This is a genomic window from Naasia sp., assembly GCF_025465545.1.
In the GTDB taxonomy this organism is placed as follows: domain Bacteria; phylum Actinomycetota; class Actinomycetes; order Actinomycetales; family Microbacteriaceae; genus Naasia.
Genome location: NZ_JAODMK010000045.1, coordinates 57,672 through 100,380, shown reverse-complemented (window position 1 = coordinate 100,380; position 42,709 = coordinate 57,672). Strand labels below are relative to the sequence as shown.

40 protein-coding genes and 1 pseudogene (1 of these 41 running past the window's edge) are annotated in these 42,709 nt (G+C 69.9%); 14 read left to right on the top strand and 27 right to left on the bottom strand.

The window, feature by feature from the left end:
• Both JWR33_RS12265 and JWR33_RS12260 read right to left on the bottom strand, forming a co-directional pair.
• Window positions 1–356: pseudogene (locus JWR33_RS12265) on the bottom strand (sugar phosphate isomerase/epimerase); the annotation flags it as partial.
• A 45-nt stretch (window positions 357–401) separates the two neighbouring features.
• The gene (locus JWR33_RS12260; RefSeq protein WP_297412203.1) at window positions 402–1,565 is read right to left on the bottom strand and encodes a Gfo/Idh/MocA family oxidoreductase; all 1,164 of its coding nucleotides are present in this window, start codon (window positions 1,563–1,565) and stop codon (window positions 402–404) included.
• A 199-nt stretch (window positions 1,566–1,764) separates the two neighbouring features.
• Here JWR33_RS12260 and JWR33_RS12255 point away from each other — a divergent pair, with 199 nt between their 5' ends.
• The 5 genes from JWR33_RS12255 to JWR33_RS12235 are packed head-to-tail and all read left to right on the top strand — an operon-like array spanning window position 1,765 to window position 6,718.
• The gene (locus tag JWR33_RS12255) at window positions 1,765–3,141 is read left to right on the top strand and encodes an extracellular solute-binding protein (RefSeq protein ID WP_297412202.1); all 1,377 of its coding nucleotides are present in this window, start codon (window positions 1,765–1,767) and stop codon (window positions 3,139–3,141) included.
• A gap of 3 nt (window positions 3,142–3,144) precedes the next feature.
• A complete protein-coding gene (locus JWR33_RS12250) occupies window positions 3,145–4,098 on the top strand; it encodes a sugar ABC transporter permease (protein ID WP_297412201.1) in 954 nt (317 codons plus the stop codon).
• Window positions 4,095–5,000: a carbohydrate ABC transporter permease gene (locus JWR33_RS12245; RefSeq protein WP_297412200.1), complete on the top strand. Its 906-nt coding sequence runs from the start codon at window positions 4,095–4,097 to the stop codon at window positions 4,998–5,000. The genes JWR33_RS12250 and JWR33_RS12245 overlap by 4 nt, the downstream gene beginning before the upstream one ends.
• A gap of 34 nt (window positions 5,001–5,034) precedes the next feature.
• Window positions 5,035–5,775, top strand: coding sequence for a ThuA domain-containing protein (locus JWR33_RS12240; RefSeq protein WP_297412199.1), 741 nt, complete (start codon window positions 5,035–5,037; stop codon window positions 5,773–5,775).
• A gap of 22 nt (window positions 5,776–5,797) precedes the next feature.
• The gene (locus tag JWR33_RS12235; RefSeq protein ID WP_297412198.1) at window positions 5,798–6,718 is read left to right on the top strand and encodes a zinc-binding dehydrogenase; all 921 of its coding nucleotides are present in this window, start codon (window positions 5,798–5,800) and stop codon (window positions 6,716–6,718) included.
• A 141-nt stretch (window positions 6,719–6,859) separates the two neighbouring features.
• Here JWR33_RS12235 and JWR33_RS12230 read toward each other — a convergent pair whose 3' ends face one another.
• From JWR33_RS12230 to JWR33_RS12135, 20 genes are all read right to left on the bottom strand, one after another.
• The gene (locus JWR33_RS12230) at window positions 6,860–7,897 is read right to left on the bottom strand and encodes a zinc-binding dehydrogenase (protein WP_297412197.1); all 1,038 of its coding nucleotides are present in this window, start codon (window positions 7,895–7,897) and stop codon (window positions 6,860–6,862) included.
• Between the two features lie 91 nt (window positions 7,898–7,988).
• A complete protein-coding gene (locus tag JWR33_RS12225) occupies window positions 7,989–8,888 on the bottom strand; it encodes a carbohydrate ABC transporter permease (RefSeq protein ID WP_297412196.1) in 900 nt (299 codons plus the stop codon).
• Window positions 8,885–9,856 carry a sugar ABC transporter permease gene (locus JWR33_RS12220; RefSeq protein ID WP_297412195.1) on the bottom strand — a complete coding sequence of 324 codons (972 nt, stop codon included), beginning with the start codon at window positions 9,854–9,856 and terminating at the stop codon, window positions 8,885–8,887. The genes JWR33_RS12225 and JWR33_RS12220 overlap by 4 nt, the downstream gene beginning before the upstream one ends.
• A gap of 95 nt (window positions 9,857–9,951) precedes the next feature.
• The gene (locus tag JWR33_RS12215) at window positions 9,952–11,289 is read right to left on the bottom strand and encodes an extracellular solute-binding protein (RefSeq protein WP_297412194.1); all 1,338 of its coding nucleotides are present in this window, start codon (window positions 11,287–11,289) and stop codon (window positions 9,952–9,954) included.
• A gap of 243 nt (window positions 11,290–11,532) precedes the next feature.
• Window positions 11,533–12,357: a sugar phosphate isomerase/epimerase gene (locus JWR33_RS12210; RefSeq protein WP_297412193.1), complete on the bottom strand. Its 825-nt coding sequence runs from the start codon at window positions 12,355–12,357 to the stop codon at window positions 11,533–11,535.
• Window positions 12,358–12,413: 56 nt separating this feature from the next.
• On the bottom strand, window positions 12,414–13,121 hold the full coding sequence (locus tag JWR33_RS12205) for a ThuA domain-containing protein (RefSeq protein ID WP_297412192.1): 708 nt from the start codon (window positions 13,119–13,121) through the stop codon (window positions 12,414–12,416).
• A gap of 146 nt (window positions 13,122–13,267) precedes the next feature.
• A complete protein-coding gene (locus JWR33_RS12200; RefSeq protein WP_297412191.1) occupies window positions 13,268–13,882 on the bottom strand; it encodes a helix-turn-helix domain-containing protein in 615 nt (204 codons plus the stop codon).
• 78 nt (window positions 13,883–13,960) lie between these two features.
• Complete coding sequence (locus tag JWR33_RS12195; protein ID WP_297412190.1) at window positions 13,961–14,416, bottom strand: SDR family NAD(P)-dependent oxidoreductase; 456 nt, start codon at window positions 14,414–14,416, stop codon at window positions 13,961–13,963.
• A gap of 11 nt (window positions 14,417–14,427) precedes the next feature.
• Window positions 14,428–15,225 carry a hypothetical protein gene (locus JWR33_RS12190; protein WP_297412189.1) on the bottom strand — a complete coding sequence of 266 codons (798 nt, stop codon included), beginning with the start codon at window positions 15,223–15,225 and terminating at the stop codon, window positions 14,428–14,430.
• Window positions 15,222–16,283: a Gfo/Idh/MocA family oxidoreductase gene (locus JWR33_RS12185; protein ID WP_297412188.1), complete on the bottom strand. Its 1,062-nt coding sequence runs from the start codon at window positions 16,281–16,283 to the stop codon at window positions 15,222–15,224. The genes JWR33_RS12190 and JWR33_RS12185 overlap by 4 nt, the downstream gene beginning before the upstream one ends.
• Window positions 16,284–16,547: 264 nt before the next feature.
• Window positions 16,548–18,056 (bottom strand): aldehyde dehydrogenase (NADP(+)), encoded by a 1,509-nt coding sequence (locus tag JWR33_RS12180; protein WP_297412187.1) that lies wholly within the window; start codon window positions 18,054–18,056, stop codon window positions 16,548–16,550.
• Window positions 18,057–18,096: 40 nt separating this feature from the next.
• A complete protein-coding gene (locus tag JWR33_RS12175) occupies window positions 18,097–19,155 on the bottom strand; it encodes a LacI family DNA-binding transcriptional regulator (RefSeq protein WP_297412186.1) in 1,059 nt (352 codons plus the stop codon).
• On the bottom strand, window positions 19,152–20,336 hold the full coding sequence (locus JWR33_RS12170; RefSeq protein ID WP_297412185.1) for a fumarylacetoacetate hydrolase family protein: 1,185 nt from the start codon (window positions 20,334–20,336) through the stop codon (window positions 19,152–19,154). Before JWR33_RS12170 ends, JWR33_RS12175 begins: the two co-directional genes overlap by 4 nt.
• 38 nt (window positions 20,337–20,374) lie before the next feature.
• Entirely contained in the window at window positions 20,375–21,157 is a 783-nt protein-coding gene (locus tag JWR33_RS12165) for an enoyl-CoA hydratase/isomerase family protein (protein ID WP_297412184.1), read from the bottom strand.
• Window positions 21,154–22,305, bottom strand: coding sequence for an ABC transporter substrate-binding protein (locus JWR33_RS12160; protein WP_297412183.1), 1,152 nt, complete (start codon window positions 22,303–22,305; stop codon window positions 21,154–21,156). Before JWR33_RS12160 ends, JWR33_RS12165 begins: the two co-directional genes overlap by 4 nt.
• Window positions 22,302–23,522: a CoA transferase gene (locus JWR33_RS12155; RefSeq protein WP_297412182.1), complete on the bottom strand. Its 1,221-nt coding sequence runs from the start codon at window positions 23,520–23,522 to the stop codon at window positions 22,302–22,304. The genes JWR33_RS12160 and JWR33_RS12155 overlap by 4 nt, the downstream gene beginning before the upstream one ends.
• A gap of 85 nt (window positions 23,523–23,607) precedes the next feature.
• On the bottom strand, window positions 23,608–24,726 hold the full coding sequence (locus JWR33_RS12150; RefSeq protein ID WP_297412181.1) for an aldose 1-epimerase family protein: 1,119 nt from the start codon (window positions 24,724–24,726) through the stop codon (window positions 23,608–23,610).
• 13 nt (window positions 24,727–24,739) lie between these two features.
• Entirely contained in the window at window positions 24,740–25,504 is a 765-nt protein-coding gene (locus JWR33_RS12145) for an SDR family NAD(P)-dependent oxidoreductase (protein WP_297412180.1), read from the bottom strand.
• Between the two features lie 2 nt (window positions 25,505–25,506).
• Entirely contained in the window at window positions 25,507–26,424 is a 918-nt protein-coding gene (locus JWR33_RS12140) for a sugar phosphate isomerase/epimerase (protein WP_297412179.1), read from the bottom strand.
• 54 nt (window positions 26,425–26,478) lie between these two features.
• Window positions 26,479–27,579 (bottom strand): Gfo/Idh/MocA family oxidoreductase, encoded by a 1,101-nt coding sequence (locus JWR33_RS12135; RefSeq protein WP_297412178.1) that lies wholly within the window; start codon window positions 27,577–27,579, stop codon window positions 26,479–26,481.
• A 198-nt stretch (window positions 27,580–27,777) separates the two neighbouring features.
• On the opposite strand from JWR33_RS12135, the gene JWR33_RS12130 reads away from it, so the two are divergent.
• From JWR33_RS12130 to JWR33_RS12115, 4 genes are read left to right on the top strand one after another with little or no spacing between them, the layout of a single operon-like run.
• Window positions 27,778–28,860: a substrate-binding domain-containing protein gene (locus JWR33_RS12130; RefSeq protein WP_297412177.1), complete on the top strand. Its 1,083-nt coding sequence runs from the start codon at window positions 27,778–27,780 to the stop codon at window positions 28,858–28,860.
• Window positions 28,861–28,866: 6 nt separating this feature from the next.
• Window positions 28,867–30,423: a sugar ABC transporter ATP-binding protein gene (locus JWR33_RS12125; protein WP_297412176.1), complete on the top strand. Its 1,557-nt coding sequence runs from the start codon at window positions 28,867–28,869 to the stop codon at window positions 30,421–30,423.
• Window positions 30,420–31,433, top strand: coding sequence for an ABC transporter permease (locus tag JWR33_RS12120; protein WP_297412175.1), 1,014 nt, complete (start codon window positions 30,420–30,422; stop codon window positions 31,431–31,433). Before JWR33_RS12125 ends, JWR33_RS12120 begins: the two co-directional genes overlap by 4 nt.
• On the top strand, window positions 31,430–32,422 hold the full coding sequence (locus tag JWR33_RS12115) for an ABC transporter permease (protein WP_297412174.1): 993 nt from the start codon (window positions 31,430–31,432) through the stop codon (window positions 32,420–32,422). The genes JWR33_RS12120 and JWR33_RS12115 overlap by 4 nt, the downstream gene beginning before the upstream one ends.
• Window positions 32,423–32,532: 110 nt before the next feature.
• On the opposite strand, the gene nusA is transcribed toward JWR33_RS12115, so the two are convergent.
• The 3 genes from nusA to JWR33_RS12100 form a co-directional block, all read right to left on the bottom strand.
• Window positions 32,533–33,537, bottom strand: a complete 1,005-nt coding sequence (gene nusA, locus JWR33_RS12110; protein ID WP_297412173.1) for a transcription termination factor NusA — start codon at window positions 33,535–33,537, stop codon at window positions 32,533–32,535.
• A gap of 292 nt (window positions 33,538–33,829) precedes the next feature.
• On the bottom strand, window positions 33,830–35,605 hold the full coding sequence (locus JWR33_RS12105; RefSeq protein ID WP_297412172.1) for a proline--tRNA ligase: 1,776 nt from the start codon (window positions 35,603–35,605) through the stop codon (window positions 33,830–33,832).
• Window positions 35,606–35,738: 133 nt separating this feature from the next.
• On the bottom strand, window positions 35,739–36,083 hold the full coding sequence (locus JWR33_RS12100) for a hypothetical protein (protein WP_297412171.1): 345 nt from the start codon (window positions 36,081–36,083) through the stop codon (window positions 35,739–35,741).
• Between the two features lie 30 nt (window positions 36,084–36,113).
• Here JWR33_RS12100 and JWR33_RS12095 point away from each other — a divergent pair, with 30 nt between their 5' ends.
• Window positions 36,114–36,836 carry a hypothetical protein gene (locus JWR33_RS12095; protein ID WP_297412170.1) on the top strand — a complete coding sequence of 241 codons (723 nt, stop codon included), beginning with the start codon at window positions 36,114–36,116 and terminating at the stop codon, window positions 36,834–36,836.
• Between the two features lie 75 nt (window positions 36,837–36,911).
• On the opposite strand, the gene ispG is transcribed toward JWR33_RS12095, so the two are convergent.
• Window positions 36,912–38,063: a flavodoxin-dependent (E)-4-hydroxy-3-methylbut-2-enyl-diphosphate synthase gene (ispG, locus tag JWR33_RS12090; protein WP_297412169.1), complete on the bottom strand. Its 1,152-nt coding sequence runs from the start codon at window positions 38,061–38,063 to the stop codon at window positions 36,912–36,914.
• A gap of 116 nt (window positions 38,064–38,179) precedes the next feature.
• Between ispG and JWR33_RS12085 the strand changes: the two genes are divergently transcribed.
• Window positions 38,180–38,410 (top strand): helix-turn-helix transcriptional regulator, encoded by a 231-nt coding sequence (locus JWR33_RS12085; RefSeq protein WP_366074186.1) that lies wholly within the window; start codon window positions 38,180–38,182, stop codon window positions 38,408–38,410.
• A gap of 91 nt (window positions 38,411–38,501) precedes the next feature.
• Here JWR33_RS12085 and JWR33_RS12080 read toward each other — a convergent pair whose 3' ends face one another.
• A complete protein-coding gene (locus JWR33_RS12080; protein ID WP_297412168.1) occupies window positions 38,502–39,830 on the bottom strand; it encodes a site-2 protease family protein in 1,329 nt (442 codons plus the stop codon).
• 117 nt (window positions 39,831–39,947) lie between these two features.
• On the opposite strand from JWR33_RS12080, the gene JWR33_RS12075 reads away from it, so the two are divergent.
• The 3 genes from JWR33_RS12075 to JWR33_RS12065 form a co-directional block, all read left to right on the top strand.
• On the top strand, window positions 39,948–41,159 hold the full coding sequence (locus tag JWR33_RS12075) for a serine/threonine-protein kinase (protein WP_297412167.1): 1,212 nt from the start codon (window positions 39,948–39,950) through the stop codon (window positions 41,157–41,159).
• Window positions 41,156–41,740, top strand: coding sequence for a mucin-associated surface protein (locus tag JWR33_RS12070; protein ID WP_297412166.1), 585 nt, complete (start codon window positions 41,156–41,158; stop codon window positions 41,738–41,740). The genes JWR33_RS12075 and JWR33_RS12070 overlap by 4 nt, the downstream gene beginning before the upstream one ends.
• A 79-nt stretch (window positions 41,741–41,819) precedes the next feature.
• Window positions 41,820–42,709: the 5' portion of a serine/threonine-protein kinase gene (locus JWR33_RS12065; RefSeq protein ID WP_297412165.1), read on the top strand. 556 nt of this gene lie beyond the right edge of the window; 890 of the gene's 1,446 nt are visible here — the first part of the coding sequence; its start codon is at window positions 41,820–41,822; the stop codon falls past the right edge of the window.

Here is a 42,709-nt window from a genome sequence, read left to right as displayed (position 1 = left end):
GCGAGCCGGGCGGTGTTCTTCATCTCCTCGGCGGCGCGCCGGCGCACGCCCTCCGGGTCGCCGTCGCCCCACACCACATCGGGGAGGATGTCGCGGTGCCGCTGGTCGATCGGATCGTCGCAGACCGCCTGGCCCTTCAGGTGGTTCGAGATCGCGAACACCTCGAGCCCGTTGCGCTCGAGCACCTCCAGCTTGCCCTGCACGTAGTCGGCGTCGTCCCAGCGCCAGGGGTCGAGGTGGTCGCCCCAGCAGGCGATCTCCAGGCCGTCATAGCCCCACCGGGAGGCGAGCGCTGCGACCTCCTCGAAGGGCAGGTCGGCCCACTGGCCGGTGAAGAGAGTGATCGGGCGTGGCATCTCGGATCTCCTTCGTTCCTGGTGTCTGCGGTTCGGTCGGCCTGCTCAGGCGATGGGGATCCAAGCACTGCCGGACTCGGCACTGGCCTCGACGGCCCGGAGGACCTGCTGCACCTGAAGGCCGTCCGCGAAGGACGGCTCCGGCTGGGAGCCGTTCGCGATCGCCAGCACGAGATCCCGCGCCTGGTGCGAGAAGCCGTGCTCGTAGCCGATCATGTGCCCTGTCGGCCACCAGTCGGCCATGTACGGGTGCTCCGGCTCGGTGACGATCACCCGGGTGAAGCCCTGGCGGTCGGCGGGCGCCGTGCGGTCGTAGACCCGCAGCACGTTCATGTCCTCGAGGTCGAAGCTGAGCGCTCCGGTGGAGCCGGCGACCTCGATCCGGAACGCGTTCTTGCGCCCGGTGCTGAAGCGCGTGGCCTCGAACGAGCCGACCGCGCCGCCGTCGAACCGGCCGGTGAAGAGGGCGAGGTCGTCGACCGTCACATCGCCGCGCTCGGTCGAGGCGGTGCCGCTCAGGCCGGTGCTCTCGAGCAGGAGAGGCCGCGACTTCACGAAGGTCTCGAGCATGCCGGAGACGGTCGTCAGGCGCTGGCCGGTGATGAACTGGGCCAGGTCGATCGCGTGGGCGCCGATGTCACCGAGCGCGCCGGAGCCGGCGAGCTCCTTCTTCATGCGCCAGGTGAGGGGGGCGTCGGCGTCGACGAGCCAGTCCTGCAGGTAGTTGGCACGGACCTGGCGGATCTCGCCGACCGCGCCCTCCGCCACGAGGTTGCGTGCGAGAACGGCGGCGGGCACCCGGCGATAGGTGAAGCCGACCATCGCGTAGACGCCCTTGGCGGCCGCCTTCTCCGCCGCGGCGGCCATGCGCTGGGCCTCTTCGACGGTGTTGGCGAGCGGCTTCTCGCAGAGGACGTGCTTGCCCGCCTCGAGGGCCGCGATGGCGATCTCCGCGTGGGTGTCCCCCGGGGTGACGATGTCGATGAGGTCGATGTCGTCGCGCTGCAGCAGGGATCGCCAGTCGGTGGACGTCTCCGACCAGCCCCACTTGCGTGCGGCGGCCTCGGTGCGGCTCTCGTCGCGGCCCACGAGCACCGCCATCTCGACGTCGAGGGGCAGGTCGAAGAACCGGGGCGCGACCCGCCAGCCCTGGGAATGGGCGGCGCCCATGAACCCGATACCGATCATTCCCACGCGGAGGGCAGGCATTGGTCTCTCTTTCGTCGTCGAGGAGGACTCGTCGGGCGAACGCAGGCGTCCCGGCGCAGGCCGGAACTCGCTGCTCATCCTCGCAGGACACGCCGACGCCGGCGACCAAGTCTGGCATGCCAAAGGTGCATGGCAATATACTTTTACGGTCGACCCCCCGGCCGCCGCCTTCACCGATGACGTTGAATGAAAGGCTTCCATGTCCCTGCACAGCTCCCGCAGGAGCCGCACCGCTCTTGTCCTCGCCGCCGCTGCGGCGATCGCGCTCGGCAGCGCCGGCTGCAGCGCCCTGACCCCGGGTGCCGCCCCCGGCGGCACAGCCACCCTGGCGCCCGCGACCAAGCTCTCGGCGGACGACGTCACGGCACTCGGCGACGTGACGCTGCGGATGACCGACGGCGGCGACGCCGCCCCCGAGTCCCGCCTCAGTCAGAGCATCGCCAAGTTCGAGGCCGAGTTCCCGAACGTCACGGTGGAACGCGACGTCAAGGCGTTCGCCGACTACAGCAAGACGATCAACCTCGTGATGTCGGGCGACGACGCCCCGGACATCGCCGAGGCCGACGGCGCGATGGCCCCCCGCCTGGTGGCGGGCAAGCTCCTGCGCCCGCTCAACGACTACTTCGACGCATACGGCTGGGCCGCCCGGTACCCGTCGAGCATCCTCAGCTCGCTGAAGGCCTCTCCCGACGGCAAGGCCTACGGCACCGGCGACTTCTGGGGTGTCTCCACCGGCGGCGAGCTGACCGGCGTGTTCTACAACAAGGCCGTCCTCGACCGCGCGGGCGTCGACCTGCCTGCCACCTTCGACGACTTCCAGGCGGCGCTGGCCACGCTCCACGACAAGGGCGAGATTCCGATCCAGCTCGGAAACCTCGACCAGTGGTCGGGGAGCCACGTGTTCTCCACGCTGCTCGACAACACCGCCGACCCGCAGGGCCTCCAGGACTGGATCAACGGCAAGCCGGGCGCGACCTTCACGAGCCCGGAGACGAAGCAGGCGCTGACCACCTTCAAGGACTGGTTCTCTCAGGGGTACATCTCCGAGCAGGCGAACGGCATCCTCGACGAGGACGCCGTCGCCTCCTTCATGGACGGACAGGGCGCCTTCCTGATCACGGGCACCTGGCGCACCGCGGACATCAGCACGACTCTCGGCGAGAACGGCGGCTTCATGCTGCTGCCTCCGAAGGAGGAGGGCGGCCCCTCGTACGCGACGGGCAGCTACCAGGGCACGTTCGGCATCTCACCGAAGACGAAGAACGCGGACCTCGCGGCCTTCTTCCTCGACTACATCACGGGCCCGGTTGCCGCGTCGATCAACGAGGCGGGCGACTTCCTCGGCTGGTACCCCGACGAGAACTCGGCGCCCGCCGGCACCGCGGCCGAGGACGTGCAGACCGCGTGGGCGAGCGTGCTCGAGAACAACGGCCTGGTCGGCTGGCTCGACTCCGCGTCTCCCGCCATGGGTGACACGCTCTTCCCGGCGCTGCAGGAGCTGATGGCCGGACAGCAGACGCCGGAGCAGGTCATGGACGCTGTCCAGAAGACCTGGGAAGACTACCGCCAGGCCTGATCGATGGTTCTCAACACTGCGGTGCTGCCGCCTCAGGCACCCGCCTCGATCGCCCCTGCCGCCCGCCGGCGGGGGCGATCCCGCGGCACCGCCCCCGGTGAGCCGCGCCTGGTCGCGTACCTCTACCTGGTGCCCGCTCTGCTCATGGTGGTCGTCTTCGTGCTGCTGCCCGTGCTGCACACGGTGTACCTGTCTCTCGTCAAGTGGGACGGCGTCACCGCCGCGACCTTCGTCGGCCTCGGCAACTACGTCGACATCCTCACCGACCCTCAGCTCCGCGCGCTGTTCCTGCACAGCCTCGAGCTCGTCTTCTTCTTCGCCGTGCTCCCGATCAGCCTGGGGCTCCTGATCACGGCGCTGCTGTCGCGGCGCGCGGTGCGCGGGATGACCTTCTACCGGTCGATCCTCTTCCTGCCCCAGGTCGTGTCGATGGTCGTCATCGCGGTCGCCTGGCAGTGGATCTACGCGCAGGACGGCGTGGCCAACCAGCTGCTCGGCCTGATCGGCCTCGACCGCGGCATCGCCTGGCTCGGCGACTTCACCTGGGCTCTCCCCGCCATCGGCATCGTCGGCGCGTGGCTCTCGACGGGGCTCTGCATGGTGCTGTTCCTGTCGGGCGTGCAGAAGATCGACACCAGCCTCTACGAGGCGGCCCGGCTCGACGGCGCCAATGCCTGGCAGGAGTTCCGGCACATCACCCTGCCGGGTCTCCGGGCCGAGATCGCGGTGGCGCTCACCCTGACCGTGGTGGGCGCACTGAAGAGCTTCGACGTCGTCTACCTGCTGACCAAGGGCGGCCCGGGCACCTCGACGGCCGTTCCCGGCTACGAGATCTTCGCCCGGGCATTCGGACGCGGCGAAGCCGGGTCCGCTGCGAGCCTGGCGGTCGTCCTGACGGTCATCATCTTCGTCGTCTCCATCGCGATCTCGCGCTTCTCGAAGGAGCCGGAAGTATGACCTCTCCCGCCGCCGCGGCCGCTCCCCGCCTGACCACAGGAGGCCGGCCGACCGCAATCCCGAAGTCCCGGCCGGCGACGCCGAGGGAGCGGCTGTCCTCGCTCACCACCCACATCGCCCTGATCGTCTTCAGCGTGATCGCGTTCCTGCCGTTCTTCAGCATGTTCCTGGTGTCGCTGTACCCGGCGGACCAGCCGGCCGTCGGCATCGCACTCCCGCGAGAGCTGAACTTCGGCAACTACGCCAGAGCCTGGGACGTGACCAACTTCGCGACGCTGATGACCTCGAGCGCGATCGTGGCCCTCGTCGTGGTCCCGCTCGGGACGATCCTCTGCATCCTCACCGGCTACGCGTTCGGCGCGATGCGCTTCCCGGGCCGGAACCTGCTCTTCTTCACCTTCCTGTTCGGGCTCCTGATGCCGTTCGAGGCCACGATCGTCCCGCTCTACTACGACCTGCGTGCCTTCGGGCTCGTGAACACCTACGCGGGCCTGATCCTCCCCGAGACCGCGCTGTTCCTCAGCTTCGGCACCTTCTGGATGCGCGCCCACTTCCTCTCGACCCCGCGGGCGCTCGTGGAGGCTGCGCGCATCGACGGGGCGAACTCCTGGCAGACCCTCTGGCGGGTGCTGCTGCCGAGCGCCTGGCCCGCCATCACGACGATGATGGTGCTCTTCTTCATCTGGAGCTGGAACGAGTTCCTGCTCGCCCTCGTCCTGATGACCGACAAGTCGGTGCAGACGGCGCCGGCAGGACTGGGGCTCTTCATCGGCGAGCACACCAAGGACTCGTCGGGTCTGGCCGCCGCCGCCGTGCTGATGTCCATCCCCTGCCTGATCGTGTACGTCGTCCTGCAGCGCCACTTCATCCGCGGCGTCACCTCCGGCAGTGTCAAGGGATGACCCGGGGAGCCCCGGGCGGGAAAGGAACACCAGCGTGAGCGCTCGACCTCTCAAGATCACCGTGTGGAACGAGGGCGTGCACGAGGCGCGCAACTCCCCGCCGCACCTGGCGGAGATCTACCCCCGCGGCATGCACGGGGCGATCGCGGAGGGCCTCGCGGAGCTCCTGCCCGACGCGACGATCCGTACGGCGCTGCTCGCCGACCCGCAGCACGGCCTTCCCGACGAGGTGCTCGCGGACACCGACGTGCTGCTCTGGTGGGGGCACGTCGCGCACGCCGAGGTGGCGGACGAGGTCGTCGACCGGGTCAAGCAGCACGTGCTCGGCGGCATGGGACTCCTCGCCCTGCACTCGGCCCACTTCTCCAAGATCCTCACCGGGCTGCTCGGCACCACCTGCTCGCTCGCCTGGCGCAACGACGGCGGCCGCGAGCTGGTGTGGACGGTCGCTCCCGCGCATCCGATCGCCGAGGGCGTCGAGAGCCCCATCTTGATCCCCCAGCAGGAGATGTACGGAGAGCTCTTCGACATCCCGGCGCCGGACGACCTCGTCTTCATCAGCTCGTTCGAGGGCGGCGAGGTGTTCCGCTCCGGCGTCACCTTCACCCGCGGCAACGGGCGGATCTTCTACTTCAGCCCGGGCGACCAGGAGTACCCGGTCTACCACCATCCGCAGGTCCGCCGGGTGCTCGCCAACGCGGTCCGCTGGGCCGCACGCCCCGAGCTGCCCCGCACCGTCCCCCAGGTCACCAATCCGGACCGCACCTGGTTCTGATCACGAAAGAGAAGGAAACTCCGTGAAGTTCTTGCTGGAAACCGCCCCGCAGACCGTCGAGGTGCAGGAGACCGACGCCCCCGCGCTGCCGACCGGTTCCGTCCGCGTCGAGGTCGCCTACGTCGGCGTCTGCCACTCGGACACGGCCCGGGTTGCCGGCGGTCGTGGCCCGTTCCCCGCCAGGATCGGACACGAGGTCTCCGGGACGATCTCGGAGAGCACCGTGGACTCGCTGCCGGTGGGGACCCGGGTGGTGGCCTACGTCGAGGACGGCTATGCGACGGAGCTCATCGTGCCCGCCGAGCGGATCGTGACCGTGCACCCGGACTGCTCCCTGCTCGACGCGTCCCTCGCCGAGCCGCTCGCGTGCGTGATCGGCGGCATCGAGATGCTCGATCTCGCCCACGAGCCCGAGGTGGTGCTCGTCGGCAGCGGCTTCATGGGACTGATGGCGCTGCGCCTGCTGGTCGCAGGCGGCCACCGCGTCACCGTGATCGAGCCGCGGGAGCACGCGCGTGAGCTCGCCGCGAAGTGGGGGGCCGACCGCGTCCTGTCGCCGGACGAGGTGCCGGACGAGATGAAGCTCGGCTGCTCGGTGGTGATCGAGGCGACCGGCGCGGCCGCCGGCCTGCAGCTCGCGTCGGACCTCGTTCGGATTGCGGGCACCCTCGGCATCATGGGCTACCACCAGTCACAGGGCGGCACGCGAACGGTCGACATGGAGAGCTGGAACTACCGGGCCCTCCGCGTGCTCAGCCTGCACCACCGGGACCGAGAGGATGTGCTCCGCTGGATCGACCGCGCTCAGCGGCTCAGCGCCCTGGGCTTCGTGAAGCCCTCCGAACTCGCGGAGCAGACGGTGGGGCTCGCCGAGCTGCCCGACGTGTTCGGCCCGAACGCGGACCGCGACGCCATCAAGACCGTCGTGGACATGCGCGCCTGAGACCGCCGAGGTTACGACCTCGGCGTCCGCGCCGAGGTCGTTGTCGGGTGCGGCGAACTGCCGCCTCCGAACGGAGAATCGGAGAAGGCCCGGTCGCTGAGCGGCCGGGCCTTCTCCGATGCGGGCTTCCCGCGGAAGCGATCAGACGGTCTGCAGCTCCGCCTCGGCGAGGTCGCCGTGGGGAAGGAGCAGAATCTTGCCGCATGCGCCGGTGTCCTGGATGTCCATGGCGTCCGACACCTCCTCGAGCGGCATCACATGGGTGATCATCACGTCGATGAGGTCGCTCGCCTTGCGCACGCTGCGCCACATCTCCTCGACCAGGTTGAGGCTGTTCCAGTGCCACACCCCGAAGATGTCGAGGCCCTGCGGCACGAGCGGCGGGAAGCTGACGTCGCCGGCCCACGCCACCACGCTGAGCTTCCCGCGCGAGCGGACCGACAGCGCGAGGTTCTTCGCCGCGGTGGGCGCGCCGCTGGTCTCGATGCCCGCGTCGGCGCCGCGGCCGGTCAGCTCGCGGACGAGCGCCGGCACGTCCTCCTCCATCGGGTTGAACACCCGCTCAGCGCCCAGCTTGCGGGCCAGCTCGGCACGGAAGGGGTGCGTCTCGATGGCGAACACGCGCGCACCGCGGGTCACGCCCTGCACGATCGCGCCCAGCCCGACCGGGCCGCAGCCCGACACGAGGAGCACGTCGAGCGCGTCGACGTTCATCCGCTCGAGGGCGCCGAAGGTGGGCCCGAAGCCGCAGCAGGCCATCGCGCCGTGCACGAGCGAGATGTCGTCCGGGATCTTGATGACGAGCCAGTCGGGCTTGAGCAGGTACTGCGAGTAGGTGGCAGTGCCGTAGTCCTGGCCGGTCTCGGCGAGCACGTCCCGCTGGTTCGGGCAGTGCATGTAGTCGCCCGAGGTGCAGAGGTAGCACACGCCGCAGCCGTAGTGGGGCATGACCGCCACGCGGTCCCCCACCGAGAATCGGCGGGAGTCGCCGGCGTCGGTGACGACGCCGACCGCCTCATGGCCGAGGGAGTGGTCCTCGGTGCCGTTCTGGCGCTTCTTGAACTCGGTGCACATGGGCGCGACGAGGATCTTGACGACGATCAGGTCGCCGCTGGCCTGGGGGATGGTCCGGTCGACGACCTCGACGACTCCCTTGCCGGTGATCTCAGCAGCTCTCACGGGATTGTTCCTTCTTCCGTTGTTGTGGGATGTCTCCGGACGCGGTCCGGCCGGCCCTGGGCTGAGGCCCGGGACCGGCCGGAGGAGCGCATCAGCCCTTGACCGCGCCCTCGAGCAGGCCGCGCATGAACTGCTTCCGGAAGATCAGGTACATGATCAGCGGCAGCGCGGTGGCGAACGTCAGCACCGCCATCTGGCTCGCGAGCTGGATGGTGGTTCGTCCGGTGAACTGCAGCACCCCGATCGGGATGGTGTACATGTCCTCGGACTGCAGGTAGACGATCGGGTAGATGAAGTCGTTCCACACCCAGACCGCCGTGAAGATCAGCACCGTGGTGAGTGGGGAGCGCGCGAGCGGCAGGTAGATCTGGCGGAAGACCCGGAACTGGGATGCTCCGTCCATGGTGGCCGCCTCGCGCAGCTCCTTCGGCACGGCGTCGAAGAAGTTCCGCATCATCAGGATGCCGAACGACGTCCAGCCGCCGTAGGTGAAGATCAGGCTCCAGTAGGTGTTCTCGATCCCCAGCAGGCTGATCCATCGGAAGCCGGCGACGACGAGCGCCTGCGGCGGGATCGTGAGGCCGACGATGAGGAGCACGAACAGCAGGTTCTTGCCGCGGAAGTTGTAGGCGGAGAAGCCGTAGCCGCCGAGCACCGACAGGACCGCGATCAGGAGCACGCTGGTGACGTTCACGAAGAGGCTGCTGCCCAGCCAGCGCACGATGTCGCCCTGCACGAACAGCTTGATGTAGTTCCCGAAGCCCCATTCGCCGCTGAGGTCGAACGGGTGGATCAGCACGCTGCTGTTGTCGCGGAGCGAGGTGCTGAGCATCCAGATGACCGGGAAGAGGATCGTGAGGGCGAGGATGCCCAGCACGACGTAGAGGACCACGCGCCGGACGATCCTCCAGAGCCTGGATTCGCCGGTCCGCTCCGGCAGGTGGTCCTCCTTGAGGACCAGCTTGATCTCGGGGTTCTCGAGGACGGTCACTGGATGTTCCCCTTCTGGTTGGCCCGGACGTAGAAGACGGCGAGGATCAGCGTGGCCACGAGCAGGACGCTCATGATCGCGCTGCCGTAGCCGACCTGGTTGCCGGTGAAGGCCTGGAAGAACGCCCAGGTGGCGAGCACCTCGGTGGAGTGGTTGGGGCCGCCGGAGGTGGCGACGTACACGGTCGCGAACACCTTGAGACTCTCGATGCAGCCGAGCAGGACGACGAGCCGGAACGTCGGGGCGAGCAGCGGGATGGTCACGAACCAGGTCTCCTGCCATGGCTTCGCGCCGTCCACCTTCGCGGCCTCGGAGACGTCGGCGGGGAGCGCGGACATGCCGGCCAGGAAGACGAACAGGAACAGGCCGAAGCCGAGCCAGACATCGAGCCCGATCAGCACCGGAAGAGCCCTGCTCGGGTCACCCAGCCATGAGCCGGCGAACGCGCCGAGGCCGATCGAGCGCAGCAGCGGGTTGATCAGCCCGTTGTTGGGGTCCACCAGGAACTTGAGCAGGAGGCTGACGACGATGAGGGAGAGGATGCTCGGGATCACGAACACGGCGCGGAAGAAGCCGCCGCCAGGGAACGCGCGCCGCACGGCGAGCGCCAGCGCGAAGGCGAGGACGACCTTGAGGATCACGGTCGTCGCGAGGAAGACCCCGTTGTGCACGAGTGCCTGCAGGAACACCGGGTCGTTGACGAGCTTGACGTAGTTCTTGACCCCGTTGCCCTGGATCGTGTTGTAGCCGATGCCGTTCCAGTTGGTGAAGCTGAGAAGGATCGTGAGCACGAGCGGGATGAGCAGGAAGCCCGCGTAGAAGAAGTAGCCGGGGAGGATGAACCCCGCCGCACCGACCTTGGAGGTGCCGGCGATGTGGGACTTGCGGCGCTGCCGGGTGTCCCGGGGCTGCTCGGCTGTGGTGAGCGTCTCCCGCTGATGCTCAGTGGGGCGTGCGACTGTCGTCATGGCCTTCTCTTCGTTGAGATCGGGTGCTTCGTGTGAGATCGGGTGGGCGCGGTCCGACGGAACCGCGCCCACCCTGGGCGTCCAGACCCGGAGGTCTAACCGGCCGCGGCCGCCTCGGCTGCCTGCTGCAGCTGGGTGACGTAGTCCTGCGGCTTCATGCTGCCGCTCGTCAGGGCGGCGGTGCCGTTGTACATGATGTCCTCGCCCACGCTCGGCGGCACGAGGTTCTCGAAGTACGCGATCACGTTGTTGCCGGGAAGCGCGAGAGCAGCGGCGATGGCGTCGTAGGACGCCTTCACGCGGGGCTCCATCTCCTTGTCGGCACCGATGATGACGTTGACCAGACCGGTCTTCGCGAACTTGGCGCCGGCACCGTTGGCGGGGTCGGCGATGTAGTCCAGGAACTTCAGGCCCGCGTCGGTGTTCCCGCTGTTGGCGGGCAGACCGAACACGTTGGTGAAGCCGCCCAGGATCTGCTGGGAGGGCTTGGCCGGGTCGACCTGGGGGAATGCGACGGCCTCGGTCTCGAACTTCGGCTTCGTGGCCTTGTCAGCCAGGGTGGCGTTGAACCAGGTGCCCGTGTTCATGAGGGCGGCCTTCCCGGACAGGAAGAGCTGGAGCATGGCGTTGTAGTCCTGGCCCTCGACGCCCTGGGGGAAGACGCCCGCCTGACCGATGTCGTACAGGTCCTGAGCCGACTGCAGGAAGCAGGGGTCATCCCATTTCGCGCCGTCCTGGTTCGCTGCTGCCACGATCGTGTCGACCGAGCAGCGCTGGATGGTGAGGAGGAACCACCAGTGGGCGGCGGGCCAGCCGTCGCCCGCGTAGAGCGAGACGGGGTTGATGCCGGTGCCCTTGAGGGTGCCTGCGATCGCCTTGAGGTCATCGACCGTCTTGGGTGCGGTGAGGCTGTACTGGGACATGATGTCCGGGTTGATGAAGAGCTGCTCGCTCGTGTCCACGTTCCACGGGATGCAGTACATCTTGCCGTCGACCTCGCAGGCGTCCTTCACGGCCTGGCTGTCGCCATAGGTGAAGTCGTCGACGTGCTGGTTGTACCAGTCGGTGATGTCCAGCAGCTGACCGGCCTTCACGAAGTCCTTGGTCTGCTGGTAGCCCTCGTACTGGAGCACCGTCGGCGGGTTGTTGCCGGAGAGCCCGGTGCGCACGACCGTGTTGGCCTCGTCGTTCGCGATCGAGCGGCCCTTGAACTTCGCGTCGGGGTTCTTCTTGTTGTAGTCGCTGATGACGACGTCCATGGCGCCGGCGCCCTCACCGGAGAACTGGTGCCACACCGTCAGGGCCTTGCTGCTGCTGGCGGCGCCGCTGCTGCTGTTGCTCAGGCCGCAGCCGGTCAGTGCGACCGCCGAGCCTGCGAGGACCGCGAGCGACGTCAGGGCGCGCCTGCGTCGAGCGGACATTGTTGTAACCACGTTGTCACCTAACTTGAGGATGTGAACTGCAGGACTGCCGGCGAGCTTCAGTCGAGCCTCTCCCCGGTCGCCGTCGCGTCCTTGCGTTCGGCCCGGCCGAGGTCCCCCGGCAGGAAAAGTATATAGGCGTGCACTTTTCAATCAAGCACCGATACCCCCGCGGCGCGCCCCAATCCGTTCGGTTCGTGCACCGCATCCCTCCGGTCTGCGGGTCCTCCGCGCGGAGCTAGCTCGGCGCGGCGGTCACACCCGGCTCGGCTCGCCCCGCCCGAGGAGCTCGAGCAGACGGGTGCGGCTCCGGGCGACCTCCGGGAACGGGTTGTAGTGCTCCGGCTCATGCTCGATGCTGATCGGCTTCGTGTAGCCGATCTCCTGCAGCGCCGTCACGCAGTCCTCGATCGGGACGACGCCGTCGCCGTAGGCGCAGGTGTCATGCGCCCCGGCCGCGCGGACGTCCTTGAGGTGCACGTAGACGACGTTGTCGCCGAGCTCGCGGATCGCCTGTGCGGCGTCGAAGCCCTGGGTGCCGAACCAGCCGGTGTCGACGGTGGCGCCGATCACCCCGTCGTGGTCGGTGCCGATCTGCTCGAGCAGCTCCGCCGCGGACTTCTGCGGGTGATTCTCCAGGCCGAGGACGTGGCCGAACTCCTTGAGGATCGAGATGACGGAGGCGCGGTCCGAGAAGAGCAGCGACGTCTGGCCGCCGAGGATGTTGGTGCCGAGCGCCTGCACGATCTCGTTGGCGCGGCGGAACGTCTCGACCGTGTCGCCGTAGTTGGCTCCGTAGCTGGCGACGGTCACGCCATGCTTCTGCAGCACCCGCTGGGCGGCGGCGAGGTGCTCGTCGGTCGCCCACTTCCAGCTGAGCTGGGGGTGCCAGACGTCGATGGTGTCGAACCCCGCGTCGACCGCGCTGGCGACGAACGCGTCGAAGCGCTCCTCGAACGTGTCGATGGGGCGGTACCAGTCATTGGCGGCGGTGTCGCCCTGGTTCCAGCCCTCCGTCATGTTCCAGTCGAGCTGCTGGGCGACCAGGTTGGCGCCCATGAACGAGATCTTGTTGTCCACTGTTCTCTCCGTTGATGCGTTCGGTGGTGATGGTGCGGAAGCGGGTGCGTGGTCGCCTAGCGGCTCGCCCAGAGCAGCCCGCGCTGGATCGCGGTGCGCACGTTCTCGTTCTCGAGGACCTCGACGCGGTGGCCCGCGGTGCTCACGAAGATGCGGCCGCTCCCCCACTGGCGCGTCCAGAAGACCGGCGAGGTGACCGGTCGCTTCCACGGATCCCAGGACCGGCTCTCCACCGTGGTGGTGGCGAGGACGTCGATGTAGTCGTCGGAGAGCACCCAGTACTGCTCGGTCGTGAGGTCGAAGTCCTCGATCCCCCGGGTGATCTCGTGGTCGCGACCCGCGGGCGCGATGTTCACCCGGTAGGGGAGGTAGAAGTCGGACTGCTCGCCCTGCCGCTCGCTCTCGTGCTTGGCGGGATGGTGGGCGAACTGGCCGCCGACGAGCTGCAGGTAGTCCGCCTCGTTGCGATAGGAGTCGGCGATCCCGCCGTGCCAGCCGGCGAGACCGGTGCCGGCCTCCACCGCGGCGCGCAGGCCGGCGATCTCGTCCCGCTCGATCGTGTTCATCGTGTTGCACTGCACGATGAGGTCGATCCCGGCCATCGTGGCCGCGTCCGCGTAGACCCGGGGCGATTCGTGAACGGCGACGGCGTAGCCGTTCTCCTCGAGGAACGGGAGGAAGAGCTCGGTCGCCTCGACCGGCTGGTGCCCGTCCCACCCTCCCCGGACCACCAGGGCCTGCTTCGACGGACTTCCGGTCGCCATGCTTCCTCGCTTCGCTGCTCAGGATGGTGGGATGCGCCGGCAGGGCCGACGAGGAGATCCCCGAGAGGTCAGGAGCGAACGAGCCGATCTCCGCCTCCAGGAAAAGTATATCTCCGGATACCTTTCACCACCACCGGATCGAGAGGTCAGGACGACAGAGGACGCAGCCGCCCCAGCACCTTGTCGACATACGCCGCGAACGAGCGCTCGAGGTCGAACGCCGGGTTCAGCAGGAACTGGATCTCGAGGCCGTCGAGCACCGCGAGCAGGCATTCCGCCTCGTGGGCGATGTCCTCCTCGCTCATCCGCTGGAGATGCCCCGCCTCGGACGCCAGCCGGAACCGGTGCCGCATCTGCTCGAGGGTGTTCCGGTAGCGGTGCGTCATGAACTGGTGGGCGGGATGCTGCGCCGACGACGCCTCAGCGGCCATGGTCGTGTAGAGCTGGAGCAGCCCCTTGTGCGCCACGTGGTAGCTCATCAGCCGGTTGAGGCCGTCGAGGTAGGCGTTCTCCACGGTCCCCTGCAGCACGATCTCCGCCGTCTCTGCGCCCCAGTGCTCGAGGACGGCGATGAGGAGCTTCTCCTTGGTGCCGAAGAGCTTGAGGACCGCGGCGGGCGTCCCGCCCACCCGGTCGGCCACCTGCTGGAGGGTGCCTCCCCGGAAGCCGTTCTGCCCGAAGACCTCGGTCGCGGTGGCGACGACCAGGCGGCGGCGCTCGATGCCTCGCTTGTATGGGCCTCTGAGCACGGCGGTCGTCATCGCGACAGCCTATGGGCGAGCGCCGTCGAATCGGCGACCTGTTGCCCTGTGTTACTCTCCGGCGCACGCTCGGGGCGGTCAGGCAATGTGGGACCCGCCGTTCAGGTCGTGGGTCAGGCCGGTGATGTAGGCGGCGTCCGGGCCGTGCACGCCGCCGCCCCGCTGAGCCCACGCCGGGGAGACCATGACGATCCGGCCGAGCCGGTTGGCCGCCATCCGCGGCGCGACCGCCCGGGTGATGCGGAAGGCGCCGGGCGCGTTCACGTCGAACATCCGCGGCACCGCGTCCGCAACGGCCGCCTCGTCGGAGATGCCCACTCCGAGCCCGAGTGCCGGGACACCGCAGTCGTCGACGACCTCGGCCGCGGTCGCGGCGGACCCCTCGAGCGGAAGGTCGAGAACCGCGACCGCCCAGCCCTTCCCGGCGAGCCGGCGAGCCGTGGCGCGGCCGATCACGCGAGCGGATGCGGCGCCCGTCACGGTCGCCGTCCGGGATTCCGGGAACGCCGTCGCCGGATGCGGAGGAAGAGCCATGGGGGTGGGGGTCAGCCGGCGATCGCGGCGCGGAGGACCTGGACATCGGACGCGAAGTCCGCCAGATCCGATGCCGACTTGCCTGCGATCACGAGCGCGTGCAACCGGCGCCAGGCGCCGCGCTGGGACGTCGCGTACTCGGTGACGAGCAGGGTCTCGCCGTCCGGACCGCTCACGACCGCGCGTCCGGGCGCCGCGAGGGCGGGGGTCGGCAGGCTCAGCTCGACGGCGTCGGTCGCCGCCACGATGCGCAGCGTCGCCGAGACGGCGAGGGAGTCCGCGAGGATCGCCGTGAGGGATCCCGACACGCCGCCGTCGAGGCGCGCCAGAGCGTCGTAGCCGGAGGGACCGCGGCGGGCGAAGCGCAGCTCGGTGACGGCGCCGACGGCGCGGCGGACCAGCGCCAGCTGGCCGAGGATCGCCGAGTCGAGATCGCTGCCCTTCGGCAGGTCGACCCGGGCCTCGACGAGGGCGCCATCCTCGGAGAGGGCGGCGAACGAGGACGCACTGGCGGCCACGGCCGGGTTGTCGGCCCACAGCGAGTCGAGCACCACGGGCACCTCGCGCTCGGCGGCGATCGCCAGGAGCTCGGTGGCGTCGGCGGGCACCGGCTCGGTGACGAGCACGCCCCGGGCGCCGCCACGGATCGCGTCGGCGGCCGCTCCCGGCCAGCCCGTCGCGCCGCGGATGCCGACGAGGTCGGCCTCGCCCTCGGTGCGGCGCAGCGAGATCGGCAGCGAGGCGAGGGTGGCCAGCGGGTCGGTGTAGGGCGAGGCCGGAACCGACGTCACCGTGAGCTGGGCGGTCATGCCGACACCTCTGTCTTCTCCGCGTTCTGACGGACTTCGGCCGTCGCCACATCGGCGATCGTGAGCGCGAAGACCAGGTCGTCGATGAGCACCTGCAGGTCGAGGGGCTCGGCGGTGCCGGCGACGAGGTCTGCCATGTACTGCCACTCGGCCTCGTACCCGTTGGCCGCGTAGGGGCCGAAGGTCCGGCTCTCGTCGCCGTTCCGGAAGGTGGCGACCGCGGAGCCGGCGTGCACGTAGGAGTTGGGGAAGTCGACGAGGAGCGACTGGTCGTCGGCGATCGCCTCGAACCGCCACTCGGGACGCCACGACTGCGTGCTGTGTCCGTAGAGCTGCACGCTCCGGTCGCCGATGCGGAGGTTGACCAGGTAGCCGCCGGGAGAGAGCGTCTGCGCCGAGAGGAGCTCGATGTCGCGGAAGTCCGGGCAGAACATGCGCACGAGGGGGAGGTCGTGGATGGCGAGCCCCATGATGTTGCCGAACATCATCCCGGCGGCGCGATCGGCTGCGGACTGCTGCGGCCAGGTGCGCTCCACGCGCGGGAGGATCTCGGTCGCGAAGTCCTCGAACCGCGGGTTCGGGGGAAGCACGATCGAGTAGCGGATCGTGTGGGTCTTCTCGATCAGGTCGGCCCAGTTCTCGGTGGCCGCCAGCCAGCCGGGATCGAAGGTGTGCATGGCACCGACCACGATCGGCACGCCCGTCTCGGCGGAGACCCGGGCGATCTCCTGGGCCTCTTCGCGGCTCACGGCCAGCGGCTTCTCGGCGAGCACTGCCTTCTTGCCTGCGCGACACGCGGCGATCACCTGCTCGGCGTGGAACTGGTTCGGGCTGCAGATCACGACGACCTGCACATCCGCGTCGGCGATGAGCTCGTCCGCGCTCGTGGTCCAGGCGCTGCCGGCGTGACCGGCGACGGCCTTGGCGACGTCGGGATCGACATCCATCACACGGGCGACGTGGAAGGTCTCGGAGAAGCGGTCCAGGGTGGGCAGGTGGATTGCCTGCGTCACCGGGCCGCAGCCGAGGATCCCGACACCGATGGTCGGAACGGTCATGGGTACTCCCTCTAGGGGCGGCGCGCCCGGCGCACCGTCGGCGGCGTGAGCCGCCGCAGGAAAGCCCGCGCACACCGCCCAGTTCAGCGAACGGCGGGTCGCGGGAAACCGTCAGGTTCCCGGCACTGCACTGTTCCCCGGGGCCCGTCACCGTTCCCCGGCGACGAGAAAAGTATATAACCGTGCACCTTTGGCGCAAGCGGCGCGCCGGGCGAGACGGGAACGGCCCCCGCGGGGTGCGCGGGGGCCGTTCGCTCTGGTCGGTCAGGACGAGGCGAGCTGCAGCACGCCGTCGACCCGCCGGGGCACGCCGGTGTAGTTGTCCCTCAGCTCCTCCGGCAGGATCTCCTGCGGCGCGTCCTGCCAGGCGAACGGCCGGAGGAAGCGCCGGACGGCCGTGACTCCCACCGAGGTGTGCAGCGAGTTGGTCGCCGGCCACGGTCCGCCGTGGTGCTGCGCCCAGCTGACCCGGACGCCGGTCGGGTACCCGTTGAACACGAGCCGTCCGGCGTAGTCGCCGAGGCGGGCCGCCAGGTCCTTCGTGAGCTCGGTCTCGCTGGGGTCGCTGTGGATGGTGGCCGTGAGCGACCGGGGAACACTCTGCAGGCCGCGCTCGATGTCGGCGACGTCGTCGTAGTAGACGACGAGGATCAGCGGCCCGAAGGCCTCCTCGGTCGCTTCGCGGTTCAGCTTCTCCGCGTCGATGGCGAGCACGCTGGGCGCGACCGAGAACCCGTCGCCGCCGTCGGCGCCTGCCGCGAGCAGCGTCGCGTGCCCCTGCTCGATCAGCCGGTCCCGGATCTTGCCGTAGGACTCCTGGATGCGCGAGTTGAGGAGCACCGCGGGAGCCGCCCCCTTCGCCCGGGAGACCATGGCCTCGACGAGCGCCTCCCCCGCCTCCCCGCGGGGCACGAACGCCACCCCCGGCTTGGTGCAGAACTGGCCGGAACCGAGGGTGAAGGACCCGAACAGGCCGCCGGCGATCTCCTCGCCCCGGGACGCCGCCGCGCCGGGTGTGATCACGAGCGGGTTGAGGCTGCTCAGCTCGCCGTAGAAGGGGATCGGCTCCTCACGCGAATCGATGATGTCGAGGAGCGCCTGCCCTCCGGTGAGCGACCCGGTGAAGCCGACCGCCTTGATCGCCGGGTGTGCAACGAGGGCGGCCCCCGCCTGGGTCCCGTAGACGATGCCGAGGACGCCGTCCGGGGCGCCGTAGGCGCGGGCGGCCGCATCGAGGGCGGCGTAGGAGAGCTCCGAGGTGAGCAGATGCGAGCTGTGCGCCTTCAGCACCACCGGGCAGCCGGCCGCGAGAGCCGAGGCGGTGTCGCCGCCTGCGACCGAGAATGCGAACGGGAAGTTGCTCGAGCCGAACACGGCCACGGGGCCCAGCGGGAGGAGCATGCGCCGCAGGTCCGGTCCGGGTCCCATCCCGGAGTCGCCCGCGTGGTCGATCGCGGCCTCCAGGTAGGCGCCTTCGCGCAGGGCCTCGGCGAACAGCCTCAGCTGGAAGGTGGAGCGGGTGAGCTCGCCACCGAGCCGGGCGTCCCCGAGGCCGGTCTCCTGCTCGGCCGCCATCACGAGCTCCTCCCGGCGGGATTCGAGGCCCTCGGCGAGCGCGTCCAGCAGACCTGCCCGCCAGGTGCGGTCGCGGCGGGCGAGTTCGCCGAAGGCGACGGCCGCCGTGTCCGCGAGTCGCGCGACCTCCTCGGCGGTGGTCACTTCGAGGTCGGTCTCGATCCGCTCGCCGGTGCGGGGGTTCGTCGTGGTCAGCATGGGGTTCTTCGCTCCTTGATCAGTTGCGGTGGGCAGCGCATCAGGCGCTGTCCCGGGGGATGACGGTGAAGCCGAGGTCGATCCGCGCGGGCTCCGCGGTGGGGTCGGCGATGCGGTCGAGCAGCAGCTGCCCGGCCGTCGTGCCGATCTCGGTGTTCGGGACGGCGACGGTCGTGAGCGGCGGGACCAGGTGGCGTGCGATCTCGAAATCGCCGAAGCCCGTGATGGCCAGCTGCTCCGGCACCGAGATCCCCCGGCGATGGCACTCGAGCAGCGCCCCAGCCGCGAAGAGGTCGGTCGAGAACATCAGGACGTCCGTCTCGGGATGGCGGGCAAGGGCTTCATCGAGAAGCCGCGTCCCGATCTCCATGTCGCCGTGTCCGGGGACCGCGTCGATGACCCGAACCTGCTCCCCCGGCAGGAGCCCCTCCACCGCGCGCCGAAAGCCGGCCTGCCGGTCGATCGCACGGGAGTCGTCGGGCCGGAAGGTCCCGGCGAAGGTCGGGTGCTTGTAGCCCTTGCCGACCACATGGGTCACGATCGCCTCGATCGCATCCCGGTTGGAGAAGCCGACGAGGCTGTCGATCGGCTCGTCCGTCCAGTTCCACGTCTCCACCACGGGAATGCCCGAGTTCTCGAGCAGCATCCGGATGGCGGTCGTGTGCCGTGTGCCCACGATGAAGAGCCCCTCGGGACGGCGGCCCATGAAGGTCCGGATGAGGCGTTCCTCATGTTCGAGGTCGTAGTCCGTTGAGCCGACGAACAGCTGGAAGCCGTTCGGGCTCAGCACGGCGTCGAGCCCCTGCAGCGCGTCGGCGAAGACGGATCCCGACATGCTCGGGATGATCGCCGCGATGGTGCCGCTTCGATTCGAGGCGAGGTTCGATGCGGCGAGGTTCGGGACGTAGCCGGTCAGCGAGATGGCCCGCTGCACCCGCTCCAGCGTCTGCTCCGATACGAGGCTGGGATAGCGGATGGTGCGGGAGACGGTCTGCGGAGACACGTTCGCCAGGCTCGCCACATCGGCGAGCGTCACCGAGCGGGTGGACCGCCGGGTGGGCTGCGGGGCCACGCCGGCGCGCGGCTCCGCGTCGGTCACAGCAGGCCTCTCCTCGACAGGTTCCCCATCAGGGCGGAGATCCCGAACGTCCATGGCTCACACCTCTCGCTGATCTGCACCCTGTTCACGAGCCCACCGAGCAGCGGCGCCGAGATGCGGACGACGTCGCCGACCTTGTGGGTGAACCCCCGTCCGGGCTCGTCCCGGTCGATGATCGGAGCGAACAGCGTACCGAGATAGAGCACCGCGCCATCCGGATACTGATGGTGCGGGCCGACGAGCTGCGCCGCGAGGTCCTCGGGATCCCGGCTGATCTCGGAGAGGGGGGAGCTCGCGTCCAGCCGGAAGCCGTCCGCGCCGGCGACCTCGAGCTCCACGGTGGTCGACCGCACGTCGTCGAGGGTGAAGGTCGCGTCGAAGAAGCGGACGAAGGGGCCGATCGCAGCCGACGCGTTGTTGTCCTTCGCCTTCGGCAGCAGCAGGGCGGACCGGCCCTCGATGTCCCGGAGGTTGACGTCGTTGCCGAGCGCGGCACCCACGATCCGGCCGGTCGACGCGATGGCGAGCACGACCTCGGGCTCCGGGTTGTTCCAGGTGGACGAGGAGTGCACGCCGACCTCCACCCCGGTGCCGACGCTGGCGAGCACCGGCGCCTTGGTGAAGATCTCCGCGTCGGGGCCGATGCCCACCTCGAGGTACTGGCTCCACAGCCCCTGCTCGAGGAAGTATTCCTTCATGCTGGCGGCCTCAGGGGAGCCCGGCACAAGGGTGCGCAGCTCCGATCCGATCCGCTCCGCGATCTCGCCGCGGACCCGGTCCGCCTCGGCCGCGTTGCCGCGCGCCTTCTCCTCGATGACCCGCTCCACCATCGACACCGCGAAGGTGACGCCTGCCGCCTTGACGGCCTGCAGGTCGACCGGCGACAGCAGCCAGGGGATGCCGGCGTCGCGCGGCTCGGCCGCCGTGTTGGCGAGGATGTCGGCGAGGTCGCCGAGGCGACGGCCGGCGACGGCTCCGAGGGATGCCGCCGGGTCGTCCGTCTCGAACAGGTCCCGCATCGTCGCGAACCGCTCGCTGACGTCGTACACGCCGTCCTCGCGGAGGGCGACGACGGAGGGGCCCTCCACGGCCGGATCCCACACCCGCCCGGCCAGCGTGCCGGCGTACCGATCCGCGGGCAGGGCGGCGTCGAGTCCGCCCGTCCAGTCCTGTTTCGCCATCGTTTCCCTCTTCCTGTGTCCTGTGCGAGCCGCGGGAATCAGCGGCGGGAGTAGGTGCCGGCGCGCTTCTCGGCGAACGCGCGCCGGCCTTCCGCGGCGTCCTCGGTCGCGAAGCAGATCGTCTGCAGATCCCGTTCGTAGGCGATCGCCTGCTCCTGCGGCAGGTTGAATGCGGCTCGCAGGTTGGTCTTGGCGGTCTCCGCCGCGATCGGCGGACGCGAGGCGATGATGCCGGCGAGCTCCGTTGCGCGCGGCAGCAGCGCGGCCGGCTCCAGCACCTCGGTGACGAGGCCCCAGGCCAGTGCGGTCCGCGCATCGATGGGGTCACCGGTCATCAGGAGATAGGCGGCGTTGCTGGCGCCCACCGACTGGGCGAGGAACGAGGACATCCCGCCGCCGCCGATCCAGCCGAGCTTGATCTCGGGGGCCGCGAAGGAGGCCGTCGCGGAGGCGAGCCGGATGTCGCAGCTGAGCGCCGTCTCCAGGCCACCGCCGAACGCGTAGCCGTTGACCGCGGCGATCACCGGCTTGCGGAGGGACCGGATGGCATCGCAGTAGTCCGCGCGGTTCCGGAAATCCCACGGCGTCGGATACTTGTCCAGGCTCCGGATGTCCGAGCCCGCGCTGAAGGACCTCTCGCCTTCGCCGGTGAGCACCACGGCACGGACGTCGTCGCTGTCGTTGCACCACTCGGCGGCGACGACAAGCGCGTCTGCCATCTCCTGGGTGACCGAGTTCAGCTTCTCGGGGCGGTTGATCACGAGGGTGGCGACGTAGTCGGCCACCGTGAACCTGACGTTCTCGGTCTCGAGCTCGATCATGGGCGGGTACTCCCCTCGGCGCGCGCGGCGCGGTGGTGGTTGCGGTAGAGATCATCGAGACGCTCGAGAGCGTCCCCTGCGGCGTCGCCGTCGGCGAGAGCGTCGCGCAGGAGCGCAGACGCCTGACCCTGGAAGGCCACGTACCCCGGGAACCGTGGGCGCACCCAGGACTCCTCGATGGTGGCCAGGGTGCCGCTGTAGAAGCCGGCGGCGGCGGCGTCGACCGACGGGTCGGTCCAGGCGGACCGGGCACTGGGCTGCCCCTCGTGCTGCGGGATGAACGTGCGCTGCGTGCCGCGGTCCATCAGCCACCGGATGTGCGCGAGGAGCTCGGGCGACGGGTCGCAGCGAGCAGACACCGCGATTCCGGTGCCGCCGATGGTCGATCCGCGGCGGCCGCTCCGCCTCCCCGCGGGGGCGTCGCCGAAGCTCACGCTGCGCGCGGAACCGGGCGTCGAGTAGTTGACGTAGCCGTACACGAGGGGGCAGTAGGCGATGGTGTCCCCCTCGGTCATGGCCTGGAGCATCGCGATCGGGTTCAGTTCCTCGGTGCCATCGGGGCTCGTGCTGGCGAGCTCGACCATCAGGGCGAGGACGCGCTCGCCTGCCTCCCTGGACAGGAGCGCATCCGCGCCGGCGACGTCGGGTTCCTCGCCGAGGGCGACCGCGATCGAGCAGAAGCTGAGGAACGCGTGCGGCCCGGCGATGCTCAGGGCGACGGGAACCCGGCGCGACAGCTCGAGCACCTCGTCCCAGGTGCCGGGTGCCTCGGGCACCAGCTCGGCGCGTCGGGCGGACACCTGAGTGGCCGCGTCGAGCGGAAGCGCCCACAGGTGCCGGGCCAGCCGGTACGACTCGAGGCTCGGTCCCACCGAGTCCGCCGCCCATACGGCGATCTCGTCGGCGTCGAAGAGCTCGTCGACCGGTCGCAGGCTGCCGTGCTGCAGGGCGTCACCGAGGTGCGGGTGGTCGAGCACGATGAGGTCGTAGCGCGCCGCCAGCTCCTCGATGGGACTCGACTCGAATCCCTCGAGCGGATGCACGTCCCAGGTCAGCTCGAGGCCCGAACCGGCCCAGTCGCGCGCCCCGGCCTCGAGGGCGGCCCGACCCCGCGGGTGGTCCCAGGTGAGGCCGGAGAACGCGCTCATTTCGCCGCGGTGCGCTGCTCGGTGGAGACTGCGCCCGAGGCGGCGAGAGCGTCGATGGCGTCGTCGTCGAAGCCGCTCTCGGCAAGGACCTCCCGCGTGTGCTCACCGGTGAGCGGGGCGCCCCGGTAGATCTGCGGCGGCGTCACCGAGAACTTGTAGGGGAAGCCCGGGGTCTTGACCCGTCCCTCTGTCGGATGGTCGTACTCCACGAAGGTGCCGTTGTGCGCGATCTGCGGGTCGTTCACGAGGTCCTCGTAGCCGTAGACCGGACCCGCCCAGATGCCGGTCCCGTCGAAGACCTCCATCCAGTGCGCGGTGGTCTCCGTCTCCAGCCGATCCTGGGTCTTCCGGTAGAGCTCGTCGCGATGCGTCCAGCCGTGCTCCTCGCTCGACATGGTCAGGAAGCTGTCCTCGCCGATGAGCTTCCCGAACTCGGGCAGCGGCGGGAATGCGATGGCGATGAAGCTGTCCCTGGTGCGGAAGGTGCCGTACGGCGCGCGGATGTAGACGTGCGCGTGCGGCTCCGCACTGCGCTGCTGCGGGACGTGGCCGACCGTGAACACCGAGAGCTCCTGCATCTGCAGGGCGGTGATCGAGTCCAGCATGTTGACCGTGACCAGCTGTCCTTCGCCGGTGCGCTCGCGATGCAGCAGGGCGGCGAGCACCCCTTCGAAGGCCGTCGACGCGGTGACGGCGTCGACCAGGTACTGGCCCGCCGCGACGGGCGGCTCGCCCTCCCGGCCGCTGGAGCGCATCGCGCCCGACATGGCCTGCAGCAGCAGGTCCTGGCCGGGCCGGTTCGTGTACGGGCCGTCCTCGCCGTAGCCGGAGATGGACACGTAGACCAGGGAGGGGTTGATCGCGCTCAGGGTCTCGTAGTCCACGCCCAGCCGCCCGGCGACCCCGGGGCGGTAGTTCTGCAGGAAGACGTCCGCGGTCTCGACCAGCTTCCGCAGCACGTCCTTGCCGTCGGGCGACTTGAGGTCGATCGCGATGGACCGCTTGTTGCGGTTCAGCGAGAGGAAGGACACGTTGATCCTGTTGCCGGCCGCGCCGCCCGCCGAGGCGTGGCGCTGCCACTCCCCGGTCGTCGGCTCGACCTTGATCACGTCGGCGCCGAGATCGCCGAGGCGCTGGGCCGCGAACGGTCCGGCCATCGCGATCGAGCAGTCCAGCACCCGATAACCGGAGAGCACTCCGCGATTCTCTTTCGTCATCTCAATCCCCGTAGTCCAGCGATGTCAGCGCTAGCAGTAGCGCTAACAAACAGTATAGCGGTCGGCGGGCCGGAAGGCCGGCCGATCAGTCGGGCTGTCCGCCGATGGCCCGGATCGCGTCGCGCGCAGCGCCCGTCGCCTCGGCCCCGTCGAGGACCCGGATGGTGGACCGGTACTCCCGGCTCTCGCCGTGCTCGAGCCAGGTGAGGGTGCCGTCCTCGCGGGCCGCTGTCTCGCCGAGCACATGGTTCGTGGACGGCTCCAGGCCCACGGCGTAGGCGCCGTCGCGCAGGTTCTGCCACTCGAAGAAGTTGGGCATCGCGGCCGCGTCCCAGGTGAGCTCGATGCCGCGAGAGCCGTCCCCGCTGATCAGCGCCACCCGGTGATTCCCGTCGGGGCCGGCGATCAGCTCGTGCTCGGTCACCTGCTCGACGAAGCCGCGCTGCGGCTCCGGGAACACCCGGTAGCTGACGCCCTGCTCCGCGACGGAGTCCGACTGCCAGAGGTGACGCTCGATCGGGGCCACGAACTCCGCGCCCTCGTCGAGGAAGGGCCACCCGAAGTTCAGGTGGTACAGGAACATGTGCGGGGTGCGCTCGAAGCCGAGGTTGTCCACGACGTCGTGCAGCCGGATCTCGGTGCCGTCGAAGTCGACCTCGACCGTGCGGGTGAGGCGGAGGTGCTCCCCGAACGCGGTGGCCTGGATGACCTCCGCCCGCACCCGCAGCACGGCGTTGTCCCCGTCCCACACCTCGCCCGCCTCGAGCAGGCGGGCCGGGATCGCGGTGAGTCGCCCGTGCAGGCCGTGCTTCACGGTCCGCTTCGGCGGGTAGTTGTACTGGGAGGCGTCCACCTCCGCTCCGAACAGCGTGTGGTCGAGGCCACCGGAGACCAGGAGGCCGTCGATGGCGCGCAGCCAGCTCAGCCCGTCCTCGTCGTTGTTCTCGTGCAGCCCCGGGTGGCGGTAGCCGTTGCCGGACCGCCAGCCGAAGGGCACACCCTTGAAGCGCGCGTCGCCGATATCGAGCGCTCGGTCGACGAGCAGGTCGAGCTCGAGCCCGCCCGCCGTCCGCAGCTCGATGGCCCGGACGCCGCGCTCGGCGCCGTTGTCGAGCACGACCTGTCGGAGGCCGCCGACGGCGGAGGGGTCCCCCGTGCGCCGCCGGAGCTCGGTCGGCGAGAGTTCCTGGTCGAAGATCTGCATGTCTGGTGCCTCCCTAGTCCATCGTCCAGCCGCCGTTGACGTTGATCGTCTGGCCGGTCACGAAGGTCGAGTCCTCGCGGGCGAGGAAGGACACCACGGCGGCGAGCTCCTCGTTGGTTCCCCGTCGCTTCAGCGACTGGTGGTCGAGCACGAACTGGTTGTAGATCTCGGGGTTCTCGTGGATCTTCTCCGCGTCCGTCGGGAAGGCACCAGGAGAGACGCAGTTCACCCGGATGTTGTCCGGCCCCAGCTCACGGGCCAGTGCGCGGGTCATCGCCACCGTGGCTCCCTTCGTCGAGACATAGCTCGCCAGCAGCGGCCAGCCGCCGCCCCAGGTGATGGAGCCGATGTTGATGATGGAACCGCGCCTCCGCGGCGTCATCAGACGGGCGGTGGTCTGCGCCGCCACGAAGTAGGCCCGCTGGTTGACGGCCACGACGTCGTCGTACTCCTCCACGCTGATCTCGAGGAACGGCGTGGGCGGGTAGATCGCCGCGTTGTTGACGAGCACCTCGATCTCGCCGAGCTCCTCCTCGACCCGGCGGATGGACGCGTCGATGGCCTTCGGGTCGCGGAGGTCGCAGCTGACCTCGAGGTTCGGCACGCCGGCCTCCGTGAGCTGGCGGACGGTCTCGCCCAGCGTGCCGCCGGTGCGGCCGAAGGCGGCGACCGCGAACCCATCCGCTCCGAGCCGCAGCGCCGTCGCCCGTCCGAGCGAGCCGCCCGAGCCGGTGACGATCGCGACGGGGGCGGAGCGGACGGATTCACGGTCGGACATGCTCAGACTCCGTACTTCTTGAGCGTGTCGTCCACGAAGCGCTTCGCCCGCGGGATGTCGGACTCGTCGAGGTGCTCCACGATCAGCGGCACGTTCGGCGACTTCTCGCTGAGGCGCTGGACGTACAGGTCGTAGTTCAGCTCGCCGAGACCCGCCGCGGGGAGCTCGATCTCGCCGACGCCGCGGAAGGTGTGCGACTCGAGCGCGTCGGCGTCGCCGATGTCGGCGTGCTTCTCGCTCTTGTCCTCGCCGCTGCGCTTGACGTCCTTGGCGTGGGCGATGCGGATCCGGTCGGCGAGGGGGCTGTCGAACACGTCGTTGAGGACCTGGTCCATCTGCTCGATGTTCCACGTCTCGAAGTAGTTGGTGGGGTCCATCAGCAGTTCGAGGCCCGGGCTCTGCACATCGCCGAAGAGGCGCAGGGTCTCCTCGAGGGAGCCGATCACGTTGTTGACGTAGGTCTCGACGAGGAACACCGCGCCGGAGTCGACGGCAGTCTGCGCGAGGTCGGCGATGACATCGCGAGCGGCCTCGTAGCCCTCCTCCGTCTTGTTCTTGGGGTCGGAGACCCAGTCGCTCTCGGTGTTGAAGGTGCCCGACTCGCTGATGACGTAGGGCGTGCCGAACGCGCGGGCGTTGCGGATGATCTCCTTGAGGTAGTCGACGCGGCGCTTCCGCTCGTCGAGGTCCGGGTGGACGATGTTCGTGTACCCGGAGACCGCGCAGATCGGCAGGTCGTTGTCGCGGAAGGTGTCGCGCACGCGCTTCGCCTTCTCGGCCGTGATCTGACCGGCGGACAGGTCGAGGTCCTTGAAGTGCAGGTCGAGCTGCACCGTGTTGAACCCCAGCCCGCGGGCCTTCTTGGCTGTGGTCTCGAGGTCGTACGGGAAGTACCCGCTGAAGATGCCGACTTGGATCATGGCGTCATTGCTCCTTGTATGTGGTGGGTGATGCTGCGGCCGCAGCCGCGGGGGTCAGATCGGGAACTCGTCGAGCCTCACCGGGCGGTTCTCGGCGATGGAGCGGTAGCCCGCCTCGACGAGCGCGACCGTCTTGACGTTGTCGGCGACGGTGAGGACGGGCGGCTCCCCGGTCTCGACCGCGTACTGGAGCTGCTCCATGACGCCGATGAAGGCGTGCGGGAACCAGTGGGTCTCCCAGGTGGGCGTGACCCACTTGCCGTCCGTGGTCTTCGCGGACGCGTAGGTGAGCGTCGACGGCTCGCCGGTGGGCCAGCCGACGGTGCCCTGCGCGACGCCCTCGGTGCCCTCGACGCGCCACTTGATGTAGAAGTCGGAGTCGAAGCCCTCCTGGCGCGGACCGGCCCAGACGTCCTCCATCGACACGGCGAGCACGTTGTTCGGGAATCGGAGGGTGGACACCACGATGCCGTCGGTGTGCTCGAACTCGGTGCGCGGGTCGGTGCGCACGGCGGTGTAGATCTCGGTCGGCTCGCCGAACAGGAAGCGCAGGGCGTCCAGGTGGTGCACGCTCATGTTGGACAGGGTCAGCCGGTCGTACTCGGCGAGGAAGGTCTGCCAGTGCGGGATCGCGCGCATCTCGATCGTCGCGATCACCGGAGCTCCCAGCTCGCCGCGCTCGAGGATCTGCGAGAGCACGCGGATCGACTGGTCGTAGCGCATGTTCTGGTTGACCGAGAGGATCTTGCCCGCAGCGGCCGCCTCGTCGCGCAGCGCGATCGCCTCATCGAGGCCGAGGGCGAGCGGCTTCTGGGCGAGGATGCCCTTGATGTGGGCCTGCTCGAACGCGAGACGCACGAGGGCGGGCTGCAGGTCCGGCGGATAGGCGATGTCGAGGATCTCGACGCTCTCGTCCGCGATCAGCTGCTCGGGGGTCTCGTGGACGGTCGGGATGCCGTACCGCTCGGCAACGGCCGCGGCGTGCGCCGGCGTGCGCGAGGCGATCGCTGTGACCTCGAAGCCCGCCTCCTGATAGGCGGCGAGCTGGACCTCGGAGACGATCATGCCTGCGCCGATCACGCCGATCCTGGAGGACCGGCTGCGGACCTCGACGTCAGGGGTGAAGGCCGAGGGCTTGGCGGCGGACTGGCTCACAGGTGCGTGCTCCCATCGCTTCATTGCGACTGATTCGAACGGGTTTCGGACCAGAGTGTTAGCGCTACTGGTAACGCTCTTTCTCGTACGGTAGTGTCCCGACCACCGCTCGTCAACACAGGCACGCACCGCCCCGGTCGAACACGACGGGGCAGGCCAAGACCGCGAGCTCCACGTTCGATTTCAAGGGAGAAATCAATGCATTCGAGGCGCATCACCAGCCGCCTGCTCCGCGTCGGCGGGGCAGCCGTGGCAGCCACAGCTCTGGTCGTCCTGGCGGGCTGTTCCAGCGCGCCGGCGTCGAACAGCGGCGGCGGCAGCACGGGCTCCGGCGACAAGAAGTTCGTGATCGGCTTCGAGCAGCCCCTGGGCGGCCAGGCCTGGCGCGAGACGGGCCTTGCGGCGCTGCAGGCGCTCGCGAACCGCCCCGAGTACAAGGACAAGGTCGAGCTGAAGATCGTTCGCACGAACGACAACGACGCGGCCGCGCAGAACGCCGCGATGCAGAACCTCATCGCGCAGGGCGTGGACGCCATCCTGTTCGACCCGGCCTCCTCCTCCGGAGCCGACGCCGCCATCACCCAGGCGCAGGCGCAGAACATCCCGGTCATCGCCAACGGCGGGCCCTACGACAACCCGAACGTCTACGTCGTCTCCACCGACTGGGGCAACGCGGGCAGCATCGGTGCCGACTGGCTCCTCGCCAATCTCGGCGACAACAAGAAGGTCGCCGTGCTCGAGGGCGTCGCGGGCGTGCCGCTCAACGACGGCACCATGCCGGGCGTCCTCGACGCCCTGAAGGCGGGCGGCGCGGAGGTCGTGGCGCAGGGCACCAACAACTGGAACGAGGCGACCGCCCAGGAGGCGATGGCCTCGATCCTCCGCTCCAACCCGGATGTCGGCGGGGTGTACTCGTTCCTCACCGGCGGTCAGGGCGTGCCGGAGGCGTTCGCGGCAGCGGACATCCCCTTCGTCCCGGTCGTCGGCGGCTCCGGCTACAACGGCGAGGCCTGCACGCTGACCAAGTACGCGGACAAGGGCCTGAAGGGCGACATGGTCTTCGGCCAGCCCGCGATCTATGCCAAGGGCCTGGAGCAGGCGGTCAAGCTGCTCGAGGGCGGGACGATCGAGAAGCAGCAGTTCTTCCCGCCGCTCGAGATCACCGAGGAGAACGCGGCCGACTTCTGCCTGCCGGACGAGGCGGCCAACTTCCAGCTCGGCTATGACTTCCCCGGCCTCGACATCACGGTCGACGAGGTCAAGAAGTACTACCAGGGCTGATCCTTCATGTCGATCCCGCAGCAGGGTGGTGCCGTCGCGCAGGCGGCGGCACCACCCGCTCCTCCTGAAGCGCTCCTCGTCGTCCGCGGCCTCGTCAAGCACTACGGCCCCGTGCGGGCCGTGGAGGACGTGAGCTTCTCCTGCCAGGCGGGCGAGGTGCACGCCCTGGTCGGCGAGAACGGCGCGGGCAAGAGCACCGTCGCGAAGATGCTCGCCGGGGCGGTGTCCCCCACCGCCGGCTCCATCGGATTCGGCGGCGTGGAGCTCGGCTCGGGCAGCATCCGCGACTCCCGCCAGGCCGGCGTCACGTGCGCCTTCCAGGAGCTCGCGCTCGTGCCGGAGTGGACCGTTGCGGAGAACCTCAGCCTTCCGGATGGAGCGCCGCTGCGCGGCTTCTCGCAGAAGAAGGCGACACGTGCGGCCCGGGCGCTGCTCGACCGGCTCGAGCTGGAGCACATCGATCCCTCCGTCCCCGTCTACTCGCTCTCCCTCGCCGACCGGCAGCTCGTCGAGATCGCCCGCGCCATCGCCGCGGATCCCCAGCTGCTGATCCTCGACGAGGCGTCCTCCGCCCTCGCCCCTCCGGGGGTCGAGTGGCTGTTCCGGCGGATCCGCGAGCTGACCGCTCGGGGCACCGCCGTCGTCTACGTCTCCCACCGGCTGAGCGAGCTGGCCGAGATCGCCGACCGAGGCACGGTCCTGCGCGACGGCAAGGTCGCCGGCGAATTCCGCCGCGGCGCCTGGACCGACGACCAGCTCATCTCCCTGATGGCCGGCCGCGAGGCGTCCCGCCACTTCCCCGAGTCCCCACCCACGCCGGCGGCGGACGCACCGCCCGTGCTCGAGGTGAAGAACCTCGTCTCGCCGGGCATCGACGGGGTCGACCTCACCGTGCGCCCCGGCGAGATCCTCGGCGTCGGCGGACTGCAGGGTCACGGCCAGGCCGAGCTGCTGCGCGCGCTCTACGGCGCCGCTCCCGCGGTCGCCGACCACTGGCACCTCGGCGGACACCGCATCAAGCGCCTCACCCCGGTGCGAGCCGTGCGGCTCGGCGCCGGCTACGTGCCGGAGGACCGCAAGCGGGAGGGCCTCGCCCTGCAGATGAGCGTCGGCGAGAACCTGCTCTCCCCGTGGCTGAAGGCGTTCGGCCTCGGCGGCCGCCCCCTGCTCGGCTCCCAGAGCTCCTGGATCAGCGGCGTGCTGCGCTCCCTCTCGGTCCGCACCCGCGGCCCGCTCGAGCGGGCGGGAGCGCTGTCCGGCGGCAACCAGCAGAAGCTCGTGTTCGGGCGCTGGACCGACCGCGACCGCCGGCTCGTGCTCCTGCACGATCCCACCCGCGGCATCGACGTCCGCGCGAAGCAGGAGCTGTACGACGCGATCGTCCGCCTCTCGGGGCTGGGCGTCGCCGTCATCTGGTTCTCCACCGAGGTCGAGGAGCTCGTGCACGTCTGCCATCGCGTCGTCGTGCTCTACCGCGGAAAGATCGCCGACGAGCTCGAGGGCGAGCGCCTCACCGCCGACGCCGTGGTCGGTGCCGCCGTCGGCGTGAAGGGAAGGAGATGACCGCCTCCTCCGTCACCCCGGGCCTGCTCGGTCGCCGCCTGTGGAATGCGCCGTCGTTTCTCCGGCTGCGCCGGGAGGGTGCCGTGGCACCCGTGTCGGCGTTCCTCGTGTTCTTCGTCGTCTACGTGATCATCAACCCCGAGCTGCTCACCCGGTTCCAGCTGCAGACCGCCTCGAACCTCGTCGTGCCGCTCGCCCTGGCCGCCCTCGGCCAGCTGATCATCGTGCTCGTCGGCGGGATCGACATCTCGATCGGCGCGATCATGAGCTTCTCCAACGTGGTGTTCGCGACCGCCATGGTGTCGCTGCCGGTCCCCCTCGCGCTCCTCGCCGGAATCGGGGCGGGACTGATCTGCGGACTCTTCAACGGGGCGCTGGTCGCCTACGGGAAGCTGCCCGCGATCGCGGTCACGCTGGCGAGCGCCTTCATCATCGGCTCCATCAGCCGAGAGGTGATGGACCGGCCGGGGGGCGGCATCACCCCCGAGTTCTACCTGGCGACGAGCGGCGAGCTCCTCCCCTACGTGCCGGTCGCGCTCTTCTGGCTCGCCATCGTCGCGGTGCTGCTCTGGCTGCTGCTGCAGCGCACGGCGCTGGGGCGGCACATCTACGGGGTCGGCTCGAGTGCCGACAGCGTGCGGGCCGCCGGCCTCAACGCCCGCGGCGCCCAGCTCGCCGCCTTCGCCCTCTCCGGCGTGATCGTCGCGCTGGGCGGCATCATGCTCGCCGGCTCGACCATCACCGGCGACCCCCGCAGCGGTGACCCGTACCTGCTCAGCTCGATCGCGGCGGTGGCCCTCGCGGGCGCCAGCTTCACCGGAGGCCGCGGCAGCATCATCGGCACGATCCTCGCCGCCTGCACCCTCGGCCTGGTCGGCAACCTGCTGTTCTTCGCCGGCATCAACTCGTACTGGCAGTACGTGATCGCCGCGCTCATCGTGATCTCCGTCGTCGGCCTCCCGGTTCTCTGGCGCCGCATCTACCAGGCAGTGCGAGGAGTCCGCGCATGACCGCCGTCCGCGCCGACCCGGCCGCCGCCCCCGCACGGTCCGGCTTCTCGGGGGCCCTCGGCCGGGTGCCGCGGAGCGTGTGGCCCCTGGCGGTGTTCGTGCTGCTGTTCCTCGTCGGCGGGCTGATCCGGCCGAACCTGCTGTCGGTCGACTCGCTCGTCGGCACCGCGACGTTCGCGATGATCCTCGCGATCGCGTCCTTCGGGCAGACGGTGGCCGTGATCCAGGCCGGCATCGACCTGTCGGTGCCGAACACGATCGCCTTCGCCGCCCTCGGCTTCCTCACCTGGACCGCGGCGTTCGGCCCGGTGCTCGGCTTCGTCGGCGGCATCCTCGCCGGCGTGATCGTGGGCCTCGCCAACGGCGTCATCGTCGCCAAGCTCGGGCTGACGCCGATCGTCACGACGATCGCGATGAACGGCCTGCTGTTCGGCGTGGTGCTGCTCACCTTCCGGAACTCCGAGCTGACGGTGATCCCGCAGTTCCTCACCGACATCACCGCGACGAAGATCGACCTCTTCGGGGTCAAGATCGCCGCCGTGCTGCCGCTCGGCCTCATCCTCATGGTCGTGCTGCAGCTCGTGCTGAGCTTCACCGGCTGGGGCCGGTCCCTCTTCGTGGTCGGCTCCGCCCCGCACACCGCGACCCTCGCCGGCCTGCCCGTCGACCGGATCCGCATGGCCGGGTACGCGCTGTCCGGCGCCCTGGCCGCCTTCGCCGGGATCGTCATCGTCGGGTTCTACGCCCAGGCCTCCGCCACCATGGGCGCCTCGTACCTGCTCGGCTCGGTCGCGGCAGTCGTCGTGGGCGGCGCATCCATCTTCGGCGGGCGCGGATCGATGGTCGGCACCTTCGGCGGCGCCCTGGTGCTCGGCCAGGTCGCGACGCTCGTCAACGTCGCCAACCTCGGCTCCAACATCCAGCAGCTGATCTACGGCGTGATCGTCCTCATCGTGATCGCGCTCTACGGCCGTCGCACCGCCGAGTGAGGACCCCGGGCGCGGCCTTCACTCTCGCTCAGCAGGCATTTCTTCCTTGAGCAGACACAAACGGCGGGTTTCAGCCTGCTGAAGCGCGTTTCGCCTGCTGAGGGAAAGTCCTAGTCCTCGTCGAGGATCGAATCGGGCTGGATGTCGATCTTGGCGCCCGTGAGCTTCGCCGCGAGGCGGGCGTTCTGGCCCTCCTTGCCGATCGCGAGCGACAGCTGATAGTCCGGCACCAGCGCGCGGACTGCCTTCAGCTTCTGGTCGATCACGAAGGCGCTCGACACCCGGGCGGGCGAGAGCGCGTTCGCAACGAAGGTGGGGAGGTCGTCCGAGTAGTCCACGATGTCGATCTTCTCGCCGCCCAACTCGGCCTGGACCGAGCGAACGCGCTGGCCGAGCTCGCCGATGCAGGCCCCCTTGGCGTTGACGCCCGGCTCCGTGGCGCGGACCGCGATCTTCGACCGGTGTCCCGCCTCGCGGGCCAATGAGACGATCTCCACCACGCCGCTGGCGATCTCCGGGACCTCGAGGGCGAACAGCTTGCGGACGAGCGAGGGATGGGTCCTGGACACGGTGATCGAGGGCCCCTTGGTGCCCTTCGAGACGCTCGTCACGTAGACACGGATGCGCTCGCCGTGCGGGTAGGTCTCCCCCGGCACCTGCTCCTCCGGCGGAAGGATCGCCTCGATCGTGCCGAGGTCGATGTGGATCATCCGCGGGTTCGGCCCCTGCTGGATGACGCCGGCGATCACGTCGCCCTCACGGCCCTTGAATTCGCCCAGGATCCGCTCGTCACCGATGTCGCGCAGCCGCTGGTTGATGACCTGCTTCGCGGCGAAGGCCGCGATCCGGCCGAAGTCGCTGGGGCTGTCCTCGGCCTCGCCGATGACTGCGCCCTCCTCATCGGTCTCGGGCACGAACACGGCGACGTGCCCGTTCTTCCGGTCGATGTGCACTCGCGCGGGTGCCGGCTCGTCGCTGCCGTGCTTCGGCTCCGGCTTGTCGGTGTGCTTGAGGTAGGCGGTGAGGATGGCCTGCTCGATGATCTGGACGAGTTCCTCGAAGGGAATCTCGCGCTCGCGCTCCATGAGGCGCAGCACGCTGAGGTCGATATCCACGGGCCGGTCTCCACTATTCGCGATGTGATCCCCCGGGTTGCGGAGGCTTCGTCTACGGTACCCGATCCGCTCGGACCCCACTTCCGCCGCCCGGGCAGGGCAGTTCGGCCGGCGGCGCGTCCCGGCCCGGGTTGCGGCGTGGCACCGCAGCGAACCTACGCGCGCGTCGTTCCCGGGTAGAGGCGGTGCGACCTTCGGGTGCCCGTTCCGGCGCGGAGTGCCCGCTACAGGGGGCACTCCGCGCCGGAACGGGCACCTGAGCGGCAGGGCCGGCAGCGCTCAGGGCGCAAGCTCATGACCGGAGCTCGGACAGGATGCGCGCCGAGGCCTCCGCCAGCGGGAGCGGGGTCCGCTCGCCCGAGCGCCGGTCCCAGAGCTCGACCTCACCGGAAGCGAGGCCCTTGCCGACGATGAGGATGGTCGGGACGCCGAGAAGCTCCGCGTCGCCGAACTTGACGCCGGGCGACACCTTCGGCCGGTCGTCGTAGAGCACCTCCACGCCGGACGCCTCGAGCTCCGCCGCGATCGCCTCGGCCGCCGTGTAGACCGCCTCGTCCTTGCCGGTCGCCACGATGTGCACGTCGTAGGGAGCGACCTCCCGCGGCCAGAGCAGGCCCTTGTCATCCGCGTTCGCCTCGGCGACCAGCGCCAGGTTGCGGGTCACACCGATGCCGTACGAGCCCATCGTGACGGTGACCAGCTTGCCGTTCGGGTCGAGCACCTGCAGACCGAGCGCCTCGGCATACTTGCGGCCGAGCTGGAACACGTGCCCGATCTCGGTGCCGCGGCTGAGCTCGACGGGCCCGGACCCGTCAGGGGCAGGATCTCCTGCGCGCACGTCGGCGACCTCGACCCAGCCGTCACCCACGAAGTCGCGCCCGGCGACGAGGCCGAGCACATGCTTCTCGTTGCGGTTCGCGCCGGTGACCCAGGCGGTGCCGTCCACGACGCGGGGATCGAGCAGGAAGCGGATGTTCGTCGCCGACTCCAGGCCGAGGATCGCCCCCGTCTCCGACCACGGTCCGATGTACCCCTTGACGAGGCTCGGGTTGCGGTCGAAGTCCTCCTCGGTCGCGGCGGCGACTTCGGCGGGCTGGAACGCCACCTCGGCGCGCTTCAGGTCCACGTCTCGGTCGCCGGGGAGCCCGACGACGACGAGCTCGCGGCTGCCGTCGAGGTGGGTGAGGGAGAGCACCACGTTCTTCAGGGTGTCGGCGGCCGTCCAGGGGCGGTCCTCGCGCGGCTGCTCCGCGTTCACGAGGTCGACGAGGGTGGCGATGGTGGGCGTCGACGGGGAGTCGAAGACACGCGCGGGCGGAAGGCCCTCGATCGGCAGCGCATCGGGCGCGAGAGTGCTGAACGCCTCGACGTTCGCCGCGTAGCCGCCGGGCGAGGATACGAAGGTGTCCTCCCCGATCGGCGTGGGGTGCAGGAACTCCTCGCTCTTGGACCCGCCCATAGCCCCCGCGTCGGCCGCAACGATGACGTAGTCGAGCCCGAGCCGGGCGAAGATGCGCTCGTACGCGTCGCGCTGCGCCTGATAGCTCGCGTCCAGTCCTTCGTCGGAGCTGTCGAAGGAGTAGGCGTCCTTCATGGAGAACTCGCGTCCCCGCAGGAGGCCGGCACGCGGACGTGCCTCGTCGCGGTACTTGTCCTGGATCTGGAAGATCGTGAGGGGCAGGTCCTTGTAGGACGAGTACAGGTCCTTCACCAGGAGGGTGAAGACCTCCTCGTGGGTGGGGGCGAGCAGGTAGTCGGCGCCCTTGCGGTCCTTCAGCCGGAAGATGCCGTCGCCGTACTCCTCCCACCGCCCGGTCGCCTCGTAGGGCTCGCGGGGCAGGAGTCCGGGGAACAGGACCTCCTGTGCGCCCACCGCCGTCATCTCCTCGCGGATGATGCGCTCGACCTTGGTGCGCACCCGGAGCCCCAGCGGGAGCCACGCGAAGATGCCCGGCGCCTGACGGCGGATGTAGCCCGCGCGCACGAGGAGACGGTGGCTCGTCACCTCGGCGTCAGCCGGGTCCTCTCGCAGAGTGCGGACGAAGAGCTGGGACAGGCGGGTTGGCACCCGACAAATCTAGCGACCGCCCGGGAGGGCGACCGCCGAGGGCGTCCCGCAGAGACGGCAGCGCCGCCGCCGGGAGCCCGGACGGCGCCGCGGGCTGCCGGCGAGAAGCAGGAGAGGTACACGTTCCCGTGGTTCAGTACCCGCCGGGGGTCATCGTGACGGCGCCGGTCCGGCCGATCCACCACTTGCCCGCCTCCTGGTGGTGGACCCGGAAGCGCCAGCTGTAGCCGGCCGTGACCCACGGCCTGAGGCAGCCGCTCGTGTTCGGCGTGGTGATCGCGACGCTGTTCCCGCGGCCGCTGTCGTACGCATCGACCGCCACCTGGCGGTTGCAGGCGCCCCAGCAGGTGGTGCCGTTCTTGTACGCCGTGGAGACGGCGATGACGGCGATGGGGTACAGATCCGCTTCGGGCGATCGGTGCTTTCCCGATAATGAAGGGTAGACAGATCGGTCGGTTGCTGGTTGAATGGGGCACACGTTTCTAGGCCACTCGGGGGGAGTGAACAGATGGACGACTCCGGACGCACCATCGGCGCTCGCCTCTGGCGCTCCCTGGGCGGCGGGCTCGTCACCGCCGGCGGGCTGCTGGCCCTCTCACTTGCCTTGTCTGCTGCTTCCGCCAGCGCGGACAGCGGGGACCTGCCGGTTCATGCGGGACAATCCGCTGAGGCGCCGTCCTCCTCCGCTGTCCAGGCCGTTTCCGAGGCGCTTCCGGAACCCGATGCCGCAGCTCATCGGCACCTCGAGACCCTCGAGGGGACATCCGCGATCGTCGGGACCGTCCCCGGGCCGCGCCCGCCACGTGCCCGCCTCGTCGTTCGCGAGGCTGACGACCTCGCCGAGGTCCTCGCCCCCCCGGCCGCGCCCCTCCCCGTCGCCGTTCCCCTTTCCGTTCCCCTTTCCGTTCCCGGGGAGGCAATCGCGAGCGGCACGGTGTCGGGATTCGACTCCGCTCCGGCTGCCCGAGTCGTGAACGGCCCTGCGGGTGCCGGCGACCGCGGTCAGACCGAGTCCGCTCAGGGGACCCACCAGGACGAAGTCTCGGCTGCCGGGCTCGCCCAGTCCGCGGTGCTCGAGACCGGCGCGGCGGCGACGTGGCCGTCTGGCCTCGAGCTGATCGCTCAGAAGGACGGCCTGATCTTCGTCGTTGCAGGGATTCTGCTCGCGATCGCCATGGGGGCCATCGGGGCGGGCGCCCTGATTCCGAAGCGTCGCCGGAACCCCCGCTAGCAGGCGCGACGGCGCCGACGCTGCGGCGCCTGGCCGATTCGGCGCACGACCAGGGATCGCCAGGACGACTCCGGGTCAGGCGGTGACGACCTCGGGCTTCCCGGTGGCGGCGCCGGGCCCCATCTCGTCGGCGAGGCGGTTCGCCTCCTCGATGAGGGTGGCCACGATCTCGCTCTCGGGCACGGTTTTGATCACGTGGCCCTTCACGAAGATCTGGCCCTTGCCGTTGCCGGATGCGACGCCGAGGTCGGCCTCGCGGGCCTCGCCGGGGCCGTTCACCACGCAGCCCATCACGGCGACGCGCAAGGGAACGCTCATGCCTTCGAGTCCGTCGGTGACGGCGTTGGCGAGGGAGTACACGTCGACCTGCGCGCGGCCGCAGCTCGGGCAGGACACGATCTCCAGTTTGCGCTCGCGCAGGTTGAGCGACTGCAGGATCTGCAAGCCCACCTTGACCTCTTCGGCGGGCGGGGCGGACAGGGAGACTCGGATGGTGTCACCGATGCCCTCGGCGAGCAGGATCCCGAAGGCGGTTGCCGACTTGATCGTGCCCTGGAAGGAGGGCCCGGCCTCGGTCACGCCCAGGTGCAGCGGCCAGTCCCCGCGCTCGGCGAGCAGTCGGTACGCCTTGACCATGACGATCGGGTCGTTGTGCTTGACGGAGATCTTGAAGTCGTGGAAGTCGTGCTCCTCGAAGAGGGCCGCCTCCCACACCGCGCTCTCGGCCAGCGCCTCGGGCGTGGCTTTGCCGTACTTCTCCAGGAGGCGCGGGTCCAGGGAGCCGGCGTTGACGCCGATCCGGAGGCTGACTCCGGCATCCTTGGCGGCCTTTGCGATGGCGCCGACCTGGTCGTCGAACTTGCGGATGTTCCCGGGGTTGACGCGGACGGCCGCGCAGCCTGCGTCGATCGCCTGGAACACATACTTCGGCTGGAAGTGGATGTCGGCGATGACCGGGATCTGGCTCTTCTTGGCGATGATGTGCAGCACATCGGCGTCGTCCTGGCTGGGCACCGCCACCCGGACGATGTCGCAGCCGGACGCGGTGAGCTCAGCGATCTGCTGGAGAGTGCCGTTGATGTTGGTCGTCGCGGTCGTCGTCATCGACTGGACACTGATGGGCGCGTCCCCGCCCACCAGGACCTTGCCGACCCGGATCTGCCGGGACTTGCGGCGCGGCGCCAGCACGTCCGGCACAGACGGCATTCCGAGGTTCACAGCGGGCACCCGGCAAGCCTACGCCGGAGCGGCTGAGCGCCCGATGGACCTCATCACCGAGAGCGCCGCGAAACGCCGAGCGCGCCCCGTGGCCAGGGCGCGCTCGGTGTTTCGGGGCGCGCTCGATGGGTCAGCCGCGGGGCGGCGGCTCCCCCCTCGCCGATCGGGAGCTCGAGGTGCTCCCCCACGTCGCAGAGGAGCTCAGCAACGAGGAGATCGGCGCCCGCCTCCACCTCAGCCCCCTCACGGCCGAGACGCACCTGTCGCGCATCCTCACGAAGCCCGACTGCCGCGACCGCGTCCAGCTCGTCCTGCCGGCCGATGAGACGGGCCTCGTTCAGCCCGGCCGGCGCTGATCTCCTCCTCGGCGGGGAGCCGGGGCCGCGGGGTGCCCGGCGCGCGGCGGGTGGGCCTGGGTACTCCGTCAGGACCATCGGACCCAGGAGCTCAGAGGATCGAGATGGGCTTCACGATGTCGGCGTAGATGAGCAGTGCGCTCATGCCGCCGAGGATGATGACGACGGCGAAGGTGAGCGGCATGAGCTTGGCGGTGTCCACCGGGCCCGGGTCGCGGCGGCGGAACAGGCGTGCGAAGGTGCGCCGGGTGCCCTCCCACAGGGCGCCGGCGACGTGGCCTCCGTCGAGCGGCATCAGCGGCACCAGGTTGAACACGAGCAGGGCGACGTTCAGCGACGCGATCACGCCGAGGAGGCTCGCGACCCGGGAGGCGACGGGCACGTCCTCGAGGCTCGCGATCTCGCCCGCGAGCCTGCCCACGCCCACGACGCTCACCGGCCCGTTGGGATCCCGCTCGCCGGGTCCGAAGGCGGCATTGGCCACGTCGATGAGCCGCTGCGGGAGGTGCACGATGATGCCCGCCACGGCCCCGATGTTCTCACCGACCATCGGCAGGACGGCGGTCGCGGGCTGGGGAACGAGTGCCGACGTGGGGCCGATGCCGAGGAAGCCGACCTTCTGCGTCTCGGCGTTCCCCTTCGCGTCGGTGGCCACCTTGCCCTGGTCGTCGATCACGTACCGCTCGGTGAGCAGCGGCGTCGCGATGATCGGCACCGTGGCGCCGTCCCGCTCCACGACGAGGTCGAGCGGCTGTCCCGGGGAATCGCGGATGAGCGCAGTGGCCTGGTCCCACTGCTCGATGGGAGTGCCCTCGATGCTGACGATCGTGTCGCCCGGCAGGATCCCCGCCGCCGCGCCGGGGGCACGGGGGTCGCTGTCGGCGCAGCTCTGCCGCGTGCTCGTCGCGGGGAGCACGCACTCGGACACGGAGCCGACCGTGGTGGTCAGCTGCGCCACCCCGAAGCCCATCAGCACGATCGCGTAGAAGAGGATCGCGAGCAGCAGGTTCATGGCCGGCCCGCCGAGCATGATGACGATGCGCTTGGCGGTGGGGAGGCGGTAGAACGCGCGGCTCTCCTCTCCCTCGCTGACGGTCGCGGTGCTCGAGTCGCGCGCGTCCTGCACCATGGTGTTGAAGAAGCCGGTGCTCGCGTTGCGCATGGGACCGCCCTGGCGGGCCGGCGGGAACATCCCGATCATCGCGATGTAGCCGCCGAGCGGGATGGCCTTGAGACCGTACTCCGTCTCGCCGCGGCGCACCGAGAAGAGCGTCTTGCCGAAGCCGATCATGTACTGGGTCACCTTGACCCCGAACAGCTTGGCCGGCAGGAGATGGCCGACCTCGTGGAGCGCGATCGACAGCGCCAGCCCGATCACGATCACGAGCACGCCGAGGATGTATAACAGGACGCTGTCCACGCGGCAACCCTAGAGGCCCTCCCCTCTGAACCAGCCGAAGGCGGGCCGCGTCAAGGTCTGGGGCGGCCCAGGACCCCTTTCGGTACCATGGACTCTCGTACCCGACGAAAGGCCGCCGTGACGGACACGCGAACGCCCGACGCGTCCCCCGGCGACCTGATCGGCGGACGCTACCGCCTCGACGCCGAAATCGGCCGGGGCGGGATGGCTGTCGTGCATCGGGGCCGCGATCTCGTGCTCGAGCGCGACGTCGCCGTGAAGCTCTTCCGCTCCGATGTCGCGACCGCCGGGGACCCGCGGCGGATCAAGGCGGAGATGCAGCTGCTCGCGAGCGTCAACTCGCCCGCCCTCGTCACGCTGCACGACGCGTCGGCCGGCGGGGAGGGGGTGCCGCCGTACCTGGTGATGGAGCTCGTCGACGGCCAGGACCTGGCGACGGCCCTGCCCTACCTCTCGGTGGGCGAGGTCGTGGAGGTGGCGCGGCAGGTGGCCATCGCCCTGGCCCACGTGCATGCGAGGGGCATCGTGCACCGTGACGTCAAGCCGGCCAACATCCTCGTCTTCCGGGAGCACGATCGGGTGCGCGCGAAGCTCGCCGACCTGGGCATCGCCCGGCTGATGGACGGGACCCGGATCACGGCGGCGGGCGCGATCGTCGGCACGGTCGGCTACCTCTCCCCCGAGCAGGTGCTCGGCAGGCAGCCGGGTCCGGCCAGCGACGTGTACGCGCTCGGCCTGCTCCTGATCGAGTCGCTGACGAGCGCCCCGGCCTTTCCGGGCACGCGAGCAGAGACGCTCGCCGCGCGCACGGCGCGGCCGCCCGACCTCCCGGACGGCCTGCACCCCGCCGATGCCGCCCTGCTCGCGGGGATGACTGCGCTCGATCCCGGCGCCCGGGTGGACGCCCTGGCGGCCGAGGCCGGTCTGCACTCGTGGTCGTCCCCCGGCCCGTTCCGTCGGACCACCCCCGCCCCGGAGTCGCTCACGTCACTGACCGCCACTCAGCCCGGGCTGCCGCCCACCCAGGTCCTGCCGGCGGCGCCCGCGGCCGAACGGGCCACGGCCGAGCTCGCGCAGTCGGAGTCTTCCGCAGGCGAGCTCATCGGCGACGGGGCGGTCCTCGACTCCCCTGCTCCGCGGCCCGGGCGCAGGCGTCGGGCTGTCCTTCTCGGCGCCGTCGCTCTCGTGCTGACCGGGAGCCTCGCCGCCGCCGCCGTGCTGACGCGGCAGGACCCTCCCGAGGCTCCAGCTCCCGCTCCCACCTACCCGGTGGTGGAGGGCGACCTCGGCATCCATCTGGGCGAGCTGCAGGACAGCGTGCGGCCATGAGACGACTCGTGCCCCTGCTCCTCGCGGCAGCGCTCCTGCTGGCCGGTTGCGCGCCGCAGCCACCAGACCTGTCCCCCGGCGCCGCCGAGCGGCTCCAGGAGCAGGTCCTCGCGGTCAGCACCGCATCCGCGGACAAGCAGTACGGCGACGCCCTCACTGCACTGATCGCCGCGGAGGCGCAGCTCGACGCCGCGGTCGATGCCGGCCTCGTGTCGACCGACCGCTACCGAGAGATCTCCTCTGCTCTCGCCGTCGTGCGGGACGACCTCGAGACGGCTCTTGCGCAGGCGAAGGCGGAGGCCGCGAAGGCGAAGGCGAAGGCGAAGGCGGAGGCCGCGGCCGCCAAGGCGAAGGCCGACGCGAAGGCGAAGGCGGAGGCCGCAGCAGCCAAGGCTGAGGCGGAGCGTCTGGCGCAGCAGCTGGCCGACGCCCAGGCTCAGGCGGACGCACAGGCTCAAGCCGCGGCGGACGCCGCCACCGGCGATACGAGCGGCGACAAGGGGAACCGGAACGGGAACGGGAACGGGAAGTACAAGGGAAAGGACGAGGGAAACGGCGACGGCGAGGGCGAGGGCGACTAGCCGGTTCCGGCGAACTCAACCCCCTCTTCGCCGACTTTCGCGCGACTAGCATGATGGCACCCGGCGAAAGCGAGACCTCGTGACGAGTACGTGGCCCGACACGAACAGCGGAGAGATCCTCGGCGGTCGCTACCGGCTTCACGAGACGGTCGGCGCAGGCGGCATGGCCACCGTGCACCGCGCCCACGACCTCGTGCTCGACCGCGACGTGGCCGTCAAGGTGTTCCGCACCGATGTCAGCGAGGCCAACGACCCTCGCCGGGTGCAGGCCGAGATGAAGATCCTCGGCAGCGTCAACCACCCCAACCTCGTCACCCTGCACGACGCCTCGCTCAGCGAGGACGGCCAGACGGCCTTCCTCGTCATGGAGCTCATCGACGGCGAGGACCTCGGCCAGCTCCTCGCCGAGGGCCGGATCAGCCGGCGGGACGCGGTCACGATCGGGGCACAGGTCGCCGGCGCGCTGGCGCACATCCATCGCAAGGGCATCGTGCACCGTGACGTGAAGCCGGCCAACATCCTCGTCCGCCGCGATCAGGACGGACGGGTCTGGGCGAAGCTGGCCGACCTCGGGATCGCCCGGATCGCCGACGCCACCCGGCTCACGACCGCGGGCTCCGTGCTCGGCACGGTCGCCTACCTCAGCCCCGAGCAGGTGAGCGGGGCGGGCATCGACAGCACGAGCGACGTCTACGCGCTCGGTCTGGTGCTGATCGAGGCCCTGAGCGGACGCAAGCCCTTCCCCGGCACCCCGCAGGAGTCCGCGGCGATGCGCACGGTCCGTCCGCCCGAGCTGCCCGAGGGCGTCGACGCCCTGAACAGCTCTCTTCTGCGTGCCATGACCGCGCTTGACCCCTCCGCGCGGATCTCGGCCGCACACGCGGAAGAGGCGCTGACCCGCTGGGCGACCGGCGGACCAGGCACCCTCACCATGCCGACCAGCACCGTCCCGGGCGAGTTCAGCGACTT

Excerpts from the sequence above, each read along its gene's own strand:
- JWR33_RS12130 (WP_297412177.1), top strand. The coding sequence starts at position 27,778 with ATGCATTCGAGGCGCATCACCAGCCGCCTGCTCCGCGTCGGCGGGGCA.
- JWR33_RS12195 (WP_297412190.1), bottom strand. The coding sequence starts at position 14,416 with ATGGCTCTTCCTCCGCATCCGGCGACGGCGTTCCCGGAATCCCGGACG.
- JWR33_RS12180 (WP_297412187.1), bottom strand. The coding sequence starts at position 18,056 with ATGCTGACCACGACGAACCCCCGCACCGGCGAGCGGATCGAGACCGAC.
- JWR33_RS12205 (WP_297412192.1), bottom strand. The coding sequence starts at position 13,121 with ATGGCGACCGGAAGTCCGTCGAAGCAGGCCCTGGTGGTCCGGGGAGGG.
- JWR33_RS12255 (WP_297412202.1), top strand. The coding sequence starts at position 1,765 with ATGTCCCTGCACAGCTCCCGCAGGAGCCGCACCGCTCTTGTCCTCGCC.
- JWR33_RS12155 (WP_297412182.1), bottom strand. The coding sequence starts at position 23,522 with ATGACGAAAGAGAATCGCGGAGTGCTCTCCGGTTATCGGGTGCTGGAC.
- JWR33_RS12115 (WP_297412174.1), top strand. The coding sequence starts at position 31,430 with ATGACCGCCGTCCGCGCCGACCCGGCCGCCGCCCCCGCACGGTCCGGC.
- JWR33_RS12085 (WP_366074186.1), top strand. The coding sequence starts at position 38,180 with ATGGGTCAGCCGCGGGGCGGCGGCTCCCCCCTCGCCGATCGGGAGCTC.
- JWR33_RS12250 (WP_297412201.1), top strand. The coding sequence starts at position 3,145 with ATGGTTCTCAACACTGCGGTGCTGCCGCCTCAGGCACCCGCCTCGATC.
- JWR33_RS12190 (WP_297412189.1), bottom strand. The coding sequence starts at position 15,225 with ATGACCGCCCAGCTCACGGTGACGTCGGTTCCGGCCTCGCCCTACACC.
- JWR33_RS12140 (WP_297412179.1), bottom strand. The coding sequence starts at position 26,424 with ATGATCCAAGTCGGCATCTTCAGCGGGTACTTCCCGTACGACCTCGAG.
- JWR33_RS12220 (WP_297412195.1), bottom strand. The coding sequence starts at position 9,856 with ATGACGACAGTCGCACGCCCCACTGAGCATCAGCGGGAGACGCTCACC.
- JWR33_RS12245 (WP_297412200.1), top strand. The coding sequence starts at position 4,095 with ATGACCTCTCCCGCCGCCGCGGCCGCTCCCCGCCTGACCACAGGAGGC.
- JWR33_RS12160 (WP_297412183.1), bottom strand. The coding sequence starts at position 22,305 with ATGAGCGCGTTCTCCGGCCTCACCTGGGACCACCCGCGGGGTCGGGCC.
- JWR33_RS12095 (WP_297412170.1), top strand. The coding sequence starts at position 36,114 with ATGGACGACTCCGGACGCACCATCGGCGCTCGCCTCTGGCGCTCCCTG.
- JWR33_RS12200 (WP_297412191.1), bottom strand. The coding sequence starts at position 13,882 with ATGACGACCGCCGTGCTCAGAGGCCCATACAAGCGAGGCATCGAGCGC.
- JWR33_RS12070 (WP_297412166.1), top strand. The coding sequence starts at position 41,156 with ATGAGACGACTCGTGCCCCTGCTCCTCGCGGCAGCGCTCCTGCTGGCC.
- JWR33_RS12150 (WP_297412181.1), bottom strand. The coding sequence starts at position 24,726 with ATGCAGATCTTCGACCAGGAACTCTCGCCGACCGAGCTCCGGCGGCGC.
- JWR33_RS12185 (WP_297412188.1), bottom strand. The coding sequence starts at position 16,283 with ATGACCGTTCCGACCATCGGTGTCGGGATCCTCGGCTGCGGCCCGGTG.
- JWR33_RS12120 (WP_297412175.1), top strand. The coding sequence starts at position 30,420 with ATGACCGCCTCCTCCGTCACCCCGGGCCTGCTCGGTCGCCGCCTGTGG.
- JWR33_RS12165 (WP_297412184.1), bottom strand. The coding sequence starts at position 21,157 with ATGATCGAGCTCGAGACCGAGAACGTCAGGTTCACGGTGGCCGACTAC.
- JWR33_RS12260 (WP_297412203.1), bottom strand. The coding sequence starts at position 1,565 with ATGCCTGCCCTCCGCGTGGGAATGATCGGTATCGGGTTCATGGGCGCC.
- JWR33_RS12170 (WP_297412185.1), bottom strand. The coding sequence starts at position 20,336 with ATGGCGAAACAGGACTGGACGGGCGGACTCGACGCCGCCCTGCCCGCG.
- JWR33_RS12125 (WP_297412176.1), top strand. The coding sequence starts at position 28,867 with ATGTCGATCCCGCAGCAGGGTGGTGCCGTCGCGCAGGCGGCGGCACCA.
- JWR33_RS12145 (WP_297412180.1), bottom strand. The coding sequence starts at position 25,504 with ATGTCCGACCGTGAATCCGTCCGCTCCGCCCCCGTCGCGATCGTCACC.